57 protein-coding genes (1 of these 57 running past the window's edge) are annotated in these 57,113 nt (G+C 56.0%); 39 read left to right on the forward strand and 18 right to left on the reverse strand.

All coding sequences use genetic code 11. The annotated features are described in order from the left end of the window. Positions 1-244: hypothetical protein (locus tag ACR0BF_RS09470; protein WP_480624760.1), on the reverse strand; the 244-nt coding region annotated here is incomplete at its 3' end. Between the two features lie 54 nt (positions 245-298). After that, entirely contained in the window at positions 299-1,012 is a 714-nt protein-coding gene (locus ACR0BF_RS09475; protein WP_480474456.1) for a uroporphyrinogen-III synthase, read from the reverse strand. Positions 1,013-1,110: 98 nt separating this feature from the next. Between ACR0BF_RS09475 and tsaD the strand changes: the two genes are divergently transcribed. From tsaD to ACR0BF_RS09500, 5 genes are all read left to right on the forward strand, one after another. Then, positions 1,111-2,208 (forward strand): tRNA (adenosine(37)-N6)-threonylcarbamoyltransferase complex transferase subunit TsaD, encoded by a 1,098-nt coding sequence (gene tsaD / locus ACR0BF_RS09480; RefSeq protein ID WP_480624761.1) that lies wholly within the window; start codon positions 1,111-1,113, stop codon positions 2,206-2,208. After that, positions 2,205-3,167 carry an NAD(P)H-dependent glycerol-3-phosphate dehydrogenase gene (locus ACR0BF_RS09485; protein WP_480624762.1) on the forward strand — a complete coding sequence of 321 codons (963 nt, stop codon included), beginning with the start codon at positions 2,205-2,207 and terminating at the stop codon, positions 3,165-3,167. Before tsaD ends, ACR0BF_RS09485 begins: the two co-directional genes overlap by 4 nt. A gap of 1 nt (position 3,168) precedes the next feature. Further along, on the forward strand, positions 3,169-3,438 hold the full coding sequence (locus ACR0BF_RS09490; protein WP_480482615.1) for a YciI family protein: 270 nt from the start codon (positions 3,169-3,171) through the stop codon (positions 3,436-3,438). Further along, the gene (locus tag ACR0BF_RS09495; RefSeq protein WP_480624763.1) at positions 3,438-3,860 is read left to right on the forward strand and encodes an EVE domain-containing protein; all 423 of its coding nucleotides are present in this window, start codon (positions 3,438-3,440) and stop codon (positions 3,858-3,860) included. Before ACR0BF_RS09490 ends, ACR0BF_RS09495 begins: the two co-directional genes overlap by 1 nt. Before the next feature lie 160 nt (positions 3,861-4,020). Beyond that, entirely contained in the window at positions 4,021-5,316 is a 1,296-nt protein-coding gene (locus ACR0BF_RS09500) for a hypothetical protein (RefSeq protein WP_480623931.1), read from the forward strand. Between the two features lie 219 nt (positions 5,317-5,535). Here the strand turns inward: ACR0BF_RS09500 and ACR0BF_RS09505 are convergent, their stop codons facing one another. The 4 genes from ACR0BF_RS09505 to ACR0BF_RS09520 all read right to left on the reverse strand — a co-directional run bounded on the left by ACR0BF_RS09505 (position 5,536) and on the right by ACR0BF_RS09520 (position 8,583). Beyond that, positions 5,536-5,877: a DUF2853 family protein gene (locus tag ACR0BF_RS09505; protein WP_480496375.1), complete on the reverse strand. Its 342-nt coding sequence runs from the start codon at positions 5,875-5,877 to the stop codon at positions 5,536-5,538. 137 nt (positions 5,878-6,014) lie between these two features. Continuing rightward, positions 6,015-6,764: an extensin-like domain-containing protein gene (locus ACR0BF_RS09510; protein ID WP_480624764.1), complete on the reverse strand. Its 750-nt coding sequence runs from the start codon at positions 6,762-6,764 to the stop codon at positions 6,015-6,017. 13 nt (positions 6,765-6,777) lie between these two features. Further along, positions 6,778-8,166 carry an adenosylhomocysteinase gene (gene ahcY / locus ACR0BF_RS09515; protein ID WP_267366313.1) on the reverse strand — a complete coding sequence of 463 codons (1,389 nt, stop codon included), beginning with the start codon at positions 8,164-8,166 and terminating at the stop codon, positions 6,778-6,780. Positions 8,167-8,268: 102 nt separating this feature from the next. Beyond that, on the reverse strand, positions 8,269-8,583 hold the full coding sequence (locus tag ACR0BF_RS09520; RefSeq protein ID WP_480474447.1) for a hypothetical protein: 315 nt from the start codon (positions 8,581-8,583) through the stop codon (positions 8,269-8,271). A 206-nt stretch (positions 8,584-8,789) separates the two neighbouring features. On the opposite strand from ACR0BF_RS09520, the gene ACR0BF_RS09525 reads away from it, so the two are divergent. Both ACR0BF_RS09525 and ACR0BF_RS09530 read left to right on the forward strand, forming a co-directional pair. Further along, the gene (locus ACR0BF_RS09525) at positions 8,790-9,383 is read left to right on the forward strand and encodes an HD domain-containing protein (protein ID WP_480624765.1); all 594 of its coding nucleotides are present in this window, start codon (positions 8,790-8,792) and stop codon (positions 9,381-9,383) included. Positions 9,384-9,419: 36 nt separating this feature from the next. Next, positions 9,420-10,142 carry an SGNH/GDSL hydrolase family protein gene (locus tag ACR0BF_RS09530; RefSeq protein ID WP_480624766.1) on the forward strand — a complete coding sequence of 241 codons (723 nt, stop codon included), beginning with the start codon at positions 9,420-9,422 and terminating at the stop codon, positions 10,140-10,142. Positions 10,143-10,179: 37 nt separating this feature from the next. Here ACR0BF_RS09530 and ACR0BF_RS09535 read toward each other — a convergent pair whose 3' ends face one another. Together ACR0BF_RS09535 and ACR0BF_RS09540 are read right to left on the reverse strand one after the other, a co-directional pair. Continuing rightward, positions 10,180-10,734, reverse strand: coding sequence for an ActR/PrrA/RegA family redox response regulator transcription factor (locus ACR0BF_RS09535; protein ID WP_050604676.1), 555 nt, complete (start codon positions 10,732-10,734; stop codon positions 10,180-10,182). Between the two features lie 81 nt (positions 10,735-10,815). Beyond that, entirely contained in the window at positions 10,816-11,442 is a 627-nt protein-coding gene (locus tag ACR0BF_RS09540) for an SCO family protein (protein WP_480607698.1), read from the reverse strand. A gap of 90 nt (positions 11,443-11,532) precedes the next feature. Here ACR0BF_RS09540 and regB point away from each other — a divergent pair, with 90 nt between their 5' ends. The 10 genes from regB (at position 11,533) to ACR0BF_RS09590 (ending at position 24,139) form a co-directional block, all read left to right on the forward strand. Further along, positions 11,533-12,930 carry a sensor histidine kinase RegB gene (gene regB / locus ACR0BF_RS09545; RefSeq protein ID WP_480624767.1) on the forward strand — a complete coding sequence of 466 codons (1,398 nt, stop codon included), beginning with the start codon at positions 11,533-11,535 and terminating at the stop codon, positions 12,928-12,930. 66 nt (positions 12,931-12,996) lie between these two features. Then, positions 12,997-14,502: a PAS-domain containing protein gene (locus ACR0BF_RS09550; RefSeq protein ID WP_480624768.1), complete on the forward strand. Its 1,506-nt coding sequence runs from the start codon at positions 12,997-12,999 to the stop codon at positions 14,500-14,502. Positions 14,503-14,544: 42 nt separating this feature from the next. Continuing rightward, a complete protein-coding gene (gene tsaE, locus ACR0BF_RS09555) occupies positions 14,545-15,018 on the forward strand; it encodes a tRNA (adenosine(37)-N6)-threonylcarbamoyltransferase complex ATPase subunit type 1 TsaE (protein ID WP_480624769.1) in 474 nt (157 codons plus the stop codon). Beyond that, on the forward strand, positions 15,015-16,019 hold the full coding sequence (locus tag ACR0BF_RS09560) for an aminoglycoside phosphotransferase family protein (RefSeq protein WP_480624770.1): 1,005 nt from the start codon (positions 15,015-15,017) through the stop codon (positions 16,017-16,019). Before tsaE ends, ACR0BF_RS09560 begins: the two co-directional genes overlap by 4 nt. Beyond that, a complete protein-coding gene (locus ACR0BF_RS09565; RefSeq protein ID WP_480624771.1) occupies positions 16,016-16,702 on the forward strand; it encodes a nucleotidyltransferase family protein in 687 nt (228 codons plus the stop codon). The genes ACR0BF_RS09560 and ACR0BF_RS09565 overlap by 4 nt, the downstream gene beginning before the upstream one ends. Further along, positions 16,695-19,619, forward strand: coding sequence for a double-strand break repair protein AddB (addB, locus tag ACR0BF_RS09570; protein ID WP_480624772.1), 2,925 nt, complete (start codon positions 16,695-16,697; stop codon positions 19,617-19,619). The genes ACR0BF_RS09565 and addB overlap by 8 nt, the downstream gene beginning before the upstream one ends. Continuing rightward, entirely contained in the window at positions 19,616-22,975 is a 3,360-nt protein-coding gene (gene addA / locus ACR0BF_RS09575; RefSeq protein ID WP_480624773.1) for a double-strand break repair helicase AddA, read from the forward strand. The genes addB and addA overlap by 4 nt, the downstream gene beginning before the upstream one ends. Before the next feature lie 60 nt (positions 22,976-23,035). After that, positions 23,036-23,356, forward strand: a complete 321-nt coding sequence (gene trxA, locus ACR0BF_RS09580; RefSeq protein WP_209505247.1) for a thioredoxin — start codon at positions 23,036-23,038, stop codon at positions 23,354-23,356. Between the two features lie 73 nt (positions 23,357-23,429). Further along, on the forward strand, positions 23,430-23,780 hold the full coding sequence (locus ACR0BF_RS09585; protein WP_480624774.1) for a Lin0512 family protein: 351 nt from the start codon (positions 23,430-23,432) through the stop codon (positions 23,778-23,780). Beyond that, on the forward strand, positions 23,777-24,139 hold the full coding sequence (locus ACR0BF_RS09590; RefSeq protein ID WP_480624775.1) for a Lin0512 family protein: 363 nt from the start codon (positions 23,777-23,779) through the stop codon (positions 24,137-24,139). Before ACR0BF_RS09585 ends, ACR0BF_RS09590 begins: the two co-directional genes overlap by 4 nt. A 62-nt stretch (positions 24,140-24,201) precedes the next feature. On the opposite strand, the gene ACR0BF_RS09595 is transcribed toward ACR0BF_RS09590, so the two are convergent. Next, positions 24,202-24,396, reverse strand: a complete 195-nt coding sequence (locus tag ACR0BF_RS09595) for a DUF1127 domain-containing protein (protein ID WP_480521310.1) — start codon at positions 24,394-24,396, stop codon at positions 24,202-24,204. 197 nt (positions 24,397-24,593) lie between these two features. Here ACR0BF_RS09595 and hslV point away from each other — a divergent pair, with 197 nt between their 5' ends. Next, the gene (gene hslV / locus ACR0BF_RS09600) at positions 24,594-25,151 is read left to right on the forward strand and encodes an ATP-dependent protease subunit HslV (protein ID WP_480496391.1); all 558 of its coding nucleotides are present in this window, start codon (positions 24,594-24,596) and stop codon (positions 25,149-25,151) included. On the opposite strand, the gene ACR0BF_RS09605 is transcribed toward hslV, so the two are convergent. Continuing rightward, positions 25,143-26,384 carry an MFS transporter gene (locus tag ACR0BF_RS09605; RefSeq protein ID WP_480496393.1) on the reverse strand — a complete coding sequence of 414 codons (1,242 nt, stop codon included), beginning with the start codon at positions 26,382-26,384 and terminating at the stop codon, positions 25,143-25,145. The two genes, hslV and ACR0BF_RS09605, sit on opposite strands and share 9 nt — an antisense overlap. Before the next feature lie 105 nt (positions 26,385-26,489). After that, the gene (locus ACR0BF_RS09610) at positions 26,490-26,891 is read right to left on the reverse strand and encodes a DM13 domain-containing protein (protein WP_480482580.1); all 402 of its coding nucleotides are present in this window, start codon (positions 26,889-26,891) and stop codon (positions 26,490-26,492) included. Positions 26,892-27,088: 197 nt separating this feature from the next. Between ACR0BF_RS09610 and hslU the strand changes: the two genes are divergently transcribed. The 13 genes from hslU (at position 27,089) to ACR0BF_RS09675 (ending at position 44,237) form a co-directional block, all read left to right on the forward strand. Then, positions 27,089-28,396, forward strand: coding sequence for an ATP-dependent protease ATPase subunit HslU (hslU, locus tag ACR0BF_RS09615; protein WP_480624776.1), 1,308 nt, complete (start codon positions 27,089-27,091; stop codon positions 28,394-28,396). Between the two features lie 262 nt (positions 28,397-28,658). Then, positions 28,659-30,077, forward strand: a complete 1,419-nt coding sequence (locus ACR0BF_RS09620) for a mannose-1-phosphate guanylyltransferase/mannose-6-phosphate isomerase (protein ID WP_480482576.1) — start codon at positions 28,659-28,661, stop codon at positions 30,075-30,077. A gap of 53 nt (positions 30,078-30,130) precedes the next feature. Next, complete coding sequence (locus ACR0BF_RS09625) at positions 30,131-31,411, forward strand: glycosyltransferase family 4 protein (RefSeq protein WP_480624777.1); 1,281 nt, start codon at positions 30,131-30,133, stop codon at positions 31,409-31,411. Positions 31,412-31,753: 342 nt separating this feature from the next. Continuing rightward, the gene (locus ACR0BF_RS09630) at positions 31,754-33,226 is read left to right on the forward strand and encodes a glycosyltransferase family 4 protein (protein ID WP_480624778.1); all 1,473 of its coding nucleotides are present in this window, start codon (positions 31,754-31,756) and stop codon (positions 33,224-33,226) included. Positions 33,227-33,469: 243 nt separating this feature from the next. Beyond that, complete coding sequence (gmd, locus tag ACR0BF_RS09635; protein ID WP_480624779.1) at positions 33,470-34,507, forward strand: GDP-mannose 4,6-dehydratase; 1,038 nt, start codon at positions 33,470-33,472, stop codon at positions 34,505-34,507. Next, positions 34,507-35,400, forward strand: a complete 894-nt coding sequence (locus ACR0BF_RS09640) for an NAD-dependent epimerase/dehydratase family protein (RefSeq protein ID WP_480624780.1) — start codon at positions 34,507-34,509, stop codon at positions 35,398-35,400. Before gmd ends, ACR0BF_RS09640 begins: the two co-directional genes overlap by 1 nt. Before the next feature lie 293 nt (positions 35,401-35,693). After that, entirely contained in the window at positions 35,694-35,972 is a 279-nt protein-coding gene (locus tag ACR0BF_RS09645; RefSeq protein WP_480624781.1) for a methyltransferase domain-containing protein, read from the forward strand. Next, positions 35,969-37,708 carry an FkbM family methyltransferase gene (locus tag ACR0BF_RS09650; RefSeq protein WP_480624782.1) on the forward strand — a complete coding sequence of 580 codons (1,740 nt, stop codon included), beginning with the start codon at positions 35,969-35,971 and terminating at the stop codon, positions 37,706-37,708. The genes ACR0BF_RS09645 and ACR0BF_RS09650 overlap by 4 nt, the downstream gene beginning before the upstream one ends. A gap of 34 nt (positions 37,709-37,742) precedes the next feature. Beyond that, positions 37,743-38,741 (forward strand): class I SAM-dependent methyltransferase, encoded by a 999-nt coding sequence (locus tag ACR0BF_RS09655; RefSeq protein WP_480624783.1) that lies wholly within the window; start codon positions 37,743-37,745, stop codon positions 38,739-38,741. A gap of 529 nt (positions 38,742-39,270) precedes the next feature. Further along, the gene (locus tag ACR0BF_RS09660; protein ID WP_480624784.1) at positions 39,271-40,068 is read left to right on the forward strand and encodes an inositol monophosphatase family protein; all 798 of its coding nucleotides are present in this window, start codon (positions 39,271-39,273) and stop codon (positions 40,066-40,068) included. A 4-nt stretch (positions 40,069-40,072) separates the two neighbouring features. Then, positions 40,073-41,767 carry a Na/Pi cotransporter family protein gene (locus ACR0BF_RS09665; protein ID WP_480624785.1) on the forward strand — a complete coding sequence of 565 codons (1,695 nt, stop codon included), beginning with the start codon at positions 40,073-40,075 and terminating at the stop codon, positions 41,765-41,767. Positions 41,768-41,919: 152 nt separating this feature from the next. Then, positions 41,920-43,020 carry an alpha/beta hydrolase gene (locus tag ACR0BF_RS09670; RefSeq protein WP_480624786.1) on the forward strand — a complete coding sequence of 367 codons (1,101 nt, stop codon included), beginning with the start codon at positions 41,920-41,922 and terminating at the stop codon, positions 43,018-43,020. Then, entirely contained in the window at positions 43,017-44,237 is a 1,221-nt protein-coding gene (locus tag ACR0BF_RS09675) for an MFS transporter (protein ID WP_480624787.1), read from the forward strand. Before ACR0BF_RS09670 ends, ACR0BF_RS09675 begins: the two co-directional genes overlap by 4 nt. Here ACR0BF_RS09675 and ACR0BF_RS09680 read toward each other — a convergent pair. The 3 genes from ACR0BF_RS09680 to ACR0BF_RS09690 are packed head-to-tail and all read right to left on the reverse strand — an operon-like array spanning position 44,234 to position 46,520. Continuing rightward, complete coding sequence (locus ACR0BF_RS09680) at positions 44,234-44,821, reverse strand: Smr/MutS family protein (RefSeq protein ID WP_480624788.1); 588 nt, start codon at positions 44,819-44,821, stop codon at positions 44,234-44,236. The genes ACR0BF_RS09675 and ACR0BF_RS09680 overlap by 4 nt on opposite strands. Continuing rightward, the gene (gene mltA, locus ACR0BF_RS09685) at positions 44,821-45,861 is read right to left on the reverse strand and encodes a murein transglycosylase A (protein WP_480624789.1); all 1,041 of its coding nucleotides are present in this window, start codon (positions 45,859-45,861) and stop codon (positions 44,821-44,823) included. The genes ACR0BF_RS09680 and mltA overlap by 1 nt, the downstream gene beginning before the upstream one ends. Next, a complete protein-coding gene (locus ACR0BF_RS09690; protein ID WP_480624790.1) occupies positions 45,858-46,520 on the reverse strand; it encodes a Tim44/TimA family putative adaptor protein in 663 nt (220 codons plus the stop codon). The genes mltA and ACR0BF_RS09690 overlap by 4 nt, the downstream gene beginning before the upstream one ends. Before the next feature lie 108 nt (positions 46,521-46,628). Between ACR0BF_RS09690 and ACR0BF_RS09695 the strand changes: the two genes are divergently transcribed. Both ACR0BF_RS09695 and secB read left to right on the forward strand, forming a co-directional pair. Beyond that, positions 46,629-47,129, forward strand: coding sequence for an FxsA family protein (locus tag ACR0BF_RS09695; RefSeq protein WP_480518241.1), 501 nt, complete (start codon positions 46,629-46,631; stop codon positions 47,127-47,129). Between the two features lie 54 nt (positions 47,130-47,183). Further along, positions 47,184-47,684, forward strand: a complete 501-nt coding sequence (secB, locus tag ACR0BF_RS09700) for a protein-export chaperone SecB (RefSeq protein ID WP_480624791.1) — start codon at positions 47,184-47,186, stop codon at positions 47,682-47,684. A gap of 24 nt (positions 47,685-47,708) precedes the next feature. Here secB and dnaQ read toward each other — a convergent pair whose 3' ends face one another. The 4 genes from dnaQ to ACR0BF_RS09720 are packed head-to-tail and all read right to left on the reverse strand — an operon-like array spanning position 47,709 to position 50,443. Next, complete coding sequence (dnaQ, locus tag ACR0BF_RS09705) at positions 47,709-48,431, reverse strand: DNA polymerase III subunit epsilon (RefSeq protein ID WP_480554299.1); 723 nt, start codon at positions 48,429-48,431, stop codon at positions 47,709-47,711. Next, positions 48,424-49,017: a dephospho-CoA kinase gene (gene coaE, locus ACR0BF_RS09710; RefSeq protein WP_480624792.1), complete on the reverse strand. Its 594-nt coding sequence runs from the start codon at positions 49,015-49,017 to the stop codon at positions 48,424-48,426. The genes dnaQ and coaE overlap by 8 nt, the downstream gene beginning before the upstream one ends. Further along, the gene (locus ACR0BF_RS09715; protein ID WP_480482542.1) at positions 49,014-49,847 is read right to left on the reverse strand and encodes a shikimate dehydrogenase; all 834 of its coding nucleotides are present in this window, start codon (positions 49,845-49,847) and stop codon (positions 49,014-49,016) included. The genes coaE and ACR0BF_RS09715 overlap by 4 nt, the downstream gene beginning before the upstream one ends. Continuing rightward, a complete protein-coding gene (locus tag ACR0BF_RS09720; RefSeq protein WP_480482540.1) occupies positions 49,844-50,443 on the reverse strand; it encodes a Maf family protein in 600 nt (199 codons plus the stop codon). The genes ACR0BF_RS09715 and ACR0BF_RS09720 overlap by 4 nt, the downstream gene beginning before the upstream one ends. 405 nt (positions 50,444-50,848) lie before the next feature. On the opposite strand from ACR0BF_RS09720, the gene ACR0BF_RS09725 reads away from it, so the two are divergent. The 6 genes from ACR0BF_RS09725 to ACR0BF_RS09750 form a co-directional block, all read left to right on the forward strand. Further along, the gene (locus ACR0BF_RS09725; RefSeq protein WP_480494028.1) at positions 50,849-51,298 is read left to right on the forward strand and encodes a CopD family protein; all 450 of its coding nucleotides are present in this window, start codon (positions 50,849-50,851) and stop codon (positions 51,296-51,298) included. Between the two features lie 122 nt (positions 51,299-51,420). Further along, positions 51,421-52,692, forward strand: coding sequence for a transcription termination factor Rho (gene rho, locus ACR0BF_RS09730; protein WP_480554303.1), 1,272 nt, complete (start codon positions 51,421-51,423; stop codon positions 52,690-52,692). Between the two features lie 30 nt (positions 52,693-52,722). Next, on the forward strand, positions 52,723-54,009 hold the full coding sequence (gene mnmE, locus ACR0BF_RS09735; RefSeq protein WP_480624793.1) for a tRNA uridine-5-carboxymethylaminomethyl(34) synthesis GTPase MnmE: 1,287 nt from the start codon (positions 52,723-52,725) through the stop codon (positions 54,007-54,009). Between the two features lie 12 nt (positions 54,010-54,021). Then, positions 54,022-55,890, forward strand: coding sequence for a tRNA uridine-5-carboxymethylaminomethyl(34) synthesis enzyme MnmG (mnmG, locus tag ACR0BF_RS09740; protein ID WP_480624794.1), 1,869 nt, complete (start codon positions 54,022-54,024; stop codon positions 55,888-55,890). After that, positions 55,890-56,507, forward strand: a complete 618-nt coding sequence (gene rsmG / locus ACR0BF_RS09745; protein ID WP_480554306.1) for a 16S rRNA (guanine(527)-N(7))-methyltransferase RsmG — start codon at positions 55,890-55,892, stop codon at positions 56,505-56,507. Before mnmG ends, rsmG begins: the two co-directional genes overlap by 1 nt. Continuing rightward, positions 56,500-57,113 carry the 5' portion of a ParA family protein gene (locus tag ACR0BF_RS09750; protein WP_209506882.1) on the forward strand. 190 nt of this gene lie beyond the right edge of the window, so only the first 614 of its 804 coding nucleotides appear in the window; its start codon is at positions 56,500-56,502; its stop codon lies beyond the right edge, outside the window. Before rsmG ends, ACR0BF_RS09750 begins: the two co-directional genes overlap by 8 nt.

A 57,113-nucleotide genomic window follows, 5' to 3' on the forward strand; every position in this document is an offset into this window, starting at 1 on the left:
CGGCTTCGGCTTCGGCTTCGGCTTCGGCTTCGGCTTCGGCTTCGGCTTCGGCTTCGGCTTCGGCTTCGGCTTCGGCTTCGGCTTCGGCTTCGGCTTCGGCTTCGGCTTCGGCTTCGGACAGGTCTTCTTCTACAGGTTCAGCCGGGTCAACAGGCGTATCTTCCTGCCGCAGATCAGTTTCAACTGCATCATCTGCTAGGAGGGGTTCCACCGGCTTTTGATCGGATTTCTTCTTACCAGCCACCGCAATATTCCCCTTATCGAATCCAAATTCAGATGAATAACAGCCCAGGTTAAGTTAATCGGGGACCTCGCCACCCTCAACCCGCAACACATGTTTCACAAGCTTTTTAACAGCTTTACGCATTTTCTTCGGTGTCGGATGTTTTGCAATCTTCAGGTGCTCATAGTCCAAAGAATAAAGGGGATCAGCCGTAGCCTGGCTGATCGCAACCAGCCAAAGGGGGGCTGATCCGGCCCAGATATCGGCAAAATGTCGCGCCGTGCGCGGCGAGAAAAGCGGAGCAATTATCGGCAGATTTCCTTCGGCGGCCTCGGTGGCCTCGGGTGTTAGCGGCAACAACCGCTGCTGATAGACTGGCTGTTCCCGAACGGTCAGACCAGATTCGGTCAGGCGGCCAGCGATATTACCCCGTGTATGTTCACCCCGCAGGTGCAAAAGCGGGCTTTTGGGCCGATGCTTGAGCAGATGCCCAACCAATTCTTCTGCCGTGGTTCCGACCATCTTGGCCTGCCACCCATACCCTTTCGCGGTACCGGTTGTTGCGGGCCCCACGCAATAGGCCGGCAGAGTGCGGTCAACACCTTTCGAAACCGCCGCATTTACCGCATTGGCCGATGTAAAGATCAATCCTTTTACACCTTTGGTATCCACCGCAACTGGCAGTGGCCGGATTTCCATTATCGGCGAATAGAGGGCCTGTACCCGAGATCTGACGCGGGTTGGCAACTGCTCGACAAACCTTTCCGAGGCGGAGCGAGGGCGGGTCATCAACAAAAACAACGTGTGGCGCCTTGACCCTTCAGGATTGTTTGCATCCGCGCAGGGTGATACCCCGCCGTATATACATGATGCAACGGATCAGGGTGATGGTGCAAACACTTACCGTATTGGGTTTGGAAAGCAGCTGTGACGACACAGCCGCAGCTGTCGTGCGCCAGACCGAAGGCGCCAAAGCCGAGATCCTGTCTTCTGTGGTGCACGGTCAAACCGATCTGCACAGCGCCTTTGGCGGTGTCGTGCCCGAGATTGCGGCCCGTGCGCATGCCGAAAAGCTGGATGTCTGTGTCATGCAGGCACTGGAGGCCGCCGGTCTGTCGCTGCGCGACATGGACGCTATTGCCGTCACCGCCGGGCCCGGTCTGATCGGAGGGGTCATGTCCGGTGTCATGTGCGCCAAAGGGTTGAGCGCCGCCACGGGCTTGCCGCTGATTGGCGTCAATCATCTTGCCGGTCACGCCCTGACACCCCGCCTGACGGACGGCATCGCCTTCCCTTACCTCATGCTTCTGGTGTCGGGCGGCCATTGCCAATACCTGATCGCCAATAACCCCGAGCAGTTTACTCGCCTGGGCGGTACAATCGACGACGCACCTGGGGAAGCCTTTGACAAGACCGCTCGCCTGCTGGGCCTGCCGCAACCCGGCGGCCCGTCTGTCGAGGCTGAGGCCCGTGATGGCAATCCCCAGCGGTTCCGTTTTCCCAGGCCACTGCTGGACCGGCCCGGCTGTGACTTGTCTTTTTCGGGCCTTAAGACGGCGCTTATGCGGATGCGCGACCAAATCGTGGCCGACAAGGGTGGGCTGACCCGTCAGGACCGAGCTGATCTGTGCGCAGGATTCCAGCAGGCCATAGTGGACATATTGGCCGAGAAAACCCGCCGCGCGATTGATCTGTATCTTGATCACAACCCTGCTGATCCCGTTGTCGCGGTTGCAGGTGGGGTGGCTGCAAACTCGGCCATTCGGGCAGCGTTAGAGTCTGTTTGCGCGCAGCAAAGTGCCCGGTTTACGGCACCTCCGCTGGCTTTGTGCACAGACAATGCCGCGATGATTGCCTATGCGGGCCTTGAACGCTTTCGCACCGGCGCGCGCGACGGTCTGGACCTGACTGCCCGCCCCCGCTGGCCGCTCGATCAACGCAGCCCGGCAATGCTGGGCAGCGGTAAGAAAGGGGCCAAGGCATGAACGTATCTGTCCTGGGATCCGGCGCGTTTGGTACCGCTTTGGCAATCTCGCTATCAGGCAACGGGCCAGTAACGCTGTGGTCCAGAAACGCCGATCAGGCGCGGCAGATGCATGAGACGCGCAAAAACTCCACCAGGCTGCCTGGTGTTTCCTTACGCACGAACATCGCCGTAACCGCAAATATCGCTGAGGCGTCGAAGGCTGACATTCTGCTTTTGGCCGTTCCTATGCAGCAATTGCGCAGCGCCTTGCAAGATCGCGCCCCGGTGCTGCACGGCAAGACACTGGTCGCTTGCTGTAAGGGGATAGAGTTGGATTCTGGCCTCGGGCCCGTTGCGGTCATCAGGGATGTTGTCCCCGATGCCCCGATCGCTTTGCTGACAGGACCCAGTTTTGCTGATGACATAGCGCGCGGTTTGCCCACTGCGTTAACGCTGGCTTGCGGTGATACGAATCTTGGCAAAACATTGCAGACCGAGCTGGCCACTGCGAACCTGCGCCTCTATCGGACCACTGACACAATAGGTGCTGAACTTGGCGGGGCGCTGAAGAACATCATGGCCATCGGTTGCGGCGCAGCAATCGGCGCGGGGCTGGGGGACAGCGCCCGTGCCGCGTTGATGACTCGCGGTTTTGCGGAAATGCAGCGCTTTGCCGCCCTGCGTGGCGCGCGCCCTGACACCCTGATGGGCTTGTCCGGGCTTGGAGATCTGGTGTTGACCTGTTCCTCAGAGCTGTCCCGAAACTACCGTTTTGGTCTTAGTTTGGGCCTGAACCAACCATTTGACCAACATACTACTGTCGAAGGCGTCGCCACCGCGCGCGCCATGTCAGAGATTGCCGTGAAGGAAGGGCTGGACATGCCCATCAGTACAACGGTGGCGGATCTGAGCCATGGTGCCTACAGTGTGACCGAGGCCATCCAAAACCTGCTCAATCGCCCACTCAAGGAGGAATAACATGCTGATCGCACTCATCGCCCGTGACAAAGCCGGGGCACTGCAAACCCGGTTGGACAATCGCGCGGCCCATCTGGCCTATATCGAAGAAACGGGTGTTGTATCGCAGGCAGGGCCGCTGCTGGATGGCGACGCCATGATCGGTTCGCTGGTTGTGCTCGACGTCGAAGATCTAGCTGCTGCGCAAAACTGGGCAGATAATGACCCCTATGCGAAGGCTGGATTGTTCCAGTCGGTTGAACTGATTCCCTGGAAAAAGGTGATCGGCTGATGGCATATTGGCTATTCAAGTCCGAACCTTCGACCTGGAGCTGGGAACAGCAAATGGCCAAGGGGGATAAGGGCGAGGAATGGGACGGTGTGCGCAACTATCAGGCGCGCAATTTCATGCGTCAGATGGCCATTGGGGATTGGGGGTTCTTCTACCACTCTCAAAAGGACAAGTCAGTTGTTGGTATTGTCGAAGTATGCGCCGAGGCACATCCCGACAATTCCACCGATGATGAGCGCTGGGAATGCGTGGATATCAAGGCCGTCCGGTCCTTTTCCAAACCCGTGACACTGGACAAGATCAAGGCCGACGAACGGCTTGCCGAAATGGTGTTGGTGAAAAACTCTCGTTTATCGGTGCAGCCGGTAACTGACGATCAATGGAAGGCGATATGCGCCTTGGGTGAAACGCAGCCGGATTGACCTGCCGTCCTGTACAAGGTGCAAAACTTCTCAAACGCCCGGCAAGGTGTTATGTTTCCAAGGGCTACGCCGGGTAGGGACCTGAAGGTTATAATTGCTCTGGTCGTAACCGCTTGGTGTTGTTCGGATAAATTCGATATGTTTTGAAAGTTTGAACCCCGTGTCTGACACTGAAAACGGCAACGGGACACTCGATAACACCGTTGCTGCGAAAAGCACGAGAACCTGGGAAGCGCGCCTCAAAGAGGCGCGGGAGAAGCGCGCGTCGGTGCTTGCGGGGGCGCAAGAAGAGGCGCTGAAAGAACCTGCTTCGACCTCTGCGCAATCGGACGTTCTGCCCCCACCGGACGATACAGATACTGAGCAGATCGTTTCCGAACGGGTCCGCTCGCTAAATCTGGACAAGCCACGCGTCAGAAAAAAACGGAAAACTCGGGTCGCGTTAGTACTGGTTGCCCTTTTGTGCGGGGCCGCCTTGCAATGGGTCATTGCAAATCTTTTAGATGACTGGCCAACCGCAGACGCAGAAGATCAGGCCGTTCTGAATGCGCTTTCTGAAACCTTTCTGGCCCCCGAAGAACCGCCTGAGGCCGCAGCCACCAGCCTGCCGGACCCGAAAGACGCCCCTATACCAGAGGATCTGTTGGTTTCAGGGCCCCCTGAGCCTGAGCCTCTCTCAATACCCGCTGACGTCAGCGAACCCTTGGACAAGCCAAATAGCGAGTCAGTCGATCCGGTTGTTTTGGATCAATCCAGTGCAACCCTTTCCCAGGAACTGGAAAACACTGTCATGCCGGAAAGCGAGTTTGCAACCGGCCCGAATCCCGAAGCGGTAACGGAGAAGCCGGAGATTTCCTTAACACCGCCCAAGATTTTCATTCCTGCCCGGATGGAACCCACGTTGGCCGCCGCGACCGCCTCAGACATTCAAGCCGCGATTCCTGCCTTGTATGATCCACGACTTCGCAATCCCAATCCGCTGAACAAGGGCGGATTATCGCAGATATCACAGATAACCAATGATCCCATTCCGCAAGAGATCGACACACCCGCCAACCCGCCCTACGCCGAGGTGAAACCGCTTCTTGTGACGCCGATCATTGATCTTGAGGTCTCGCTTTTTGTACCGTCGAGAGTTTCGCAAGAGACCAGCAACCGGGCGTTGGAACTGCTTGTCCGAGGTCAGGCAACAGTGGTGGCAACAGCTCGGGTGGGATACCGGGTCAGAGAAACCCAGGTCCGGTTTTATCACCCCGATGACGCCGAAAACGCCGCGATGGCCGCCGATGCACTGGGGGGTATTGCACGGGACTTCACAAGCTCGGGCAGCAAGACGCGCCCGGGGCGGATCGAGGTTTATCTGGAAGGCATCGGCGGAAATGCGGACGACAATTCAACCGTTCAACCTGACAACGCAGAAAACCTCATCGCGCGTATTCTTAAAGAGTTCCGATGAGTAATGAGGGAAGGCTCTGACGATACAGAACCTTCCCTACCCCCGCGTGCTCCCTACTCACCACACGCGTATGGAAATGTCTGGTTCTGACCGTCCTGGTCACGGATTGACCTTAGCCCAACCGCGCGCAGCGTTTCAAACGCCAAGTCCTTAAAAAACAACTCAAATACGAAACGCCTGCCGGAAAGACGGCAGGCGTTTCAGGATTGCGCGGTAAGATCAGCCGTAAACGGCTTCTTTCCCGAAATGCTTGGTCAGCATGTAATAGACCACGGCGCGGTATTTGTTGCGCTCGGACATACCATAAGTTTCCATGGCTTTGTTGATCGCTGCCATCAACTCGGGACCATCTGACAGGCCCAGTTTCTTGATCAGGAAGTTGTTCTTGACGGTTTCCAACTCGGGCGCCTGGCTGGCTGCAACAGTTGCCGCATCTGCGTCATAAATTGCCGGGCCGCAACCGATTGTGACCTTGGTCAGCAGGTCCATATCAGGGTTCATCCCACATTTGTTTTTCAGATCTTCAGCGTATTTGGCTATCAACTCGTCGCGCTTGCCCATGTCCCAATCTCCTTTATCCGTTAATCCGGCACCAATCACCGATAGCCGAGACTAGACGTGTCACAGGTCAGCCCAAAAGGATAAAATATTGCGTTTCCTCCCCCTTAACGAGGGCTGGAATGCACGGGATGCAAGACCTATCTGCAATACCCCCAACCAGAACCTTGCAGGTGAAAATGATCCGCGTGCAAGCGATTGAAGTCCGGGCCAAGAACCACACGAAACCAATCGCACGCGCCCCGCCAGATTTGCCGCAGGAATGCGGGTTCGGGTCCGGAGCCCTGCCAGTCATTTAACAAGGTCAGCACGCGGCCATCGGTCGTCTCCACACCGATGATATCGATCGAGTCCGCACGGGCATGGCTGCTCCATCCGTTGTTTTCACCCTTCAGGGTGCGCATGCGTCTGCAATTGTAGCTTCCGACATGGCGCAATCGGGCAATGCCGGTTCCAAGCAGTTCGTGCGCGACCGGCTGCACGACATGGTGTTCCCACATCGCCAGCCGCAATGTCGTGGCGCAACTGGTTTCAACGGCTTCGATATGCGCGGTGGCCAGCCGTGTCAGAAGGCCGCGTGCGGCAATTCTACAGTTCTGGTCAACGACCAGATCCTCCATCGCCTCGAAATGAACCCCCGCTTCGGCCAACGTAGCCCGACACTGGGTTTCGTCCGCCACGGCGCGGTTCAGTTGATACCTGGTGACTGGCGTGACCGGCGCGCTGACTATTAGGTCGCGCAAAGGGTTCCAGTGTGATGGCACCGGTGTCTTTGGATGCGTCAACAGCACCCAGCCGCCGCCGCCCAGCACGATCACCACAACCAGAACCCTGAAAACAAAGAACGCCGCCGAGTAAAGAAACCGGCGGCGACCGTTGTTCTGCGTCATCGTCAGACGACAATCAGTAGCGGTAGTGTTCCGGCTTGTATGGACCTTCCGGTTTGACACCGATGTACGCCGCCTGATCCGCATCCATCTTCGTCAGCTTCACGCCGATGCGATCCAGATGCAGGCGGGCCACTTTTTCGTCCAGATGCTTGGGCAGGATGTAGACCTTGTTCTCGTACTGGTCACCTTTGGTGAACAGTTCGATCTGTGCCAGAACCTGGTTGGTGAACGAAGCCGACATCACGAAAGACGGGTGACCTGTGGCATTGCCAAGGTTCAGCAGACGGCCTTCAGACAGCAGGATCAGACGGTTGCCCGAAGGCATCTCGATCATGTCCACCTGCTCCTTGATGTTGGTCCACTTGTGGTTCTTCAGGCTAGCCACCTGAATCTCGTTGTCGAAGTGACCGATATTGCCAACGATGGCCATGTCCTTCATCTCGCGCATATGCTCGATGCGGATCACGTCCTTGTTGCCGGTGGTGGTGATGAAGATATCCGCGCTGGCAACTTCGTCTTCCAGCAAGGTCACTTCGAACCCATCCATCGCAGCCTGCAGCGCGCAAATCGGGTCAACTTCGGTCACCTTCACGCGCGCACCCGCGCCGCGCAGGCTGGCGGCCGAGCCCTTGCCCACGTCGCCATAGCCGCAAACCACGGCAACCTTACCGGCCATCATGGTGTCGGTGGCGCGGCGAATACCGTCAACCAGCGATTCCTTGCATCCGTATTTATTGTCGAATTTCGATTTTGTGACCGAGTCATTCACGTTGATCGCCGGGAACGGCAGGTGGCCGTCTTTCACCAGCTGATACAGACGGTTCACGCCGGTGGTGGTTTCCTCGGACACGCCCTGAATCTGGTCGCGCATCTTGGTGAACCAACCTGGGCTGGCCGCCATACGCTTGGCGATCTGCTTCTTGATCACCTCTTCCTCTTCCGAACCCGGAACAGGGATGATGTCTTCGCCCGCTTCGGCACGTGCGCCCAGCAGGATGTACAGGGTCGCGTCGCCACCATCGTCAAGGATCATGTTCGGACCGTCTTCGAACAGGAAGGATTTATCCAGATAATCCCAATGCTCTTCCAGCGTCTGACCCTTGATGGCGAAGACGGGAATGCCCGCCTCGGCAATCGCGGCGGCGGCATGGTCCTGAGTCGAGAAGATGTTGCACGACGCCCAGCGCACATCCGCACCCAGCGCAACCAGCGTTTCAATCAGAACGCCGGTCTGGATGGTCATGTGCAGCGACCCAACGATACGCGCACCTGTCAGAGGCTTGCTGTCCCCATATTCCGCACGCAGGGACATCAGCCCCGGCATCTCGGTTTCGGCAATGTCCAATTCCTTGCGGCCGAACCCGGCCAGCGAAATGTCTTTAACGATATAGTCCACGGCCATCAGGCGCTCCATTTTCGGTAAATCACAGTCCCGGCTGCCCCTAACATTCCTTGGGGCAGGTGGCAACTTTGAAGACTAATACCGGAAGCCTGGTGGCCGCTTTCAGCTTGGCGTGCCTTCGATTTTTATCTTTGGTATCGCTTCAAAAAAATCGGTGCCAACGGCAACAATACAACTGATTCCGTTCGCATTGGTTACCAAAACGGTATAGCTGCCCGTTTCCTTCGAGGCCCAGACCTCCATCACAGACTGCGCGTCGCGCGTCTTTTGCAGGCCGCCAAAGGCCAATTCCTCGGCATAGTTTTCCTGCAATTTGGTGACGATGTCGCCACGCTCTGCACAACTCCGGGCAAAGGCTGGTGGGGCGGTCGCTGCCATTCCAAAGGTCAGGGCAATGGCGAATAAACGCTTGAACATGACAAACTCCTATCGTTTCGCGTTTCACGGTCGAGAGGAGCACACCGGGAGAAGCATGTGCCCCCCTCGGTTTTGATGTCGGGATCATGGCGCGCCGTTTCAAAGCACAAATGCTCAAGAAACTGTTGGCAGCAAGTGATCCAGACAGGTACATCATAGCACAAAAATATGGCGCAATCGCGTCCGGTCAGGCGAGGCATAGCAAAATGGCAACACAACCCAGGGCATGGCAGCGCATGTTATCGGGGCGTCGGCTGGATCTGCTGGACCCGACCCCGGTGGATATCGAGATCGAAGATATCGCGCATGGGCTTGCTTTTGTGGCACGTTGGAACGGGCAGACACGCGGCGATTTCGCCTATTCCGTGGCCGAGCATTCCCTATTGGTTGAGGAACTCTTCGGAAGAATTGCGCCCAAGACACCCGTCAAATGGCGGCTGGCAGCCCTGTTACATGATGCGCCGGAATACGTGATCGGCGACATGATTTCGCCGGTCAAATCTGCCGTGGGCCCCGGTTACGGCGCGCTGGATGACCGGTTGGCGGCGGCGATCCACATCCGGTTCGGCCTGCCCACTGAGGTGCCAAAAGCGGTGAAACGGCAGATCAAGAAGGCCGACAAGATCAGCGCCTGGATGGAGGCCACCCAGATCGCAGGGTTTTCTGACGCTGAGGCAACGAAATTCTTTGGTCGCCCGGATAAAGCGGTGATGGAGGGATTGGAGATCACGCTGAGACCACCGGTCGAAGTAAGGAAAGCCTACACAGATCGGCACACAGTGCTTCTCGCGCTACTTTAGCGACGTGCAACCTGAACAGCTAAAGGAAATGGTGAAATGAGCGCGAAACGGCCGATTGGGAACCGGATCTTGCTTGCAACAAATTTGGTGCTGATCCTGGCGCTAGCAGCCGTGTTGATCAGAACTAGGTATCTGGCGAAGACAGTACGCAAGCTTACCGGAGCGCATACTCCCGTCACAGAAACTAAACAATATCAGACAATGGTGTGGCTGCACAAACGACCGATTTCCCAAGCTCTAGCGTCACCGAATATTCAAATCGCATTTATTGGTGATTCCATCATCGAGGGATGGCTAACCAGCAACATCGTTTCAAACGCATTGAATCTGGGAATCAGTCGGGACACAACCCAAGGCTTAATAGCAAGGGTGCACCCGGAGCTCATCACTCATGTTCCGGTCTGGTACTTGGGTGTTGGGGTTAATGACGCCCTGAACGACACACCTCTGGAGGAGGTTCCGAAATATGTTAAGCAGTTAGCGGATGTGTTCACCTCCGTAGACAGATTGATCTGGCGTGCCGTTCTGCCTGTCGCCAGCGAAACTTGGACTATCGAAAACGAAACGTTTCGAACCGCCTACAACATTGCAGCACAACAAACTTGCTTGGAAATGGGAAACTGCACGTTTCTCAACTCCCCTCCCGGGTATAGTAATAACATCGACAAGTGGACATCGGACGGCCTACACCCCAATCCAATCGGTTATCGTCACCTGACACAGCAGCTTTGCGCTGAAACAAAGTGCTCCCTTCAGTGACGCTGAGTGGGGTTTTTGCGGTGATTAGGTTATAGTCTCAACGCGGACTACGCTTCGCCAGTATCCGCTGCAAGGTCCGGCGGTGCATGTTCAGCCGCCGCGCCGTTTCGCTGACATTGCGGTCGCACAGCTCATAAACGCGCTGGATATGTTCCCAGCGCACGCGGTCCGCGCTCATGGGGTTTTCCGGCGGCGGGGGCAGTTCGTCGCCCTTGGCCAGCAGCGCATTGGTGATGTCGGTGGCGTCGGCGGGTTTCGACAGATAATCGGTTGCGCCGATTTTTACGGCGGCGACTGCGGTTGCAATCGCCCCGTACCCGGTCAGAACCACAACCCGGCTGTCGGGGCGCTTTTCGCGCAGAACCTCAACCACATCCAGACCATTGCCATCCTCCAGTCGCAGGTCAACAACTGCGTAAGCCGGTGGGCGGGCGGTGGAAATTGCACGACCTGCGGCGACGGATCCTGCGGTTTCAACCTCGAACCCACGCTTTTCCATGGCCTTGGCCAAACGTCTCAGGAACGGCTCGTCATCATCCACCAAAAGCAGGGATTTGTCAGGGCCGATATCAAGCTGAGAACTGTCTGCCATATGTTAGGTCTTTCCGCTATTTCATGCCTTTGGCTTAAACATGAGTAATAGCAGCGCAGAAACAAAGGTCAAACAACCTTGTTAATGCGCAGCCTGGTCCAGAAAGCACCCGACCTTGTCAGCCATCTGTTCGGCCGTGTCATCGCGCTTGAAGAATTCAAGGAAACCATGTTCGGGCGTCACCAGATAGGTGAAGGTGGAATGGTCAACAAGGTAGAATTCGTCGCTTTTATCCTGTGCCTTGTAAAAGGTCTTGTAAGCCTTGCTCGCCGCCCTGACTTGTTCGGGTGAACCGGTCAAGGCAATCGTTTTGCCGCCCAGATTAAAGGCATAATCATCCACAACCTCGGGCGTGTCCCGTTCGGGATCGATCGAGATGAACAGCGCAGTGGCCGACTGCCCGCGCTGGTTCAGGATATCCACGGCCTCAACATTGCGGGACATGTCAAACGGGCAGACATCGGGGCAGAATGTATAGCCGAAATAGACAAGTGTGGGTTCGGTGATAACGTCTTTGTCGGTCACCGTCTCACCTTTGCCATTCACCAGTTCAAACGGCCCGCCGATAGCAGCGGTCCCCCCGGCGATCTGCCCAGACCGGCACTGTGCAAACTGGTCGTCGGATCCGCCCCCACGCGTCAAAAGCCACATCGCACCTAGGCCAATAGCCAGAACGAGAGTTGCAAGAATTGCGTAGAGGCGGGTCATTTTGGTTTTCCGGTCGCAAGGAGTTGTTGATCGTTTCGGCCGGGACACCTAACAAGATGACCAGCCTTTGCAACAGGACATAAGCGACCAATGGCAGATTCCAATCAGACTTTTTGGCGCGGCCAGGAACGCAGCAGCTGGATCCGCCTGCGCACCCTTATCCTGTTGCGATGGGTTGCCATCTTTGGTCAGATCACCGCCATCACCGTGGCCCAGCAATACTATCATGTGCAGCTGGAACTAGGCCTGTGCTATCTGGCCATCGGGATCTCGGTCATGGGTAACCTGACCGCCATTCTGTTGTTTCCACAGAATAAGCGGATGTCCGAGTTCGAAAACTTCCTGATGGTTCTGTTCGATCTGTTGCAACTGTCGATCTTGCTGTATCTGACAGGCGGGCTGAACAACCCCTTTGCCCTTCTGCTTCTGGGGCCGGTCACGATTTCCGCCAATGTGATGAGCACACGGTCGACCTTGATTGTCGGGGCTGTTGCAATTGTTCTGACCACTCTGCTGGCGGATTTCCACCTGCCGCTGCGGACCAACATCGGGGTGGTTTTGGACATTCCGGAAATCCTGCTGTTTGGCAACTGGGCGGCTATTATTATCGCCATCGTCTTTATCGGTGCCTATTCTCACCGCGTCAGTTCCGAGGTTCAGTCCATGTCCGAAGCGCTGGCTGCCACCCATATGGCACTGGCCCGCGAGCAAAAACTGACTGATCTGGGCGGCGTGGTCGCCGCCGCCGCGCACGAGCTGGGCACCCCTCTGGCAACAATCAAACTGACGAGTGCGGAACTGATCGAAGAGCTGGACGACCGTCCCGACCTCAAGGAAGACGCGGCCTTGATCCGCGAACAGGCCGATCGGTGCCGCGACATTTTGCGCGATATGGGTCGTGCCGGAAAAGATGACCTGCATTTGCGGCAGGCTCCACTTTCAACAGTGGTGAACGAAGCCGCCGAACCGCATGTTGACCGGGGCAAGGTCGTTCATTTTTCGGAAGGCCCGGCGCAGGACGGAGATGTGCTGCAACCCTCGATTCTGCGAAAGCCCGAGATCATTCACGGACTCCGCAACCTGATACAGAATGCCGTAGATTTCGCCCGCGCCAATGTCTGGGTCGAAGCCGAATGGACGGACAGCAAAATCACCGTCAGCATCATGGATGACGGGCGCGGCTACCCGTCGCACATGATTGGCCGCATCGGTGATCCCTTCATGCGCCGCAGACGGGCCGAAGCCGACCTGCGAACCCGTCCGGAATACGAAGGCATGGGACTGGGGCTGTTCATCGCAAAAACGTTGCTGGAACGCAGCGGCGCCGAGCTGAAATTCGCTAATGGCACGGATCCGTATCAGCGTCTGACCGATCAAAAAGACAGGACAGGTGCAATCGTCAAGGTCTCGTGGCCGCGCAACCTGATTGACGCGCAAAAAGGTGACACTCCGGTTCCATCCGGTTCCAACAAACGCATTCAAGTATGAGTTAAGGAGCCGTTAACCTATCCTGCCCATAGTCAGCCGGGGTTTGGTTCTACCTTGGGGAAATTAATGGCCGATTGGATCATTCTGGCCGCGATCAGCCTAGTATCGGGATGCTTTGCCGTACAGTGGTTATTGCCACGCCAGACGCGACGCGACGATGTCTTTGGCTTGTTTTCAACAACATCCCTGTTTGATGCGGTATTCCTGTTTGATGGTGATCACCTGATCAGCCACTCCGATATCGCGCTTGCCGGGTTCGGGCATGTTGGAAGCTGGCAGGATTTGCACCGCCTGCTGAAAAGAGATTTCCCCACCTTCCCCGAAACACCCGAAAAAGTTCGCGACCAAAACGTACTGGTAATCTCGGCCATTGATTGCACAGTCGAACGCGAAGTGGTGTGTGAATGGATCGACGGGATTGTCCGCGTGCGTCTGCACGAACCGGCCCGAATCTCTCCGACCAGGTCAAGCGCGCTGAGTGAACCGAGCCGTCTGGCCATGGAACAGGCCCCCTATCCGGTATGGTTGCTGGATCACAACAGCCAGGTGCAGTGGTGCAATGCAGCTTATGTCACGCTTGTTCGCCGGGCACGTGGTCAGGATGCCGATCTGACTGCCCCTCTGTTCCCGGACACCTCTGATGCTCCGTCGCTCGGAAAATCAAGAGTGGCGGTGGAAGTGACAGGGACCAACAGCAAGTTGTGGTTCGACCTGACGCAGATCGTGCAGGACGACGGGCGGTTATGTTACGCCACAGACATCAACGCTATTGTCGAAGCAGAAACCGCGCAACGCAAGTTCGTGCAGACCATGACCAAGACCTTTGCTCAACTTTCGATCGGCCTGGCCATTTTCGACCGCAACCGACAACTGGCGTTGTTCAACCCGGCCCTGATTGATCTGACCACGCTGCCGCCGGATTTCCTCAGCTGCCGCCCGAACATCAGCAGTTTTTTCGACCGGCTTAGGGATCAGCACATGATGCCAGAGCCCAAGAACTACCGTACATGGCGGCGTCAGATGAACGACCTGCTCGAAGCAGCCGAGGGCGGTAATTATCACGAAACATGGTCGCTGCCCTCTGGCTCAGTTTATTCTGTAAGCGGCAGGCCGCATCCCGATGGGGCCGTTGCGTTTCTGTTCGAAGATATTACTGCCGAAATCACGTTGACGCGCCGCTTCCGGTCCGAGATGGATTTGATGCAATCCATATTGGACAAGCTGGCCGATGCAATCGCTGTATTTGCCGATGATGGCACCCTGGCCCTTACCAACTACGCCTATGAAAAGCTTTGGGGCGACGCACAGGAAATCGGCTTTCAGACCGACACGGTCACCGATGTTACGCGGCGGTGGCAGGATTATTGTGTTGCTACGCCGATTCTGGGAGAGATCCGGGATTTTGTCGAAATGCGGGATAACCGGGCGGAATGGACGGCTGAAATCCAGATGCGGTCAGGCATCACTTTGGACTGCACGGTTTCACCAGTTCATAACGGTGCGACGATCGTGCGGTTTGCACCCGTGGATCTTCTGACAAAAACCGCCCCGTTGGAACAGATCAGCGCCTGAACCGGGGTTGCAGCCGATTGGGCAGAACGTCATTGTGACGCCATGACGACGACCTCACAAACCCTGACGTTTAAATCGCCCGATGAAACCGCAGATTTCGCGGCCCGTGTCGGGTCTTCGCTTGGTGCCGGGGACGTCCTGTTGCTTAGCGGCGCAATCGGCAGCGGCAAGACGCATTTCGCGCGCAACCTCATTAAATCACTTATGCCTGAACCGGAAGACGTGCCATCACCCACATTCACTTTGGTTCAGACCTATGACACCCCTGCCGGTGAGATCTGGCACTGCGATCTTTATCGGCTGAACGCGTTAGAGGAAGTGGATGAGCTGGGTTTGGTTGAAGCCTTTGACACAGCAATCTGCCTTGTGGAATGGCCGGAAAAACTGGGCACACTAGCCCCTGTCGCTGCGTTAAAACTGGCCTTCGAAACAGACCCTGACACAGAAGAAACCCGCCACATGTCCTTGTCATGGACCGATCCGAAATGGGTAGACAAGTTGGAGAATGCCGGATGACAAACAGGACAGTCCTGGCAGAGGCCCTTATTGCGCAAACTCCTTGGGCCGGGGCAACGCGTGCACTACTGGCCGGCGACGCATCGAACCGCCGGTACGAACGCGTGACCGATCCGGTCAGTAAGCGAACGGCTGTCCTGATGGATGCACCACCTGACAAGGGCGAAAGCGTCGAATCGTTTGTGCGTGTTGCCGAGTATCTGCGTTCGATTGGCCTGAGTGCGCCCGAGATTTACGCAGAAGACGCTGAATATGGATTTCTGCTGCTGGAAGATCTGGGTGATGATCTGTTTGCACGCGTCCTGAAAAAAGACCCGTCCAAAGAACGCCTTTTGTACGAGGCCGCGACAGACGTGCTGCTTCATCTGCATCAGGCCCCATTATTGTCGCTACCGTCCTACGACCCGGCCCTGATGACGGACCTGGCGGCACTGGCGCTTACGAAATATGCCGCTGGCATTCAGGGCAATGTTGATCAGGACGTTCTGGACCGGTTCGAACTTCGGTTTGCAGATATTTTGCACCGCGAAACCTCTGGGGACAAAGTTGTCATTCAAAGGGACTATCACGCAGAAAACCTTCTGTGGCTGCCCAAGCGCGACGGCATAAGGCGCGTCGGATTGCTGGATTTCCAATTGGCCATGCTGGGGCACCCCGCCTATGATCTGGTGTCCTTGCTTCAGGACATTCGCCGCGATGTTTCGGTCGGGACAGAAATGCAGATGATCAACCGCTATATTGCAGGGTCAGGTATGGACGATCACGAATTTCGTACCGCGTACAGCGTATTGGGCGCGCAGCGAAATCTTCGCATCCTTGGCGGTTTTTCGCGGCTGGCAACCGACTACGGCAAGCCGCAATATCTGGACATGATCCCGGCGGTCTGGTCGCACCTCATGAGGGATCTGGAACACCCTGCCCTTGTTTCGGTGGCCTCGCTGCTGCACGACGCTCTGCCCCGACCAACACCTCAGAATTTGGCCAGGCTGAGGCCCCAATGACCGGATCACCCTTTGCCGTAATGTTGTTTGCCGCCGGGTTTGGCACCCGTATGGGCGCGTTGACCAAGGACCGACCCAAACCGCTGATCGAAGTGTCCGGGCGCGCCCTGATCGACCACGCGCTGGATCTTGTCGACAACCTTGGCCCTGTTCGCACAGTGGCAAACGTGCATTACCACGCCGATCAGCTCGACGCGCATCTCAGGCCCAAAGGCATTCTGATATCGCCGGAAGAGCCGGAGATCCTGGAAACCGGCGGCGGGTTGCGCGCAGCCCTGCCATTGCTGGGCACCGACCCTGTGTTCACACTGAATACCGACGCAATCTGGTCCGGCCCAAATCCGTTGATGCTGCTGCAAAACGCATGGGACCCGTCCCGCATGGATGCGCTTTTGATGTGTGTTCCGATTGCGCAGGCCATTGGTCACGACAGGCCGGGTGATTTTACCGCCGATCAGGTGGGGCGGATCACGCGTGGGCCCGGCTTGGTTTACGGGGGCGCGCAGATCCTCAAGACACAAGGGTTGCACGCCATTTCGCAACCGGCGTTTTCGTTGAACCTGCTTTGGAACCAGATGCACGATCAGGGGCGTTTGTTCGGCATCGAGTATCCCGGTCGCTGGTGTGATGTGGGCCACCCCGATGGGATCGCTCTGGCCGAGGATTTGCTGGCAGATGTTTGACCCCGGACCCCTGCCCCGAGTCTTCGCCGTCCCGCCCGGCACGGATTTCCCCAAAGCGTTGGTCGACGGCCTGAGGCGGCGTTGTTCAGGCCCGCCCGAGGCTTTGGCGCGGGTGGGGCTGGTGTTGAACACGCGACGCATGGAGCGGCGCGTACGTGATCTGTTCAATCAGGGGCCACCTTGCCTGCTGCCCCGTATCTCGCTGTTAACCGATCTGGGGGACAGTGCTGATCTGGCGCATATTCCACCTGCCATTCCGCCCCTTCGGAGGCGTCTGGAGTTGACACAGCTGGTCGCCAAATTGTTGGAACAACAACCGGATCTGGCCGCGCGGTCGTCGGTTTTTGACCTGTCCGACAGTCTGGCGGCGCTGATTGACGAAATGCAGGGCGAAGGTGTGTCACCGGACACGATCCGGGGGCTGGATGTCAGCGACATGTCCGGCCATTGGGCGCGGGCTCAGACCTTTATCGGTATCGCAGATCATTTCATTGACACGGGCTCGCAGGTGATGGACGCGCAGGCCCGCCAACGCCGCGTGGTCGAAAACCTGATCGCCCGCTGGCAAACCGATCCCCCCCTGCATCCGGTTATTCTGGCCGGGTCGACCGGTTCGCGCGGCACCACGCTGATGCTGATGGATGCCGTCGCGCGCTTGCCGCAAGGGGCCCTGGTACTGCCCGGATACGATTTCCACCAGCCGGATCACGTTTGGGAAGGGTTGGATGATGCCTTGACTTCGGAGGATCATCCGCAATACCGGTTTCGCAAGCTGATGCGCGGGCTGGGCCTGTCACCCGGCCAGATTACTCCATGGACAGACCTGAACGCCCCCTCGCCTGCCCGTAACCGTCTGGTTTCCCTGGCTTTGCGCCCAGCCCCGATCACCGATGCCTGGATGAGCGAAGGCCCGAAACTGGCTGATCTACTCGGCGCAACCAAAGACCTGACACTGGTCGAGGCGCAATCACCGCGGGACGAGGCTTTGGCCATTGCCCTGCGCCTGCGACAAGCTGCCGAAACCGGTCAGACCGCCGCCCTGATTACGCCGGATCGCATGTTGACCCGTCAGGTCAGCGCCGCGCTGGACCGGTGGAACATTCTGGCAGATGACAGCGCCGGTCTGCCGCTGCAACTCTCGCCTCCGGGCCGGTTTCTGCGACATGTGGCTGGTCTGTTCACGCGCCGTCTGGAGGGCGAGGCGCTGCTTACCTTGCTAAAGCACCCGTTGTGCCATGACGGCAGCGAACGCGGTAAACATTTGCTGCGCACGCGTGATCTGGAACTGGATCTGCGCCGCAATGGCCCACCATTTCCGGATGGCACCAGCCTCACTGCATTTGCAGTACGCAAAGAAGCCCCCGAAAGCTGGGTCCATTGGGTTGTTCGCCACTTCTGCGATCAACAGATCAGTGGCGAGTTGGCGCTTTCCGACTGGGTAGATCGGCTCACAACACTGGCCGAGGCGATCTCGGCTGGCAGTGCAGGTGAAACCGGCACGCTGTGGGACAAGAACGCGGGTCAAAAAGCGCTGGCAGTGCTGAATTCCCTCAGGGATGAGGCGCAACATGGCGGGCCGATGACAGCCCATGATTTTGCCGATCTTCTGGGCGCGTTGCTTGCAGGGGAAGAGGTCCGCGACCGCGACGCGCCACATCCGCATATCATGATCTGGGGCACACTCGAAGCGCGGGTACAAGGTGCGGACCTGTTGATCCTTGGCGGATTGAACGAAGGCAGTTGGCCAGAAGCTCCGGCTCCTGACCCCTGGCTGAACCGGCAGATGCGTGACAAAGCGGGGTTGTTGCTGCCCGAACGGCGGATTGGCCTGTCGGCGCATGATTTTCAACAGGCCATCGGCGCGCCCGAGGTCTGGCTAACCCGCGCAACCCGCTCGGACGATGCGGAAACGGTGCCGTCCCGTTGGGTGAACCGGCTGACAAACCTGTTGCAAGGCCTGCCTGAGCAGGGTGGCCCCCAAGCGCTGGCCGAAATGCGCGCCCGTGGCCAAAACTGGCTGAACTGGTCCGAGGCTCTGGAAGACGCGCCGCGCATTGACCCCGCGCCACGCCCATCCCCGCGCCCGCCAGTTGTCGCGCGTCCGCATCACCTGTCAGTAACGGAAATCAAGCGACTGATCCGCGATCCTTATGCCATTTACGCCAAGCATGTGCTGCGGTTGAAACCTCTCGATCCGCTTGTCCAGGCACCCGACGCGTTGCTGCGGGGGATCGTGATCCACGAAATCCTCGAACATTTCGTCAAGGATAGCGTGCTCGACAACGCCCTGCTGACGCGTGAGAATTTTCTGAAACGCGCGCACACATTGCTGGAGCAGCATGTCGCCTGGCCCACGGCGCGACATCTGTGGCTGGCGCGGCTGGAACGGATCGCAGACGACTTTATCAGCGCTGAACTTTCGCGCCGGGGTGACGGTGGGCCAGTGGCCTTTGAAGCGGCGATGAAGCTGGTGCTGAACCCGTTGGACTTCACCATCACAGGGCGCGCTGACCGGATCGATCACAACAGCCGGGGGGCCTTGCGGATCATCGACTATAAAACCGGCGCGCCTCCAACAGAAAGCCAGCAGTCCAAATTCGACAAGCAATTGCTGATCGAGGCTGCAATGGCTGAACAGGGCGGTATCGAAGGTCTTGACCCGATGGCGGTGGCAGAGGCGATCTTCATCGGGATGGGTGGTGCCTATAAAGAGGTGCCCGCGCCGCTGCTGAAAGAACCCGCCGAGAAGGTTCTGACCGAACTAAAAGAGCTGATTTCAGCCTATTTAGAGCCTGATCAGGGATATTCATCCCGCCGAATGCTGCACAAGGATACGGATATTGGTGATTATGATCATCTGGCCCGGTTCGGCGAGTGGGACCGGACAGCCGAAACGCGCCCCGAGGACCTGATATGAGCGCGCGCAACGAAGCCACCGAACGGCAGGTGCAGGCCGCGCGACCCGATGCCTCGACCTGGCTGGCCGCCAATGCGGGGTCAGGAAAGACACGGGTTCTGACCGATCGGGTGGCGCGCCTGCTGCTGGGTGGCGTCCAACCGCAGCACATACTTTGCCTGACCTATACCAAAGCTGCTGCCAGCGAGATGCAGAACCGGTTGTTTGACCGTCTTGGCAAATGGGCAATGCTGGAAGATGCCAGGCTGCAAAAGGACCTGGCCGAACTGGGCGTGACCGGCGTTATCGATTCAGACCGGTTGGCACAAGCGCGCACCCTGTTTGCCCGCGCCATCGAGACGCCAGGCGGCTTGAAGATTCAGACAATTCACTCGTTCTGCGCCTCGTTGCTGCGTCGTTTCCCGCTCGAGGCCGGGGTCAGCCCGCAGTTTTCGGAAATGGAAGACCGTGCGGCAGCTTTGCTGAGGGAAGAAATTGTTGAAGATTTCGCAGAAGGCCCGCAGGCCAAGCTGATCGAAGACGTGGCCCGGTTTATCACCGATACAGGCTTTGACAAGCTGACTGCGGCGATCGCCCAAAAGCGCAACCTATTCGCGCAGCAACTGGATTGGCCTGATCTGTTGCAACGCTTCGAACTGCCCTCGCATTTCGACGATAATGCGTTGTTTCAAAGCGTTTTCCTGGGTGGTGAGGTTGAGCTGATCCAGTCAATTTTGCCCCTATTGCTCGAAAGTGGCGGCAATAATGCCAAGGCAGCGGCAAAGCTGGCAGGGTTCACCGAAGCACGATTGGCTCACTTGCCCATGCTGGAAGACGTGCTGCTGACCGGAAAAGGCGCAAAAGAACCGTTCACCGCCAAGATCAACGGCTTTCCCACCAAACCCCTTCGCGAAGGTGCGCTGGCGGACCGGATGCCTCAACTCGAAGCTCTCATGCTGCGGGTTGAAGCTGCACGCGAACGCCGGCTGGCGCTGGTTGCAGCCCTGAAAACCGCTGTATTGCACCGCTTTGCCGCTGCATTCCTACCGGAATATGAACGCCGCAAGCAGTTGCGGGGGTGGCTGGATTTCGACGATCTGATTCTGCGCGCACGTCAGGTTCTGAATGACCCGGCGGTGGCCGAATGGGTGTTGTACCGTCTGGACGGGGGTATCGACCACATACTTGTCGACGAAGCGCAGGACACCAGCCCCGATCAATGGGATGTGGTCGAAAAACTGGCTCAGGAATTCACCAGTGGGGAGGGGGCCCGATCAGGGGTCGAGCGCACGATTTTTGTGGTCGGCGACAAAAAACAATCGATCTATTCCTTTCAGGGTGCCGATCCGCAGGCTTTTGACCGGATGCAGGAGGAGTTTGACCGAAAACTCACTGAATCAGGCTCTAAACTGTGGGGTTCGACGCTGGAATATTCCTTCCGATCCTCCAGCGCGATCTTGTCTCTGGTCGACACGCTTTTTGAGAACCGAACCGATGCAGGATTTCAGAAGGAAAGCCAGCACCGCGCCTTCAAATCCGATTTGCCCGGTCGGGTTGATCTTTGGCCCGTCGTCGAGAAAGTCGAAGACGCGGAAGAGGGGGATTGGACCGATCCGGTGGACCGGCCCGGATCGCGGCATCATACCGTTATTCTGGCCAAACGGGTGGCTGAGACGATCAAAGAAATGATCGATGGCGGCGAAACGATCCCTGAAGACGGGGACACGCAGGGCCAGTTTGTTCGACGCAAAGTGCAACCGGGTGATTTTCTGATCCTTGTGCAACGCCGGTCCGACTTGTTTGCCGAAATCATTCGCGCCTGCAAGGTTGCCGGGCTTCCCATCGCCGGGGCGGACAGGCTGAAAGTGGGTGCCGAACTTGCGGTCAAGGATCTGGCTGCGCTGCTTAGCTTTCTGGCCACGCCCGAAGACAGCCTGTCGCTGGCGACAGTTCTGAAATCCCCACTGTTCGGATGGTCCGAGCAGCAGCTTTTCGATCTGGCCCATCGGCGGGAGGAGCAATTCCTGTGGGCTGCTTTGCGCAGACGCGCCGACGATTTCCCCAAAACCCTGGCCGTGCTGAACGATCTGCGCAGTCAGATCGACTTTCTGCGCCCCTATGACCTGATTGAACGCATTCTGACCCGACACGACGGGCGACGAAACCTGTTGGGCCGACTGGGACCCGAGGCTGAGGACGGTATCAATGCCCTGCTATCGCAGGCGTTGGCCTACGAGCGGACGGATATCCCCAGCCTGACTGGATTTCTGGTCTGGATGCAGACCGACGATCTGGAGATCAAACGACAGATGAGCGGGGTCGGAAATATGATCCGGGTGATGACGGTGCACGGCTCGAAGGGGTTGGAGGCTCCGATCGTCATTCTGCCTGATACCGGCAAACGCCAGCCGCCACGCGACGCCGAAATCATGGTGGCAGACGGGACACCGCTGTGGAAGGTTTCGGCAGACCAATCGCCGAACCTGATCACTCGCGCCCGGACAGAGGCGCGCACCCGCGAGGAAAACGAGCGGCTTCGCTTGCTTTATGTGGCTCTAACAAGGGCTGAAAAGTGGCTGATCGTGGCAGCGGCAGGTGATTTGGGTAAAGATGGCAACAGCTGGTACCAGATGGTAGAAGCAGCGATGGAAAGGGCCGGGGCAACGCAACTGCCTGGTTCAGATACACGTCGGCTGTCCCATGGCGACTGGGATGGGTTTCCACTGGTTGAGCTGTCACGCGCATCGGCTAAACATTCAGATCTACCTGATATGTTCCTGCACCCTGCACCTGAACCGGTTGTACCTGCGGCCACCATCAGCCCTTCGGATCTGGGTGGGGCCAAGGCGTTGCCAGGTGACGCTGGTCTGGATGAAGACGCTGCCAAACTGCGCGGAACCCGCGTGCACCTGCTGCTTGAGCATCTGCCCAAAGTCACGCAGGACCACTGGCCAGAGCTTTGCGCCCGCCTGCTGCCCGGCATGGGGCAAGAGGATCAGAACGCATTGCTGACCGAAGTCACAGGCGTGCTGACATCCGAAAGCCTGCGACACATTTTCACGCCGGACACATTGGCCGAAGTACCTGTAACTGCCGACCTGCGCGGGCAGCGAATGTATGGGATTGTCGACCGCCTGATCGTGACGGACACCGAAGTCCATGTAATTGATTTCAAATCAAATGCCACCGTTCCGAACCGGGTCGAAGATTGCCCCGAAGGGTTGCTTCGCCAAATGGGCGCGTATGCGCAGGCCCTGTCGCAGATCTATCCGGACCATAAGATACGCACCGCAATCCTTTGGACAAGAACGGCAAATCTTATGTGGTTGCCACACGATCTTGTGACGGATGCCGTGGCCTGCACCCAGATATCTTGACCTTGCCTACTGCCACCCCTACCTTCACAGCCCAAGCGCATTTCATTCAGGAGACATAATATGTCGACCGTAGCCGTCACCGACGAAACCTTTGACGCCGAAGTCAAGAACTCGGACGTTCCAGTTGTAGTGGATTTCTGGGCCGAATGGTGCGGACCCTGTAAGCAGATTGGTCCGGCACTGGAAGAGCTGGCCGCCGAATATGGCGGCAAGGTCAAGATCGCCAAGGTGGACGTGGACAACAACCCGAACTCTGCCGCCGCCATGGGCGTGCGCGGCATCCCGGCGCTGTTCATCTTTAAGGACGGTCAGGTTGTATCGAACCGCGCAGGCGCTGCCCCCAAAGCCGCGCTGCAAAGCTGGATCGACGAATCCATCTGATCTGGCGATAACGGATTGTTCGAAAGGCGTCTCAGATTGGGGCGCCTTTTTTGTTGAAACGGCGGGGAAACCAATGGCAAAAACGCGCGTTCTTGTAGAATTCGGGATGGGCACATCCCTGCGCCGGATGGACTATACCGAGGCGTCGCTGCGGGCGATCAGGGACGCGCTGTGGCACAACTCGGTCAATATGGCCGAACTTTTTGGTTTCCCGAAAGAGGCGATGATCATTGATGCCGAGATCGGCGTGCAGCAGCCGGATCAAGTGGATATCGACGCCCTCAAAGCCGTTTTCCCTTATGGTCAGCCCAACATTACCGTCACAAAAGGTGGGTTGGACATCGAAAAACCGAATGGTGACGGCCACACGGTGATAGCCAACGCTGCACTGATCGTTTCTTTCAACATGGACCCGGCGCAATGAGTGAAAAGCGGATCATCCTGGAAATGGGCACTGGTAATGACCTTTATGGTCAGGATTATACCAAAGCAGCCCGCCGCGCGGTACAGGACGCGCTGCATCATTCATCCATCACGCTGTTTTCAAAGCTGGGGATCGATCACAACGAAATGCGCGTGCTTGTGACAATCGGCGTTCAGAATCCGGAACAGGTGAATTGTGAATTGGTTGCTGCCGACATGCCGCGCGGCCGAGCCGAGGTTCGCGCGGTCAAAGGTGGTCTGGATGTAGCTGATGAAGAAGCTGGCACTCTGCACGTCATTGCAACTGCCGCGGTCGAAGCTTTTTTACCCGATCTTGCCGGGAAATACATCCAGAGTTGAGCAACGAAAAAGCCGCTCGGAAATCCGGGCGGCTGGTTCGGTTTGATGATCCGTCGGTTGGATCAGATTTTTGCGATATCCGCGCGGCTCAGACCGATATCGTCCAGCTGCGTGTCGCTGAGTTCCGACAGAAGGTTACGTGTTTTACGTGCTTCATTCCATGCGACAACACTGTCGAATGCATTGATGAAAACGTCCGCCACGTGCAGGATGGTAGCTGCTCCGAGCGGCGCATGAATATTAGCTGTGGTTGCCATGTGCGCAGTCCTTATTGAAGAAACAGCCGACCCGTCGTCGGTTGTGAGCCTCATCTAGTACCGCTTGGCCGGACTCACAATTGCTGGTCCGGTAACCCCGAATTGCATTTTTTGCATATCTTTTGGGCAGTTTGGCAATGGGTTGCGCCAACAACCGGTCCGGCCCATATATACCGCCAGCAAAAGCGGAGACGATCATGGCAGATAACGACTTTCCCGGTTGGCACGGCACAACGATTATCGGCGTCAAGAAGGACGGTCATGTCGTCATTGCCGGCGACGGTCAGGTGAGTCTGGGTCAGACCGTGATCAAGGGCACCGCGCGCAAGGTGCGCCGCCTGTCTCCCGGAGGGTTCGAGATCGTGGCAGGTTTTGCCGGATCGACAGCGGATGCCTTCACGTTGCTGGAACGGCTGGAAGCCAAGCTTGAAGCTACGCCCGGCCAACTGGCCCGCGCCTCGGTTGAACTCGCCAAGGACTGGCGCACAGACAAGTATCTGCAAAAGCTTGAGGCGATGCTGATCGTGACAGACGGCAAGGATCTGCTTGTCATCACCGGGGCAGGGGATGTTCTGGAACCCGAACACAATGTGGCTGCCATCGGGTCGGGAGGCAACTTCGCTCTGGCCGCCGCGCGTGCCATGATGGACAGCGACAGATCCGCAGAGGACATCGCCCGGCAATCCATGGCCATCGCAGCAGATATCTGCGTCTATACCAATGGCAACCTGACGGTTGAGACGATCTCAGGCTAAAAGCGCTTTGATCTCTTTGCCTTTCCATCGACGGTGCATACCGATCAACCCCAGGACCGCCGCTACGATCACGATGTAATAGGGCACGCGGATATCGATGCTCATCAATCCGCCACCGATCAGTGACATGATCCCGCCCGCAAGGCAGAACACGGCAGTGGCCACGCCCATGGCCCAGCCCTGATCCGCCTCGCTGACGCTTGAGGAGAACAGGCCCAACAGCGTTGGATAGGCGACCCCGAACAGGAAATAGAAGAAAAACACCGGGACATAGCTGAATACACCGCTTGGGCTGAAGGCAAAGGCAAACCCGCAAATGACCATCACCACAAGCGACGTGTAAATGATCGCGTGTTTGCTGAACCTTTCCTGGGCAGGCTTCACCAGGAACGTGCTGGAAAAGGCCAACGCCACACCGATGACCACCATCGCCACGCTGCCCCCGATGACCCCATACCCGAATGCGCTGGTTAGGAAATTGTCGACAAACACGTAGAATGTGACATTGGCGATCATGAAAAACGAATAAACCGGCAGGATTTTCAGAACCAGCGGGTGTTCGCCAACTGCGATCAGGCTATCGGTAATATCACGGGGGCGAAACACAAAGGGCTCGCGCTTGGTTCGGGTGTCCTTGAAAAAGAGCAGCACCAGAAATATCGCCACCAGAACCAACACGAACGCGCCATAGAACGGGGTTTTCAACGTGGCAAAGCCGCCAAATAACGCCGAATCCGACAAAACCGCGCCTATGATCGGCCCCCCGACAAGGCCAAAGCTAACACCAGTCACGATGTAGCCCATGTTTCGGTCCCGGTCAGACGCGTCGGTGCTGCCATCGATCATCGCCGCCTGCGCGATGGGCTGATTACCCGCAGTGAACCCGGTAATCGAACGGCCAACGATCAGCAGAAGCAGGTTATTGAGATAAAGCGCCACAATGGTCAACGCATATCCGGCCAGCGCGCCCCCAAGGCAGACCAGCAATGCATTCTTTCGCCCAATCGAGTCAGACACTTTCGAGACATAAACAACGCCCAGAAACCACGACAGGAAAAAGCATCCGATCACCAGACCATAATAAAAATGCCTGCGGCCGACAGGCGTGCTTTCCGGCAGGAAACCGGAGCTCGTTTCCATGATCAGCGAATTGATGATGGGAAAGACCAGACCTTGTCCGATCAGGTCCACGAACACCACGAACAGCAGGGTGATCTTGGCAATTTTCGTCATACAACTCGCCCCGTGCTCAAATGCTTTGGGGCGAGTGTAGCAGATATGCGCCGTGTCAGCTAACGACGGATTAGAGGCCGGATGATCCGGCCTCTGTCGTTCAGATTATTTAAGCGACGCAACACCCAGCGGGACGCCAGCGACCTCACACCAGATGTAAACTTCGTTGTAGCCCGAGATGTCCATAGTTGGAGGCACCGCATAAGATTGCTTGCCTTTCAAATTCAGCAGTGCACCCAGCTTAGATGACGGGTCGTATTCGCCATCCTTACCGAATGCCACACGCGGGTCGGGGCCACCGTCCAACGAAAAGTCGTTGCCTAATTCAACGATATAACGATCGCCATCCTTTTTTACTTTGACCGAGCCGCTGGTTTCGTGCTTCGAGCGCCCCTCGAAATGACCCTTTTTCTTGTCACCCCCGGCCAAAGCCGCATTGGTGCCGACCAGAGTCAGAGCCGCGCCAGTGGCAGCCGCGTTCAGAAAAAGTGAACGACGAGTCATCATTTTACGTTCTCCATTAGATAAGTGCGGGCGACTTTGCCCGTTGACGCAGACTATGCGCAGCAAATATCTGTGTGGCGATTCACATCACCTCGAATTTCCGTGTTCGGTTTGTGTGTTGGCGTGAGTTTTTTGTGATCAGCTTGTGTTTTCGCAGCTTATGATTAGGTTCCGGTGCGAAACAAACGGATAGAACACATATGACCGACCTGACCCCGCGCGAGATTGTCTCGGAACTGGATCGTTTCATTATCGGGCAAAAGGATGCCAAGCGCGCCGTGGCCGTTGCACTGCGCAACCGCTGGCGCCGCAAGCAGTTGCCGGACGATATTCGCGAAGAGGTGTATCCAAAGAACATCCTGATGATCGGCCCCACTGGTGTCGGCAAAACCGAGATCAGCCGCCGTCTGGCCAAGCTTGCGCGCGCACCCTTTATCAAGGTCGAAGCCACGAAGTTCACCGAGGTTGGCTATGTCGGTCGCGACGTGGAACAGATCATCCGCGATCTGGCCGATGCCGCCATTCTGCAAACCCGGGAATTCATGCGCGAAGACGTCAAGGCCAAAGCCTATCAGGCCGCCGAAGACCGCGTGATTGACGCCATCGCTGGTACGGATGCCCGTGAAGGCACACGAGAGATGTTCCGCAAAAAGCTCAAGTCGGGTGAGCTGGATGAGACGGTCATTGAACTGGACGTCGCGGACAGTTCAAACCCAATGCCGATGTTCGATATTCCGGGACAGCCTGGCAGTCAGATGGGGATGATGAATCTGGGCGATATCTTCGGTAAGGCGTTTGCCGGGCGCACTGTTAGAAAACGTCTGACTGTCGCCGAAAGCTATGAGGTGCTGATCGGGGAAGAGGCCGACAAGCTGCTGGACGATGAGACGGTCACCCGCACCGCATTGGAATCGGTGGAACAGAATGGCATCGTTTTTCTGGACGAGATTGACAAGGTCTGCGCCCGCACAGAAGCGCGTGGTAGTGATGTAAGTCGCGAAGGTGTACAGCGCGACCTGCTGCCCCTGATCGAAGGCACAACCGTTTCTACAAAGCACGGTCCGGTGAAAACCGACCACATCCTGTTCATCGCATCCGGTGCGTTCCATATCGCCAAACCATCAGACCTTCTGCCTGAATTGCAGGGCCGTCTGCCCATCCGGGTAGAGCTGCGCGCGCTGACCGAGGAAGACTTCGTTCGTATCCTGACCGAAACCGACAACGCATTGACCCGTCAGTACACGGCCCTCATGGCCACCGAAGAGGTTACGGTTGGGTTTACCGAGGATGGTATTGCAGCCCTGGCGCGGATCGCAGCCGATGTGAACCAGAGCATTGAAAACATTGGTGCGCGGCGACTTTACACAGTCATGGAACGAGTCTTTGAAGAGCTGTCATTCACTGCACCAGACAGGGCCGGAACAGAAATAACGGTCGATGCACAGTTCGTGAACGACAATCTGGGTGAATTGACCAAATCAGCGGATTTGAGCCGTTACGTTTTGTAGCTGCTCGGGTCCGATACTGCCGCTTTTCCCTTTTGCCAACTGGAAGCGTGGCGGTTTGTCTGAGGCACGCCACGTTGGAGGCACGTGGCGATCGAACCTCAACTGGGAAATTGAGGCCGAAATGCCTGGACAATGCGGTCTCAGGGGGCAGGTGTTTAGCGTTTTTTCGCCAAAACGTACCCAGTGGTAGTGGAACAACCTTGAAATTGCGCCCTTAAGTTGACACTAGGCACTTGCATTTATTGGCAAAGGTTATCTGATCGTGTCCATCACTCCTGTTCTTCTTTGCGGTGGTTCTGGCACCCGTCTTTGGCCGCTGTCCCGGAAATCCTATCCCAAGCAGTTTACAGCGATCACCGGGGACGAGACCCTGTTTCAATCCTCGGCCCGGCGCGTGTCAGGGTCGGACTATGATGCACCAGTAGTGGTGACCGGATCTGATTTCCGGTTTATCGTGACTGAACAATTGCAGGCGGCTGGCATTGATCCAGGCACGATTCTGATTGAACCTGAGGGGCGCAACACCGCGCCGGCGGTTCTGGCGGCAGCCCTCCATGTGGCAAAGTCCGACCCCGAAGCCCTATTGCTGGTTCAGCCCTCCGACCATGTTGTACCTGATGCTGACGCCTTTCGTGCAGCCGTGGCTGCAGGTATTCCAGCAGCCCAAGCCGGGCAGTTGGTAACCTTTGGGATAACACCGGATCGGCCCGAGACCGGCTATGGCTATCTTAAACTGGCTGGAGCACCGGAGGGCACCGCTCCTGTCAAACTCGACAGCTTTGTCGAGAAACCAGATGTTGAAACCGCCTCTGCGATGCTGGCCGACGGCAAGCATCTGTGGAATGGTGGCATTTTTCTTTTCAGGGCCTGTGACGTCATCGCCGCTTTTGAAACCCACGCCCCGACACTGATGGCTCCGGTCCGGGCCGCTTGCGAAGCTGCCAAAACGGATTTGGGTTTTCTACGGCTGGACCCAGAGGCCTGGAAGCAGGCCGAAGATATCTCGATCGACTATGCGGTGATGGAAAAGGCCGACAACCTGAGCGTTGTTCCATTTTCTGCTGGCTGGTCTGACCTGGGTGACTGGGGTTCGGTTTGGCGTGAGGCGGGACCGGATGACAACGGAGTTGTGGCCACAGGTAATGCGACCTCAATAGACTGTAATGACACGCTTTTGCGTTCTGAGGCGGGTAATTTGGAAGTGGTCGGCATCGGCCTGAAGGACATAATCGCTGTGGCTACATCCGACGCGGTTTTGGTGGCGGACAAATCCCGTGCGCAAGACGTGAAGAAGGCTGTCGAGGCGCTCAAAGTCAAGGGCGCAAGCCAGGCCACCATTTTTCCCAAGGATTTCCGCCCGTGGGGTTGGTTTGAAAGCCTGGTGGTTGGCGGACGTTTTCAGGTCAAGCGTATTCATGTACACCCCGGCGCAGCACTATCGCTACAAAGCCATCACCACCGGTCCGAACACTGGATTGTTGTTGAGGGAACCGCGAAGGTGACCGTCGATGACGACGTCAAGCTGGTCACTGAAAACCAGTCCGTATACATTCCGCTTGGCGCTGTGCATCGCATGGAAAACCCAGGCAAGGTTCCAATGGTGCTGATCGAAGTGCAGACCGGAAGCTATCTGGGCGAAGATGACATCATCCGCTATGAGGACGTCTATTCCAGGGTCTAGGACACGGTTGGATAACCGCTTTAGACTGACCGGGTGGCCGAAGGAAAACGGAAATGGAAAACGATCTCAATGCAGCCAAGAAGCGGCAGGTTGTCTATGACCTGACCGAGGTGCTTTTAGCCTCGACCGGTAAGCTGCGTTATTACGGGATCGCCAGGGTCGTTGCCGAGATTGGCGCTGAGCTCAGAAAACAGGACGCGTCCGTCAGATTCGCCGTTTTCTCGCAGGGTCATAATGAACTTCTAGAAGTATTCCCAACCATACGAGCAGATGGTGGCGTTGACCTGAACGTTCCAATCGGTATCCGGCAATTGCGCGTGCGCAGTCACCACTACACCAAGTCAATTATGAGGGATCTGGTGCTGGCGGCCGTCAGACCGCTGGTCGGGCGCAGAAACCGCAAAGCCTGGGAGGCGATAGCCCCAGACATGACGCCCATCGACATGTCTGGAAAGACGTTGGTGAGTTGTGGGCGGCCCAAGTTGATCGTTGAAATCCTGTGCACTCTGGATCGTAAAGGGGTGTCTTGCGATATCATTCCATTGCTGCATGACATGATCCCCATGCACGATTTTGAACACCAGCTGGCAAGTTTCCCGCGCAACTTCATAGGGGATAACCAACTGCTGGTTTCCCGCGCCAAGGCGCTGTTAACAAACTCCGAATTTACGCGACAGGAAGTTCTGGACTTCTCCGAAAAAGGTGTTCTGCCGGAAGCGCCAGAGGTTTACGCAGTCCCCTTGGTTCATGAATGCCCCGAGGGAACCGAGCAATCCGAGCAAGATATTCCGGATAATCCATATATCATGACAGTTGGATCGATGCTGGGCCGCAAGAACCTGGATGTCGTATTCGAAGCATTGCGCATTCTGAAGCGTGACGGGAAAGACGTACCCACTTTGGTTCTGGCAGGGGCGTTGCGTCACAAAACAAGCACCTATCTGCAATCAGACGAATGCACAACGATCCGTGAGCACGTGGTCTTCCGCGAGAACCCCAATCAGACAGACCTTGTAAACCTGTACAAGAATGCTTTGGCACTTGTCATGCCTAGCCGAATGGAGGGCTGGGGTTTACCCGCCGGTGAAGCCTTGTGGTTTGGTACACCAGCGCTTTGCTCTACTGCGGCGGTTCTGAAAGAAGTGTGCGGAGATCTTGGTGTCTATTTCGATCCAGATCGGCCTGATCAACTTGCAAACCATATCACAAGGCTGCTGACAGATCCGGAGTTCGCTCAGAACCTTCGCGCACGCATTGCTGCGCATAAACCGCAGCTTCGCACTTGGTCGAACGTTGCAGCGGACGTGCGAGCGGTATTGCAAAGACTGGACTAACGGGACCGTTACCCATCCCGGAAATAGAGCCCATAAACTTCGAAAGGACTGTCATGCCTGGCAATTCCCCTCTAAAATGTCACGTGGTTTTGGTCCAATCGACCTCGGCGCTGCGCGCAGGTCTCAGCATTACTCGGCATTCTGTCAGGCAGACGCCACACTCGCCGTCAAGAGTCAGCCCTTCTGTTGTGTGAACCTCAATTTTCCAGAAAAGCGCGATTACTTGCTCATGAAGTCGAGTTAGTCGCAAAAGCCCTTAAAATCAGTACACTTCGGTATTACTGCGAAACAATCCAAAAAGATGAGACCACTTCATCTGGCAGACTGCATGGAGAGTAAGCTATGAACGCCCCTACGTTTAACCAAGATGGCAAAAAAGTATTCTTCGATATCTCAGGACTAATCGACTATATCAAAAAAGTTGATCGCTACTCAGGCATTCAGCGTGTTGTTGTTGAGTTGATCTCTGAGTTTTCTAAACTAAGCGATCCAAAGCTTGTTTACCTTTGTTGGTGCGATTCAAACTCCGGGGATCAACGCTGTCTGCTTCTCGAGGAGATGGGGCGAGGTACCTTTTCGTCGCCAGCTAAGTTGCGGCAGGTTTTTTATCCCTGGAAGACTGTGCACTCCAATCTTCCGATGTTGGACAGGTATCGAAATAAACCTGCAAAGTATATCTTTCACCGCACCAGATTGGATGTGATGGGCCTGCTCAGGCGAGAATCTGTATTTCGAAAAAAGGACATGTCATCAGAGATGTGGCGTGCGGCCCGGCGGAAGAAAGCACCCGTCGAAACCTCGGGGTCTCGCCGAACCGAGCAACCATTGTTCGATGTGGCCACAGAAGGTGACCATCTTGTGCTTCTGGACAGCAGCTGGCTGTCACGCCATACCCAAGCGTTCAAGAAGGCGAAAGCGAATGGGATGGAAGTACATTCGCTGGTGTACGATCTGATCCCCATCGTGGCACCACAGTTTACAGCTGCAAGCATGCCTTATGTATTTTATGACTGGCTTTTAGACAGTCGGGAGTACACAAGCCGCTACATGACAATCTCTGAGGCGACCCGGCAGGATCTTTTACGCTTTTTTCAAGCACACGATATCCAGAGAAATGCGACCGCTGTTCCCTTGGCGCAGGCGGGGTTGTCCAAGATTGGGCTCGAAGACGAGAATGCCCAGAAACAAGGGCCCGTGTCTTCGCGGATTTCGTTCGACGCTTTCCCCCATCTTGAAGACGCCAGCCAGCTAAGTGTCCACCTGCGGAAAATTATTGGTGAGCCTTATGCGCTTTGTGTTGGTACGGTCGAACCGCGTAAGAATATCTGGCGCACCGCGATGGCGTGGAAGTACCTTGTTGATCAGGGCCATGTTGATCTGCCTAAGCTTGTGTTTGCCGGCCGCAAAGGCTGGCTTACAGACGAGTTCGATAACCTATTGGAGGGGACAGGCGATATTTACGGCTATGTAAGCATGGTTGACGGACCAACAGATGAGGAGCTTGGCGTCCTTTACAAGAACTGCCAGTTCGTGCTGATGCCGAGTGTTTACGAGGGATGGGGCCTGCCCGTGGGCGAGGCGTTGGCCTACGGAAAAACGGCCGTAGTCGCCCAGAATAGCTCGCTCGTCGAAGTAGGAATGGATCTTGTTGAATATTGTGATGCAATGAGCGTCCAAAGCATCGGCGAGGCCGTCTTAAGGCTCAATGACGCTGCCCACCGTTCAGAACTGGAAGAAAAAATCAAAACTGCGCCACTGCGCAGTTGGTCAGATGTGGCTCGGGATATGGGGCGGGCTATGTACGCACCTAACTAAACCGATGCATATTGATGTGTGTTAAGGCTTAGCGCAGGCCCAGTCTTTCGTCAAAATATCCGCGCTTATGGTCCAGTGCTTGGGTTCTCAGGTTTCAACTCTAATGCGGAACTTTGAATTGACCTGTTTAAGCAAACTAATACTAAAGCGGTCTTGCACGCACGACTAAGTAGACAAAAAAGCATTGCTCATGTCGGCGAGGATTTTCTGACAGGCAAGAGACAAAACGGAAAGGGATTTAGAGTGACAAAAACTGCAATCGTCACAGGTATCACAGGACAGGATGGTGCCTATCTCGCTCAGCTGTTGCTGAATAAGGGTTATAACGTCGTGGGGACCTTCCGCCGGGTTGTTTCCACGAATTTCTGGCGCATTGAAGAGCTTGGTATTCGTAACCATCCCAATCTGGATCTGTCGGAACTCGACCTGACTGACATGGGGACAATGATCCGGCTTATTCAGAAGGTGGAACCGGATGAGATCTATAACTTGGCGGCCCAAAGCTTTGTGGGCGTCTCGTTTGAACAACCGCACACAACCGCGCAGATCACCGGCGTTGGCGCACTTTATTTGCTGGAAGCTATCAGAATAGTGAACCCCAAAATCCGGTTCTATCAGGCTTCCACTTCCGAAATGTTTGGCAAGGTTCAGGAAGTGCCGCAGCGCGAGACGACTCCGTTCTGGCCGCGCAGCCCCTACGGTGTTGCCAAACTATACGCGCATTGGATGACCATCAATTATCGAGAAAGCTACGATATATTCGGCAGCTCAGGCATTCTGTTCAACCATGAAAGCCCTTTGCGGGGGTTGGAGTTCGTAACACGCAAAATCACTGACGCGGTTGCCAAAATCAAACTGGGTCAACTTGATTGCCTTGAGCTGGGCAATCTTGACGCAAAGCGCGATTGGGGGTTTGCCCGGGATTACGTGGATGGCATGTGGCGTATGCTGCAAGCTGATGAACCCGATACATTTGTGCTGGCGACCGGTCGCACCGAGACAGTGCGGGATTTTGTCTCCATGGCTTTCAAGAGCGCGGGTATCGAGCTGCGTTTTGAAGGTGAAGGTGAGAAAGAAGTGGCCGTAGACGCGGAAAGCAACCGTATTCTTGTGAGGATCAGCCCCAAATTCTATCGCCCTGCCGAAGTGGATTTGTTGATTGGCGACGCGAGCAAGGCAAAACGAGAGCTCGGTTGGGAGGCGACAACATCTCTGGAGGATCTCTGCCAGATGATGGTTGAGGCGGATCTTGCACGTAACGAAAAGGGTGTGTCCTTTTGATGCCGGCACCCCGAGTTCTGATTACCGGACGCTATGGCTTTACCGGACACTACGCCGCAATGGAGCTTGCAGAAGCGGGGTGGGACGTTTGGGGCACCGGAACAAATCCGGCCCCCAAACCCGATCCCAAATATCTGGAAGCAGATCTAACGGATTCGTCAGGTCTGGAGCAGGTTATCACTCACGTTGCTCCGGATGCGGTGCTGCATTTGGCAGGCGTCGCTTTTGTGGCACACGGAACCGCCGAGAGTTTTTATCAGGTCAATCTGATGGGGACGCGGTGCTTACTTGAAGCGCTTGCCAACACCGGGCATGGCCGCAAAGCCGTCGTTCTGGCCAGTAGCGCGAATATTTATGGTAACGCCGCCGTACCATCCATAGGGGAATCTACTCCCCCGGCACCGGTTAACGATTACGCGGTTTCAAAACTTGCAATGGAGCACATGGCTCGGCTGTATAACGACCGTCTTCCTGTCGTGATTGCCCGACCATTCAATTATACCGGTCTTGGCCAGGACCCCAAGTTTCTTGTTCCCAAGATCGTTTCTCATTTCCGGCATAAGCAGCCACAGATAGAATTGGGAAACCTGGATGTCGCGCGGGACTTTTCCGATGTACGCGATGTAGCACGAGTATACAGGTTGCTTTTGGAAAACGCACCCGAAGGTGAAACCGTGAATATCTGCTCCGGTAAAGCAACCGCGCTGGCAGAGATTCTGGACATGTGCCGAACCATAACCGGCCATGAGATCGAGGTTGTGTCTAATCCTTCCTTTATGCGCGCGCAAGAAATCAAGGTTTTGATGGGCGATCCCACACATCTAGAGAACCGGATCCTAATCGGCATCCGTCACACTCTGGAAGACACACTGAAATGGATGCTGGACGGGTGACCTGAACGGCCTGTTGCCGTCACTATGGGTTATTGGTGGAATAAACGGTGTTTGTATCCGGTCCAGATCGGTTCGGATACGGGCTGAAATCGTATCCCGGGAATACAGTCCCTTCGCCGATCACACTTAGGCTGGCGGATCCTGCATACCAAAGCGAAATGTGTATGACTGCGCGATATCCGAGCCAGAAACGGGATGACCTCTGGCCTGTCATGCACTAACTATCAGGTTAACTCGCTGAGATAGGCGCACCCATCTCGGACAAAACCTTACAATATGTGAAAGTACGGAGTATGGCTGACACCTTCTATCGCGATTTCGAGGCGCGATTTCGTGGCGATCCTTCTCTTATTCGGGAACGCTTGCGAGTGTATCAGCCCTTTCTGGCGCCACTCGCCGCACAGGAAGGGGACGCGCAGGCGCTTGACCTAGGATGCGGTCGAGGTGAATGGCTTGAAATTCTGAAAGAGGCTGGCCTGAGCGCGCGTGGCGTTGATATCGACAACGGTATGCTTGATATCGCTCAAAAAAAGGTCTGGCTGTTGAAAATGAAGAGGCGCTGCCAGCGTTGAAAGCGCTGCCAGACAACGCACTTGCGCTGGTGTCCGCGTTTCATTTGATCGAGCATCTGCCGTTTAACGATATACGTGAACTCACAACAGAGGCGCACCGAGTTTTACGCCCTGGTGGCCTTTTGATTTTGGAAACGCCCAATCCGGAAAACCCGCTTGTTAGCCTGGTCAATTTCCATCTTGACCCGACACACCTGAGGCCGTTGCCCCCGGCGCTAACCAGTTTTCTCACCGAGCATGTCGGGTTCGCGCGTAACGTGATTCTTCGTTTGCAGGGTAGTGAGCCAAGAGACGAAGCTGCTGCCCATTTGATTAGTCTTTTCACAGATGTTTCGCTTGATTATGCAGTAGTGGCACAGGTTGATGGGCCGGAGCTCGGCGCTCTGGATGGGGCCTTTTCCCTTCGAATTGGGATGGACCTGATCCAAGGCGTCTACCGGTTTGACAGAGCTTTATCAGAGATTCACCAAGCGCTGGGCAACGTTCCACCTCTTGCCACGGAAATGTCGAGCCTTCGCGGCGATATCGCCCAACTACAAAGAGCGCATACGATGACTCAAGTGCAACCCAAGCGCGGTGCGCTGGAAAATAGGCTGTTCCGTCCAACACACGGGCGTCCAGTTCGTGCGTTGCGGAGGCTACTATTCCACGCGGATGGTAAGCCGCGTGGAATGTTTCGAAGATGGGTACTGAATCACGACGGATCTCCGCGGCGTCAGTTCCAACAATGGATGACCAGCCCAGAGTATCTGGCACTGCACTGGCCAACAAGCCAACGCCTGTACGCATCATCTAAATCCATGGAAGAAAATGGCAACGGGGTATCTTTCACTTCAGAAGGGGGCGAACCCTCCGCAACAAAATTGACCTCATCAGAGCCTTTCGTGCAAAACTCGGATCTTGTCGTGTCGCGCGGCGTGGCAGGAGGGCACTGGATTACCCATCGAAGTGATACCGTGATTGGCGGGTCTCTTCGCCAGACTGGCCAGTTCCAGGAGCGCGCCATTGACGATGTAATACAGATTCTTAGGCAAAACGGGCATGAGGTTGCAATGTCCTGCTTCGTGGATATCGGCGCGAATATCGGTTCCCATTCGATCCATGCGGCACGGGTCGGTTTTGCCCGCGTTATCGCTTTTGAACCAGACCCGCGAAACTTTCGACTTTTGCGTGCCAACACACTTCTGCATGACGTAGAACAAAAGGTATCTTGCCACCAAATGGCCATTTCGAACACAAACGGTACGATGCAGATGGAACTCTCCCCTTCCAATTTCGGAGATCATCGCCTTCGGGTCTCTGCTGACATCGCCAATAATCTTCATGACGAGGGCGACTGGATCCTCCAGGATGTGCCGGTTCGGACTTTTGACAGTTTAGCAAAGGACGGCCTGCTGCCTGAAGCCGGGCCAGACTTGATTTGGATCGATACGCAAGGGCATGAAGGTCATGTGCTGGCCTGTGCAAAAAGTATGATCACAATGCGTTGCCCGGTTGTGCTTGAGTTTTGGCCCTATGGTCTTGAGCGTTCCGGTGGTTACAAATTGTTACGCGACGCGATCGCATCACGCGACGATATACAGGTCATCGATCTTGGCGGATCTAAGTCAGAAAACCTGAACCCACTTTCTGTTGGTACCCTTGATCAGATGTACGAGGCATTGCGACAAGGCGAGTCCAAAGCCGGTTCTCCGCATACTGATCTTTTGCTGATGCCTAAACGTAAAGGCTTTTGATGCCGCTGTCTCAATTCTGCCGTGGAAATCCAAAGTGAAACTGCGTCGCGCCTTATCACGCCTCATGCACCCCTCCATAGCGCTGACTACATCTGCGCCCGTTTCGCAGATGTCTCCAGATCATCTCGCGGAAATTGCTGCACGCCAGGAACGCTTGCTTCTGGCCACTGGACAGGTCGCCGCGCGGCAGGTTCAGGCGATTGAAAGACTTGGGTGCATAGCTGAAGCGGAGTTCCGCATCCACTCTCAATTTGGAGAAGATGGTATTATCGAGTGGCTGGTCTCGAAACTGCCAAGCATACCACGCGTCTTTGTTGAGTTTGGAGTTGAAAACTACACTGAATCGAACACCCGCTTTTTGGCCCGTCACAGAGGATGGCGAGGTCTTGTCATGGATGGGTCAGCCACAAATATCGCGCACGTTCGGGTTGATCCGATCCACGTCTTGAATGACATAACACCTGTAGAAGCCTTTATTACCGCAGAAAATATCGACACACTGCTGATCAAACACGGTCTGGCGGGCGATATTGGCATTTTAAGCGTCGATATTGACGGCAATGATTATTGGGTGCTGGATGCGATAAGTTCCGTATCTCCGGCGATACTTATCGTAGAGTATAATGCGATCTTTGGTGATTTATATAATCTGACAATCCCATACGATCCAAGTTTCGAGCGTTTCTCGGCGCATCATTCAGGTCAGTACTATGGTGCATCGATAGGTGCTTTCAAAATGCTGGCCGCTGCGAAAGGGTATCAATTTGTCGGAACCAACTCTGCGGGCGTGAACGCGTTCTTTGTACGTGATGACCTTGCTTCACATATCAATGCACGGCTTGACACCTGTCGCGCGTGGCCCTCTCGGCACCGGGATTCCCGGGATGAGAATATGGCAATGTCATTTGTCCGCGGACTCGATCGTGCGAAGCTTATTTTGGATGCTCCTGTTATCGATCTTTCGTCAAACGAGAAGCTGACTATCCGAGAGCTGGGCCCGATTTACAGTGATCAGTGGCAAAGTGAAATGTAGAGGTTTGTATAATGCTGGAACCCTCAGCACTCGGTCACACACCTAGGTCGCGCTACCTATCGGTGTATTCCACGAAAACTCATCAAGTGGGTTCCGACGCATTTGGTTGCTTGCTGCCGGTTTTCAGGAACGTGGTTCTCGACGCTCATAATATTGCGCGGCACCCAGATGTCGCTTAAAGCGGAACGACGCCCGGAAACTTGTTTTTCAGAAAAGCTTAATCCTTTTCTTCAAATCTATAGGGGCCGTGTTACCGACAGAACCTCACTCGTTTTTTCGTCGCCACCCTTTGGCCTTTGGGTGCGCCTGTTTCGTCGGCAGCCAATCATTACGCACATGCGTTGAGAATTGTGCCATGTTTCAAAATCCACATATCGTTGTGAAAACGTGGAAATATTGGTTTTTTTGTTTGTATATGAGTTGTTTTGTGGAATTGTAGTGGGATAAAATCGGGAAGGGGCCGTCAAGTGGTAGTTTCTGTTTTTAACCGCCTTGGGGTCACGATCATCGCTAAACAGGATAGAATCGAATGCTGAATCCAAGGACCTCACAGACCGACGAAAGCGCCGACCTGCTGTCTCATGCGGTAAAGATCGCTGACCTGGCCAGCGAAGCAGCGCGGGGGTATTTTCGTGGCGCGTTGGGGGTCGAGTTCAAATCGGATGAAAGCCCGGTGACACAGGCCGACAAGGGTGTTGAATCCCAGGTTCGCGCCTATCTTGAACAGTATTTCCCCGATCACGGCGTCTTTGGAGAAGAACATGGGTTCGAAGGGCAGGATTGCCGCGAGGTTTGGATTATCGACCCGATCGATGGAACCCGGTCATTCCTGTCAGGTCATCCGCTGTTTGGGTTTCTGTTGGGGCATCTGGTTGACGGCAAACCCGATATCGGCGTGATCGGCATGCCGGCGATAAATGAAGTGTTTACCGGCGTTTTTGGCCAGGGCGCCACGTTGAATGGCCATGCGATCACGACTTCGGCCCAAACGCGGCTGGATCAGTCCATTCTTTTTGTAAACGAAGGGGACAAGATCTATCGCGATTATCCGGCGTTATTCGACAGGCTGATGCAATCTGGACAGACCAGACGGTTCGCCTATGATTGCTACCCCCATGCCCTGCTGGCGGCGGGTCATGTGGATGCTGTGATCGACTATGATCTACAGCCCTATGATTACCTGCCAGTGCTGGCCGTGGTTGAAGCTGCGGGTGGGGTGATGACAGATTGGCAGGGTCAGCCGCTTGACTTGAAATCTGACGGCCGGGTGATTTCAGCGGCTACACCCGAGCTGCACGGGGAAATGTTGGACTTGGTGAACGGGTAGGATCATGGCGATAGTAAGCTTTCTCATCAGCCTGGCCGGAGCCACGATGCTGCTGCTTTACGCAGTGCGGATGGTCCGCACAGGGATCGAGCGCAGCTATGGGGCTTCGTTCCAGCGCCTCATGACGGGCCAAAGCCATTACGCGCAGGCGTCAATGGTCGGCATTGTGATGGCGGTGGTTCTGCAAAGCTCGGCAGCGGTTGCCCTTTTGACATCGGGTTTTGCTGCTGGGGGGTTCCTGACCTTTCCCACCGGCCTTGCAATCGTGCTGGGCGCTGATCTCGGTTCGGCGCTGATTATTCAGGTGTTGTCATTCCAGCTGGGTTGGCTGATACCTTTGCTTCTGGCGGTTGGCGGGTATCTGTTTGTCAAGACCGAGGCCAAGAGGCCCCGGCAATTGGGGCGCATCCTGATGGGGATTGCGTTCATCTTGATTTCATTGCGCTTTTTGCGCGAAGCCATGGACCCGATCCGGGACAGTGCCTTTCTGCCTGCCGTCGCCGAGTATCTGGCACGCGACTATATTACAGCGTTTCTGGTCGGCGGCGCGCTGGCCTTTGTCATGCATTCCTCGGTCGCGGCAATCCTGATGTGTGTGACGCTGGTCCAGATTGGCGCGCTTCCGTTTGCCGCCGGGCTGTCGCTGGTATTGGGGGCCAATTTCGGTTCAGCCTTCATACCTGTTTGGTTGAGCCGGGGGATGGAGATGCCTGCCAGGCGCATACCTTTTGCCAACCTGGCCTTGCGCGGCAGCTGGGCGATAGTCACCCTTTTCGCGGCGACTGCGGCACTGCGTGCCGGTGTTCTGGGGGATTTGCAGGGCGGTCAGATGCTGGTCAGTGCGCATCTAGCGTTCAATGCTTCGTTGCTGGTGCTGGCGCTGCCGTTCTGCGGGCGTTTGCGCACGCCGTTCGAGCAGTTTTTTCCGGACCCGAAATCTGCGAACGCGCTGGCCCAGGCAGGTCGCCCGGCCAGCGCGCTGGATGTGCGCACCGCCGGCAGCCCCTCCCAGGCGCTGTCCAGCCTCAAGCGTGAACTGCTGCGGATGAGCGATCTGGTCGAGTCGATGTTCCGCCCGTCACTGGAATTGTACCGCAGCGGCGACAAGGACCAGATACGCGCCGTAAGGGACATGGACGAAGATGTGAACGACTGCCTGTCGGGTATTCGAAAATTCGTGGCCGCCATTCCCGAGGAGACATTCGGAAAGCAGAACGCAAAAGTGGCACGCGACCTGATGGAATACGCAATCCGTCTGGAAACTGCGGGCGACGTTGTTGCCAAGCGGTTGACTGTTCTGGCGGGCGACATGCGGAAGAAAGGTGCTTCATTTTCAAAAGACGGCTGGTCGGAACTGGTTGAGATGCACGAAGGCATCCTCGCCAACCTCAAACTGGCCTCAAACGTTCTGATCTCGGACGATCTGGAAAGCGCCCGTCTGCTGAGCCTTGAGAAAACCGAAATCAAACGGGCCGAGCGTGACAGCCGCAAACGCCACCTCAAACGCTTGCAGCACGGCAGTACGGAAAGCTTTGAGACCAGCGATATCCACCTGGAAACCCTGCGCGCGTTCCGGGAATTCAACAGCCACATCGCTGCGGTGGCCTATCCGATCCTGTATCGAAACGGGCAATTGCTGGAAACACGCCTGATCGAAGAAATGCCGCGCAAAGAGCAGGGCGAGGACACAGAGGTCTAGGCTATCGGTACCGGCAAAGGTCGGTTTCGTAGGGGTACGGTCTGTTACAGATTGTACCCGCTCAGGCCGGTTTCTGCCGCTTTTGCGCGTGCCGTGCTGGACGCGGGATTAGAATAAGGTAGCGTGTCGGCACTTGTTTCCGGGGGCTATCCGTGCTGCGTTTCTTAATCTTCATTCTGTGTCCGGTCGTGCTGGCGGCCTGCGTCGACCGGACGGTATCCGAAACGGTCCCATCTGCATTGAAAATCGGAACTCCCGAAACGGTTTTTGCGGCCACCACACGTGCGCGCGAGCCCGATGGCGCGTATGGATTCCGCCGCGCAGAACGCCTGCAATTTCTGGAAACGACCGTGTCGATACCACCGGGCCGTTCACCGGGAAGCCTTAAATTTTCATACGCAAACCCTGACCCGAGAAAGCAGTTCGTACTGGCAGAGGTCGATCAGCTAAGCGGGCCGCAACAGTTGAAGGACAGGCTGAGTGGGGCTGACGAAGTCACGATTTTTGTGCATGGCTATAACTCCACTCAGACAGAGACATTGTTCAGGGCTGCTCAGCTGTCACATGATATCGGTATTCCCGGTCAAATCCTTGTCTATTCATGGCCCAGCCGCGCGACAGGCTATGGTTATGCCTATGATCTGGACAGCATGTTGTTTGCCCGTGATGGGCTGGAGGAAACCATTCGTCTTCTCAAGTCGATGGGGGTCAGGCGGGTGGCCCTTGTGGCGCATTCAATGGGCGGCGCGCTGGCTATGGAGATGATACGGCAAACCGAACTGAAACAGCCGGGCTGGGCAAAGCGAAATCTGGAAGGTGTTATTCTGATCTCTCCCGATCTGGACGTGGATGTTTTTCGGTCGCAGATGAACAGTATCGACAATCCTCCTGATCCTTTTGTCGTGATGGTGTCCAAGAAAGATAAGATCCTGAACATTTCAGGTCGGCTGAGGGGAACCGCCGATGGTGAAAGGCTGGGCAATATCGGATCGGCCGAGAAACTGTCCAAATATCCGATTGAAATCGTGGATACGACTGCCTTCAACAGCGATGCGGAATCTTCCCATTTTGTGGCCGCCACTTCTCCGGCCCTGTTGACTATCCTCCGCTCCGTGCGCCGGGTCAGCGAAACCTTTGGGCGCGATGACCGGCGCGGGATCGACATCCTCGTACCGCCAAGCCAGCGCAATCCTGTTGGCGCAACAGAAATCGTGCTGACTGAAACCGGCCAGGCCCAGGTGAGCAATCCGTGACGCGGGTTTCCCTGCACCGGTTTCTTGTGGACAACGCGACCTGGCTTGCGACCGGCGTTCTGCTGACATTTCTGTCCAGTTTCGGGCAAACCTTTTTCATCTCGGTCTTTGCTGGTGAAATCCGCTCTGAATATGGCCTCAGCCACGGCGCATGGGGTGGGCTGTACACGTTAGGCACGACCCTGTCTGCAATCGTGATGATCTGGGCTGGAGGGTTGACGGATATCTTCCGCGTACGGGTATTGGGCCCAGTTGTGTTGGCGGGACTGGCGTTGGCCGCCATTGCAATGGCGCTGAACACCTGGCTGCTGCTGTTACCACTGGTGATCTTTCTGCTGCGGTTATTTGGGCAGGGGATGAGCACGCATCTTGCCGTGGTCGCAATGGCCCGCTGGTTCACGGTTACGCGGGGCAAAGCACTTTCCATCGCGTCCACCGGCTATGCGCTTGGCGAGGCGTTGTTGCCGCTGATTTTTGTTGGCGCCATGGTCTATCTGGATTGGCGCTGGCTGTGGGTTGCCGCGGCGGGCATCACGGTACTGGGTATTCCGGTTCTGATGCGGCTGCTGCGAGAAGAGAGAACTCCACAAAGCCTCGCCAACGCGTTTTCAACATCGGGAATGCAGGGAAAACACTGGACCCGGCGGGACGCTCTGTTCCATCCTTTGTTCTGGTTTATGGTGCCATCAGTGCTTGGGCCATCCGCATTCATCACCGCATTTTTTTTCCATCAGGTTTTTCTGGCTGATGTGAAGGGTTGGCAGCATATCCAACTGGTGGCTCTATTCCCGATCTTTACCGGAATATCTCTGTTTTCCATGTTTGTCGCAGGCTGGGCGCTGGATAAATGGGGGACCGCCCGGATCATGCCCTACTACCAGCTTCCGATCGCACTTGGGTTCGTTATTCTGGGCACAACCAATTCGATCAGCGGCGCGACCCTGGGGCTGGTCTTCCTGGCCTTGACGGTTGGAGCAAACAGCACATTGCCCAGCGCATTCTGGGCCGAATTCTACGGAACCCGGCATATCGGTGCGATCAAGGCGATGGCCGCGGCCGTCATGGTGCTGGGATCGGCCATCGGCCCGGGCCTGACCGGCGTTCTGATAGACCTTGGCGTTTCGCTGAACACACAGTTCATCTGGATTGGGGTGTTCTTCGTGCTGGTTTGCGTTCTGGTCCGAACAGGCATTTCCAGCGCCCGTCGGGATTTTTAGCGCATTCGCCTGAGATAGACGTAATAAGCACCCTCGCCGCCATGACTGATATGCGCGGGCGTGATCTGCATCACCGCCTGCGCCAACGGCGGTATGGACAGCCAATGCGGCACTTGATTGCGTAATACGCCACGCGGCGTCGGGATTGGGCCGGGTTCGTCGCGGTCCTTGCCCTTGCCGGTTACCACCAGAACCAGTCGTTTACCTTGTGCCTGCGCGCTCAGGATAAAACGGATCAACGCAGGATGGGCCGTATCAACCCGCATACCGTGAAGATCCAGCTTGCCTTCGGGCTTTAGCTTACCGCGCTTCATCCGGCCAAAAGCCTTGATATCCATCTGAACAGGCGCGGCACGCAGCGCGTCCGTCAACGATGGTTTCAGATCGTTTGGCTTCGAGTTCGGCTGAAGGTTCTGACCAAGCTCAAACACCTCAAACCGGGGTTTTGGTGTTTTTCTGGGCCTGGGTTTCGGCAGGGTGGTCGGATGGACGGTCTGAGGACAGTCCGGATGCAGACGCTCGGCCTGTTTGGTGACCTTGCGCCAAAGCTCGATCTCATCGGTTGTCAGTTTGCGCCGGGTCATCAGAATTCATCCGGTAACAGGGCATAGGCGCGCTGAATAGGCAACAACAGAACCATCCGACCCGGATCTTTCAGCCTGCCCGCAGCCTGTCCGGCTTCTTCACCGGTACCGAAAAAGATGTCCGCCCGTTGCGCGCCTTTGATGGCCGCGCCTGTGTCCTGCGCGATCATTAGCCGTCGCAACGGGTTTTCACCGTCCTTTTCCACCCAGACAGGTGCGCCCAATGGTGTATAGGCGGGGTCCGCCGCAATCGAGCGCATTGTCGTGATCGACCGGTTCATCGCCCCCAAAGGTCCAAATTCGGGGGCAACGCGTGAAACTTCGCGAAAAAACACGTATGACGGGTTGTGAAACAGCAACTCGGCACCGGCCTCGGGGTTCTTGCGCACCCAGGCGCGGATCATCTGGGCGCTGACCTCATGCGCACCCAGAACCCCGCGTCGCACCAACTCGACACCGATCGACCGATAGGGGTGACCATTCGCACCACCATATCCAACCCGCAGCGCACCGCCATCCGACAATCGAATACGCCCCGAGCCCTGAATTTGCAGAAAGAACAGCTCAACTGGGTCGTCGACCCAGGCAATCTCTAGCCCGCGGCCCTGCATCACATCACCGGTCAGGATGTCACGACGGCTCAGCCATGGTCCTTCGGCACGGGCTTCGGGCGGCATCTTGTAGATCGGGTATTTGAAACGATCTGTCCGGGTTCGCGCGCCGTCAAGCTCCGGTTCAAAATAGCCGGTAAACAGGCCTTCTTTGTCATCTTCGACCAGAACAGGGCGGAAGAATAACTCGAAAAAGGCGCGGGCGGCATCCGGTTCATATGTTCTGGCCACACCACACAAGGCGCGCCAATCCGGATCATCCAGATCACCGCACGTGTTCAGAAAAACGGAAAGGGCCGCGCCGTGATCATCTTCGGCCCAGCCCTGCAGATCGTCAAACGACAGTATGGATCGCGTTGCCTCGGCTTCGGCAGCGCTGGCGATGGTCATTGCACCCACCAGAAAAAGCGACCGAAGCGTTTCAATCATGCGTCCGTGGCGACAAGCAGCCAGTTCGGATCGTCCTTGCCCATGACGCGAGCAAAGGTCCAGCTGTCTTTCTGGCGCTTCACGGAATTCGGGTTGCCTTCGACGATATCGCCTCCGCGATCGCGCACGACCGAGGTCAGCTCTCCCACGAACTTCATCGTGATTTCGGCCTGGTTCGTATCCTTGTCGAATTTCACATCCGTCAGGGTGGTTTCCCGTACGCCGATGAATTCAGCCTCGATGGTCAGGCCCTGATCTTCGCGCGCCGCCACGACCGAAACGAAAGTCTCGAACACTTCTTCCGACAGGAAAGGCTGGATTTCATCCAGATTACCCCTTTCAAACCCCATCACAATCATCTCATACGCACCGCGCGCACCCTGAACGAACTCACTGACCGAAAAACCGGGCTCGACCCGTTTCATCGCAGCCAGTGTTTGCGCCTGTTCGCTGTCTTCGGCGACATGGTCAGTAATGTCATGATCCGGGCCGCCATCGATCACCTCGAAACCGCGGCGCGATTTATGGGCTTCGGGATGTTGCTGCACAGGCGGTTTTTCAAAGCCTTCACGCGTGCCCAATACGCTTTTGAGGCGCAGGATCAGGAAAATGGCAATTCCGGCCAGGACCAGCAACTGGAACATAATGTTGTCGCTCATTTCATTCTCTTTTCAACGCCGCGACTTTGTATACACGGCCTCATGCCACTATGTAGGTGACAGTGAGTGGCAAGTCCACAGCCCGGCCTAAGGGAAAGGATAACGCAAATGTATCTGTTCTTGGCATTTTTGTTGGTGCCCATAATCGAAATCGCGCTGTTTATTCAGGTTGGTGGTTTGATTGGGTTGTGGCCGACACTTGCCATCGTAGTGCTGACCGCGGTTCTGGGCACGGTTTTGGTGCGGACACAAGGTCGCATGGCGCTTGGACGGCTGCAACGGTCCTTTGCCGAATTGGACGATCCGACCGAACCCCTGGCCCATGGGGCAATGATCCTGTTGTCGGGCGCTTTGTTGCTGACACCGGGCTTTTTCACTGATGCCGTTGGTTTTGCGTTGTTAGTTCCCGGTATCCGCGTCGCCGTTTTCCGGTACCTGAAATCCAAGGTTACAGTAACCCAGTTCCAGATGGGGCCGGGCCCCGGATATCAAACCCGGGGGAACCCTTTCGATCAGGGCGATATCATCGATGGGGAATTCACCGAAGTTCGGCCAAAAAAAGACCCCTCGAAGCCTTCGAAATGGGTGGAAGGCCCCCACCAGCATTGAGGTGCCGCGCCCAACTTGCTAAGCAGTGGCGAATTTCATTTTTGGAGTAGATCCATGGCCGAAGAAAACCCTGCAGAAAACACTGCGGCCCAAGCCGCCCCGCAGGTTCAGATGCGTGTTCTGGGGCAGTTCATCCGTGATATGTCCTTTGAAAACGTGATGGCGCAAAAGGGCGTTTCCGGAGACGTACAACCGGAAATCGCCGTTCAGGTGAATCTGGATGCCAAAAAACGCGCGGCGGACCATCAGTTCGAAGTTTCGATCAAGCTGAACCTGACATCCAAAGCCAAAGGCATGGATGACATCTTGTTCCTGTGTGAACTGGACTATTGCGGAATGTTCCACGTGGAAGGTGTGCCGGAAGATCAGCTGCACCCGTTCCTGATGATCGAGTGCCCGCGCATGTTGTTCCCGTTCCTGCGCCGCATCGTCAGCGATATCACCCGCGATGGCGGCTTCCCGCCGGTCAACTTGGACAATATCGATTTCGTAGCGCTCTATCGCAACGAGTTGATGCGCCGTCAGGCCGAACAGGCCCAAAAAGCAGACGCGTAAGGTTTTGACCCGCGCCTGTCCGGATCAGGCGCGGGTCCACAAGGCGTTCTCGCCCAGTTTTTCCACGAAAGCTTCATGTGCTGCGCGTTCATCCTCGGTGATCCGGGATGGCAATGGTGTGCTGCGCGGTGTAGCTCGCCAATCATCGCTGCCACCGTCCGCAGAAGATGTGGATGTCGACAGACCAAAATCCGGCTGCCGCCCACCGATCAATTCCAGGTAAACCTCGGCCAGAATTTCCGAGTCGAGCAACGCGCCGTGCAACACACGGTTCGAGTTGTCGATATTGAAGCGACGGCACAGCGCATCCAGTGACGCTGGCGAACCGGGGAACCGTTTACGGGCAATTGCCAGTGTATCTAACGCCTGCTCCATGGGGATAAGCGGGGCACCCATCCATTTCAGCTCGGCATTCAGGAACTTCATGTCGAATGAGGCGTTGTGGATCACCAACCGCGCATCGCCAACAAATTCGCGAAATCCGTGGCCAACCTTTGCAAAGACCGGCTTGTCTTTCAGAGTCACTTCGCCCTTTTCAGGCGGGCGCGGGGTTTCCAGCAGATCGGGACCTATACCATGCACGCCAAACGCCTCTTCCGGCATCGAGCGTTCGGGGTTGATATAGACGTGGTAGGTTTCACCGGTGGCAACGTGGTTCCACAGCTCAACGGCGCCGATTTCCACGATCCGATCTCCGCTTTCGGGATCAAACCCGGTGGTTTCGGTATCCAGTACAATCTCACGCATGTGCCATCCCCGCCCGTATCTGCTTGACCACATCCTGCACCTGCGCGCGGGCGTGGTCCAGAGTATCGGTCACGATCACAAAATCCGACCGCGCGCATTTTTCATCATTCGGGATCTGCTTGGCGCGGATTTGCTCGAACTGCGCCTCGGTCATTGTTCCGCGTTCCATCACGCGCCGTTTTTGGTCTTCGGCCGGGATAGAAACACAGGCCACGGCATCCATTGCTGCATCCCCGCCCGTTTCAAACAAAAGTGGAATATCGAACACCAAAATGTCGCTTGTTGCGCTTTCGCGAAATTCTGCGCGGTCAGCAGCGACAAGTGGATGCACAATCGCCTCAATCGTTTTCAACGTGGCCGGGTCATCCGCGATGATCCGTTTCAACGCGTCACGGCTAACCACCCCATCACGTATCGCATCGGGAAAGGCTGCCCGCATTGGTTCAACCGCTGCTCCACCAATGGCATACAGCCGATGCACCGCCGCATCCGCATCCCACAATGCGCACCCTTCTTCAACGAACATCTGCGCTGTGGTGCTTTTCCCCATACCGATTGAGCCTGTCAGGCCAAGCGCAAAACTCATGCCAAAGCCGCCGCGCGCGTATCTGCGTCTACCTCAGGGCGGACACCAAACCAGCGTTCAAATCCGGGAACGGCCTGATGCAGCAACATCCCAAGACCATCGACTGTGGTGCATCCGGCCTCCTCGGCAGTTTGCAGCAGGCGGGTTTTCAACGGGGTATAGACCAGGTCCGTTACCACGGCACCGGGCTGCAACCCGTCCAACGGCACGCGCAGCTCTGGCTGGCCCTGCATCCCCAGTGAAGTCGTATTGACCACCAGTTCGGCGTTTTCAATGACATTTCCCGCCTGAACCCAATCGACCACGCGAATGCGTTGGCCGAACTCTTCCTTCAGATGATCCGCGCGGGCGCGCGTCCGGTTGGTCAGCAGGATTTCCGGCACCCCGGCATCAGACAAAGCCTGCAAAACGGCACGGGCAGCGCCCCCGGCACCAAACACAACCGCCGGGCCATCTTTCGCATTCCAGTCAGGTGCGCCATTGCGCAGGTTTTCCATAAACCCGTACCCGTCGGTGTTATCTGCGTGGATCGAACCATCAGTTCGGAACACCAGCGTATTTGCGGCACCAATCACTGTTGCACGGTCGGAAACGTGATCTGCGATCTTCAACGCAGCTTCTTTGTGCGGAACGGTCACGTTGGCCCCGACAAAGCCCGCTTTGGGCAGGGTTCGCAGCACAGTCTTCAGATCAGCAGAGGCGACGTCCATCGGGATATAATGCCCGACAAGCCCATAGGTCTTTAACCAATGCCCGTGCAGCTTGGGTGAACGCGAATGCCCGATGGGGTGCCCGATCACTCCGGCTAAAGGAACCCGGTTGTCTGTCATTGCTCGATCACCCCTTTGACAGCCAGAAAGTTGAGAAGCTCTAACAGAGGTATACCCAAAACGTTAAAATAGTCGCCGTCAATGGTGGCGAACAGGCGGACGCCTTCTTCTTCCAGCTTGTAGGCTCCGACGGCATGGCGAATGCTGTCCCAGTTCCGCGCAACATAGTCTTTCAGATAGGCATCGGAACTGGCCCGCATCCGCAAACGCACCTGCCCCACTTGCCGCCAGATCGGCTCACCATCCTGATAGATCACAGCAGCGGACAAAAGCATGTGTCGCTTGCCGCGCATATCTTTCAGTTGGGCCAACGCCTGTTCCGGGGTTTCGGGCTTTGAAAGCAGCTGCCCTTCGAAATCCAGCACCTGATCGCAACCGATCACCATGGCGCCAGGGTTTTTATCACTGACCTTACGCGCTTTGATCTCCGCCAGCGTATCCGCAATATCGCGTGGTGCGGCATCCTCTGCCAGCAACGCCCGTTTGACCGTCTCTTCATCCACGCGCGCCGTTTGAACCGCAAACGGCACACCTGCGTTCCTTAGCAGTTGCGCGCGAATAACAGATCCCGAAGCCAGAAGAATGGGGACAGACATGTGGAAAACCCCGTGTGCAAATCGATGAGAGTTCTGGGGTGTTTTGTATGGTTTTCCGGTTGACACGCAACCCCGGGAATTTTGCGGCAAAGATCCCCGAGTCGCTCAAATCTGATCCTGTTGGGACAAGGATAACTCTAACTCGTGGGATAACAGATGTATCCAGCGATACCCATCGGGTTATCCACAGACCAGATTTGCCTGATCCAACTTAAATAATTGATTTATATATATAATTTGTACTATCAACAGAATCTCTGGGAACCTCAGGTATTTTGTCCCCCTGGGGAAAACGCTAGGGTAAAAATAATAATCCACGGATATTTAGCACACTACAAAATCATCATCCTTTTTCTTTTCTTATTTTTTTATTAGGGAGAGTTCCGAACAACGTTCGGAGCCGGCATGACAGACCTTCTTTTCACGATTTACCCGTGGGTGAAGTCATTACATATCATGGCCGTGATCTCATGGATGGCGGGCTTGTTCTATCTGCCCAGACTGTTTGTTTATCACGTCGAAAAAGCGCAGGCCGTAGAGGGCGCGCAAGACATCTTCTTTGAAATGGAAGACAAGCTGCTGCGGGTGATCATGCGCCCCGCGATGGTTGTGACCTGGTTATGCGGGCTGATCATGGTGTTCACACCGGGGATCGTCGGATGGGATTTCGCATGGCCCTGGGTTAAAGGCGCGGGCGTGATCGCGATGACCTGGTTCCACCATTGGCTTATGGCCCGAAGAATGGATTTTCTGGCAGGCCAGAATAAGCTCACTGGGCGGCAATATCGCATGATGAACGAGGTTCCGACCATTCTGATGGTTACCATCGTTCTGGCGGTCATTCTGAAGTTCTGAACGCCTATTTGACTCCGAACGACGCTGCGCTTATGTAGATCACAACACGCCCGTCCGGGCGGCGTATTTTCCGTACTGAAATTCCACTTCAAGCCGCGTTTTCAGCGGTGAAGGTATGTATCATGTCCAATGAATCCCTGAATTTGGCCGACCTGAAAGCCAAAAGCCCCAAAGACCTTCTGGCAATGGCCGAAGAGCTGGAGATCGAAAACGCCTCGACCATGCGCAAAGGCGAGATGATGTTCCAGATTCTCCGCGAACGTGCCGATGATGGCTGGACCGTCGGCGGTGATGGCGTACTGGAAGTGCTACAGGATGGGTTCGGCTTTCTGCGCTCGCCCGAGGCAAACTATCTGCCGGGTCCTGACGATATCTATGTCTCGCCCGATATGATCCGTCTGCACTCACTGCGGACTGGGGACACGGTCGAGGGCGAGATCAAGGCGCCGGACGAGAGTGAGCGTTATTTCGCGCTGACAAATGTCACCATGATCAACTTTGAAGATCCCGAGAAGGCCAAGCACAAGATACTGTTCGACAACCTGACGCCTCTGTACCCGGATGAGCGTCTGAAGATGGAAATCGAAGATCCCACCATCAAGGATAAGTCCGCGCGCGTGATCGATCTGGTTGCGCCGATCGGTAAAGGTCAGCGTTCGCTGATCGTGGCACCGCCGCGGACTGGTAAAACCGTGATCCTGCAGAACATCGCGCATTCGATCGAACAGAACCATCCGGAGTGTTACCTGATCGTCCTGCTGATCGACGAACGCCCGGAAGAAGTGACCGACATGCAGCGCTCGGTTAAGGGTGAGGTTGTGTCGTCAACCTTCGATGAGCCCGCAACGCGTCACGTGGCCGTGTCGGAGATGGTCATTGAAAAGGCCAAGCGCCTGGTCGAACATAAACGAGATGTTGTTATTCTACTCGACTCAATCACAAGACTTGGTAGGGCTTTTAACACCGTTGTACCATCCTCGGGCAAGGTTCTGACCGGTGGTGTGGACGCAAACGCGCTGCAGCGGCCCAAGCGTTTCTTCGGCGCGGCCCGGAACATCGAAGAGGGCGGATCGCTGACCATCATCGCCACGGCGCTGATCGATACCGGCAGCCGGATGGACGAGGTGATCTTTGAAGAATTCAAAGGTACTGGTAACTCGGAAATCGTTTTGGACCGCAAGATTGCAGACAAACGCGTGTTCCCGGCGATCGACATCCTCAAATCCGGTACACGGAAAGAGGACCTGCTGGTCGACAAGGGCGATCTGGCCAAAACCTTCGTTCTGCGCCGTATCCTCAATCCGATGGGCACCACCGACGCAATCGAGTTCCTGTTGTCGAAGTTGAAACAGACGAAGACAAACGGCGAGTTCTTCGATTCAATGAACACCTGACACAGGTCTTAAGCGACGCGAGGCCTACGAATGGATACGATATTCGCCTTGGCCAGCGCGCAAGGCAAAGCAGGGGTGGCGGTCATTCGCCTCTCTGGCCCCGAAGCGCATTCCGCAGCTGCATGTCTGAGCGGCGCGGAACTGCCCAAGCGGGGAATAGTCTTGCGCACCCTGCGGGATCAGGACGGATCACGTCTGGATGATGGTCTGGTTCTGACCTTTCAGGCACCGGCAAGTTTCACCGGGGAAGACGTGGCAGAACTTCAGATCCATGGCAGCACGGCCTCGGTCAATGCGGTTCTGCGCTGTTTGTCGAACACCGATGGGCTGCGGCTGGCGGACCCGGGTGAATTCACACGCCGGGCCCTTGAAAATGGCAAGATGGATCTGACACAGGTCGAAGGCCTCGCAGACCTGATTGACGCGGAAACCGAGGCACAGCGTAAGCAGGCCCAGACTATTCTTGCCGGTGAGCTTGGCACGCTGGCCGAGCGCTGGCGGCGCGATCTGATCCGCGCGGCATCGTTGCTGGAAGCCGTCATCGATTTCGCTGATGAAGACGTCCCCACCGACGTCACGCCGGAAGTCCGCGATTTGACAAGCCGTGTTCTGGCAGATCTTCGTCGAGAAGCAGATGGGGTGAAGATTGCCGAGCGTATTCGTACCGGATTTGAAGTGGCTATTGTTGGTCTTCCCAATGCAGGAAAATCGACCCTGTTGAACGCGCTTGCAGGACGTGAAGCCGCAATTACCTCGGAATTCGCAGGCACAACCCGGGATGTGATCGAGGTTCGTATGGATCTGGCTGGCTTGCCGGTGACATTGCTGGATACGGCCGGGTTGCGGGAAACCGAAGATCACGTCGAGAATCTTGGGATCGAGCTGGCTCGAAAACGGGCAGAAGCGGCAGACTTGCGTGTTTTTCTGACCGAAGTCCCGGAAGAGCTGGATGTAGCTGTGCAGGATGGCGATATCCATGTTCTGCCCAAAGCAGACCTGCGGGAAGATAAGAGTGAAGGTGTTTCAGGAAAGACAGGACAGGGGATTGATGCGCTTGTCGACCAGATTTCGTGGGCCTTGAGTGAAAGAACCACAACACATGGTATAGCCACGCGTGAACGCCATCGCGCTGCGATGAACAAGGCATCGGCTTCACTTGTTGCTGCGATCACGGTTCTGGAATCAGGCCCGGACCTGTATGATATCGCTGCGGAGGAGTTAAGGACTGCCATACGGGCGCTTGAATCTCTGGTCGGCAGAATTGATGTCGAGACACTGTTGGATGAAATCTTCTCCAGCTTTTGTTTAGGAAAATAAGGATTGTTTCACGTGAAACATTCAAACTTTGATGTCATCGTGGTTGGGGCCGGTCATGCCGGTACGGAAGCCGCGCACGCCGCTGCCAGGATGGGTGCGAAAACCGCTTTGGTGACATTATCTGCGACCGATATCGGCGTCATGTCCTGCAACCCGGCTATCGGTGGGTTGGGGAAGGGACATCTGGTTCGAGAGATTGACGCGCTGGACGGTGTAATGGGTCGCGTCGCTGACCAGGCTGGTATTCAGTTTCGACTGTTGAACCGGCGAAAAGGTCCGGCTGTTCAGGGTCCCAGAACGCAGGCTGACCGCGCCCTTTATCGTGCGGCAATGCAAAACGAAATCAGCAACCAGGAAAACCTGTCCATTATCGTTGGGGAGGCTGTAGACTTCCTGATGGACGGACTCCGTGTCGCCGGTGTCCTGCTTGGAGATGGGTCGGAAGTGCATGCCAAAGCCGTTGTTCTGACTTCCGGAACCTTCCTGCGCGGCGTCATCCATATCGGCGACGTGTCACGGGCTGGTGGGCGGATGGGAGATCGCCCGTCGATAAAACTGGCCGAGAGGTTGGATAGCTATAACCTTCCGCTGGGACGCTTGAAAACCGGCACACCGCCGCGTCTGGATGGGCGCACTATCGACTGGTCAGGTTTGGAAAGACAGGACGGGGATGAGGACCCGACCTTGTTTTCTTTCCTGTCAACATCGGTTGTCGCGCCTCAGATTTCCTGCGGTATTACACATACCAATGCCAAGACGCATGAGATCATCGAAGCAAACCTCTCAAAATCGGCGATGTATGGGGGCCATATCGATGGCATAGGTCCAAGATATTGCCCTTCGATCGAAGATAAGATTGTTCGCTTTGCAGATAAGGACTCGCATCAGGTTTTTCTTGAGCCCGAAGGCGTCAATGATCACACGATTTATCCCAACGGTATTTCAACGTCACTGCCTCAGGACGTGCAATTGGAATACGTTCGGTCGATCAAAGGGCTTGAAAAGGCGGACATTCTTCAACCGGGCTATGCGATCGAATATGATTATGTGGACCCACGTGTCTTAACCGCGTCCTTGTCGCTACCCGACGTTCCGGGACTATATCTGGCAGGGCAGATCAACGGAACCACAGGATATGAGGAAGCTGCGGCACAAGGGATGGTTGCTGGCCTTAACGCGGCGCTGGACGTACAGGGCCGCGAACCGGTCATTTTCACCAGATCAGACAGCTATATCGGCGTGATGATAGACGACCTGACGACACGTGGTGTGGCAGAGCCTTATCGAATGTTCACCTCCAGGGCCGAGTTCCGACTGTCTCTGCGTGCAGATAATGCAGATCAACGGTTGACGCCGATTGGGTTGGAACTTGGCTGTGTCGGAGAGAGGCGTCAGGCGCATTTTGAGAAGAAAATGAGCCAGCTTGATGCAGCGAAATCCAAGCTGACCGCTCGCACATACACACCCAAGGAAGTTCTTTCAGCCGGGATCAACGTCAACCAGGATGGAAACCGCCGAGATGGAATGGCGATTCTGGCATTTCCGGATACATCTTTCGAGGACTTGTTTCCCTTGATACCAGATCTACAAGATGTAGACGTGGCGATCCGGCTTCAAATCGAACGTGACGCACTTTATGCGAACTATATCGACCGGCAAAAGCGCGATGTTGAGGCTATGAAGCGGGATGAATCCTATGTTATCCCGCGTGAATTTGACTATTTTGGCCTGGACGGGCTGTCTTCTGAGATGAAGCAGAAACTGTCACAGGCCAAACCGTCGAACATAGCGCAAGCAAGCCGAGTCGAAGGCGTTACACCGGCTGCGCTCACCCTTGTCCTGGCGAAATTGCGCCGCGATCAACGAGCGCGTCAGGCATGATGGCCGATTTTTCCAAGTTTGATGGCTTGAATGTTTCACGTGAAACATTCGAACGTCTGAAAATCTATGTTGATCTGGTGAACCGCTGGAATCCCAGGATAAATCTTGTTTCACGCAATAGTCTGGAATTCATGTGGGATCGGCATATTCTGGATTCTGTCCAAGTTTTTCGATGCGCTGAAACGTTTGAAACCTGGGTGGACCTTGGCAGTGGCGGCGGGTTCCCCGGAATGGTATGCGCCATTATTGCTGCCAAGGAAGCTCCGACCGCCAGTTTCTCTCTGGTGGAAAGCGACCAGAGAAAATCGGCTTTTCTGCGTAACGTCGCCCGTGAATGTGGCGTGTCGTGTAAAGTGATTTCTAAGCGGATCGAGGTGGTTGAACCCCTGGGCGCAAACATCGTTTCGGCGCGCGCGCTGGCGGATCTGCGTACATTGTTATCATTCTGTGACAGGCATTTAGGTGAAAACGGGACCGCGCTGTTGCCCAAAGGTGCAAACTGGAAAAAAGAGCTGGACGAGGCGCGTGAGGAATGGAATTTCGATGCTGAGGCCATTACAAGTTTAACTGAACCTCAGGCCGTTATCCTTAAGATCAAAGGAGTATCACGTGGTTGATCTGTCTCGACCGTCCGGACCCCGGATAATTGCGGTTGCCAATCAGAAGGGCGGAGTAGGGAAAACAACCACAGCAATCAACCTAGCGGCAGGGTTGGCCGAAGCTGGCTGCAGGGTATTGGTGGTTGACCTCGATCCACAAGGGAATGCATCAACCGGTTTAGGGGTCGAAGATCGGGATTGGACCACTTATGATCTCATCCTGGATGACGCGCCCTTGGAGGCAGTGGTTCAGGAGACGGAGATCGAAAACCTTCTGGTTGTCCCTGCAACGGTTGACTTGAGCTCGGCAGATATCGAGCTGATTTCCAACGAAAAACGCAGCTATCTGCTGCACGATGCGCTGCGTCAGACGGCAGTGGATGCGTTTGAGCTGGATTTCATCCTGATAGATTGCCCGCCGTCACTGAACCTCTTGACCGTAAATGCGATGGTTGCCGCCCATTCTGTCCTTGTGCCGCTGCAAAGTGAGTTCTTTGCGTTGGAGGGTCTTTCGCAATTGATGTTGACGATCCGGGAGGTCCGGCAAACCGCGAATCCAGACCTGAGAATCGAAGGTGTTGTGTTAACCATGTATGACAACCGCAACAACTTGTCCCGCCAGGT

The organism is Ruegeria sp. AG7, assembly GCF_056541545.1.

Coding starts and splice junctions, on each gene's coding strand:
- ACR0BF_RS09485 (WP_480624762.1), top strand. CDS start 2,205: ATGAACGTATCTGTCCTGGGATCCGGCGCGTTTGGTACCGCTTTGGCA.
- ACR0BF_RS09550 (WP_480624768.1), top strand. CDS start 12,997: ATGGCCGATTGGATCATTCTGGCCGCGATCAGCCTAGTATCGGGATGC.
- hslU (WP_480624776.1), top strand. CDS start 27,089: ATGACCGACCTGACCCCGCGCGAGATTGTCTCGGAACTGGATCGTTTC.
- ahcY (WP_267366313.1), bottom strand. CDS start 8,166: ATGGCCGTGGACTATATCGTTAAAGACATTTCGCTGGCCGGGTTCGGC.
- ACR0BF_RS09725 (WP_480494028.1), top strand. CDS start 50,849: ATGACAGACCTTCTTTTCACGATTTACCCGTGGGTGAAGTCATTACAT.
- ACR0BF_RS09505 (WP_480496375.1), bottom strand. CDS start 5,877: ATGGGCAAGCGCGACGAGTTGATAGCCAAATACGCTGAAGATCTGAAA.
- ACR0BF_RS09585 (WP_480624774.1), top strand. CDS start 23,430: ATGGCAAAAACGCGCGTTCTTGTAGAATTCGGGATGGGCACATCCCTG.
- ACR0BF_RS09630 (WP_480624778.1), top strand. CDS start 31,754: ATGAACGCCCCTACGTTTAACCAAGATGGCAAAAAAGTATTCTTCGAT.
- ACR0BF_RS09610 (WP_480482580.1), bottom strand. CDS start 26,891: ATGATGACTCGTCGTTCACTTTTTCTGAACGCGGCTGCCACTGGCGCG.
- ACR0BF_RS09625 (WP_480624777.1), top strand. CDS start 30,131: ATGGAAAACGATCTCAATGCAGCCAAGAAGCGGCAGGTTGTCTATGAC.
- ACR0BF_RS09510 (WP_480624764.1), bottom strand. CDS start 6,764: ATGACGCAGAACAACGGTCGCCGCCGGTTTCTTTACTCGGCGGCGTTC.
- addA (WP_480624773.1), top strand. CDS start 19,616: ATGAGCGCGCGCAACGAAGCCACCGAACGGCAGGTGCAGGCCGCGCGA.
- ACR0BF_RS09535 (WP_050604676.1), bottom strand. CDS start 10,734: ATGGCAGACAGTTCTCAGCTTGATATCGGCCCTGACAAATCCCTGCTT.
- ACR0BF_RS09530 (WP_480624766.1), top strand. CDS start 9,420: ATGAGCGCGAAACGGCCGATTGGGAACCGGATCTTGCTTGCAACAAAT.
- ACR0BF_RS09695 (WP_480518241.1), top strand. CDS start 46,629: ATGTATCTGTTCTTGGCATTTTTGTTGGTGCCCATAATCGAAATCGCG.
- ACR0BF_RS09720 (WP_480482540.1), bottom strand. CDS start 50,443: ATGTCTGTCCCCATTCTTCTGGCTTCGGGATCTGTTATTCGCGCGCAA.
- rho (WP_480554303.1), top strand. CDS start 51,421: ATGTCCAATGAATCCCTGAATTTGGCCGACCTGAAAGCCAAAAGCCCC.
- ACR0BF_RS09680 (WP_480624788.1), bottom strand. CDS start 44,821: ATGACCCGGCGCAAACTGACAACCGATGAGATCGAGCTTTGGCGCAAG.
- dnaQ (WP_480554299.1), bottom strand. CDS start 48,431: ATGCGTGAGATTGTACTGGATACCGAAACCACCGGGTTTGATCCCGAA.
- tsaE (WP_480624769.1), top strand. CDS start 14,545: ATGACGACGACCTCACAAACCCTGACGTTTAAATCGCCCGATGAAACC.
- ACR0BF_RS09490 (WP_480482615.1), top strand. CDS start 3,169: ATGCTGATCGCACTCATCGCCCGTGACAAAGCCGGGGCACTGCAAACC.
- ACR0BF_RS09560 (WP_480624770.1), top strand. CDS start 15,015: ATGACAAACAGGACAGTCCTGGCAGAGGCCCTTATTGCGCAAACTCCT.
- ACR0BF_RS09715 (WP_480482542.1), bottom strand. CDS start 49,847: ATGACAGACAACCGGGTTCCTTTAGCCGGAGTGATCGGGCACCCCATC.
- ACR0BF_RS09665 (WP_480624785.1), top strand. CDS start 40,073: ATGGCGATAGTAAGCTTTCTCATCAGCCTGGCCGGAGCCACGATGCTG.
- ACR0BF_RS09590 (WP_480624775.1), top strand. CDS start 23,777: ATGAGTGAAAAGCGGATCATCCTGGAAATGGGCACTGGTAATGACCTT.
- coaE (WP_480624792.1), bottom strand. CDS start 49,017: ATGAGTTTTGCGCTTGGCCTGACAGGCTCAATCGGTATGGGGAAAAGC.
- ACR0BF_RS09475 (WP_480474456.1), bottom strand. CDS start 1,012: ATGACCCGCCCTCGCTCCGCCTCGGAAAGGTTTGTCGAGCAGTTGCCA.
- ACR0BF_RS09495 (WP_480624763.1), top strand. CDS start 3,438: ATGGCATATTGGCTATTCAAGTCCGAACCTTCGACCTGGAGCTGGGAA.
- ACR0BF_RS09565 (WP_480624771.1), top strand. CDS start 16,016: ATGACCGGATCACCCTTTGCCGTAATGTTGTTTGCCGCCGGGTTTGGC.
- ACR0BF_RS09520 (WP_480474447.1), bottom strand. CDS start 8,583: ATGTTCAAGCGTTTATTCGCCATTGCCCTGACCTTTGGAATGGCAGCG.
- trxA (WP_209505247.1), top strand. CDS start 23,036: ATGTCGACCGTAGCCGTCACCGACGAAACCTTTGACGCCGAAGTCAAG.
- hslV (WP_480496391.1), top strand. CDS start 24,594: ATGGCAGATAACGACTTTCCCGGTTGGCACGGCACAACGATTATCGGC.
- regB (WP_480624767.1), top strand. CDS start 11,533: ATGGCAGATTCCAATCAGACTTTTTGGCGCGGCCAGGAACGCAGCAGC.
- ACR0BF_RS09690 (WP_480624790.1), bottom strand. CDS start 46,520: ATGAGCGACAACATTATGTTCCAGTTGCTGGTCCTGGCCGGAATTGCC.
- addB (WP_480624772.1), top strand. CDS start 16,695: ATGTTTGACCCCGGACCCCTGCCCCGAGTCTTCGCCGTCCCGCCCGGC.
- ACR0BF_RS09605 (WP_480496393.1), bottom strand. CDS start 26,384: ATGACGAAAATTGCCAAGATCACCCTGCTGTTCGTGGTGTTCGTGGAC.
- secB (WP_480624791.1), top strand. CDS start 47,184: ATGGCCGAAGAAAACCCTGCAGAAAACACTGCGGCCCAAGCCGCCCCG.
- mnmE (WP_480624793.1), top strand. CDS start 52,723: ATGGATACGATATTCGCCTTGGCCAGCGCGCAAGGCAAAGCAGGGGTG.
- mltA (WP_480624789.1), bottom strand. CDS start 45,861: ATGATTGAAACGCTTCGGTCGCTTTTTCTGGTGGGTGCAATGACCATC.
- ACR0BF_RS09540 (WP_480607698.1), bottom strand. CDS start 11,442: ATGACCCGCCTCTACGCAATTCTTGCAACTCTCGTTCTGGCTATTGGC.
- ACR0BF_RS09645 (WP_480624781.1), top strand. CDS start 35,694: ATGGCTGACACCTTCTATCGCGATTTCGAGGCGCGATTTCGTGGCGAT.
- ACR0BF_RS09640 (WP_480624780.1), top strand. CDS start 34,507: ATGCCGGCACCCCGAGTTCTGATTACCGGACGCTATGGCTTTACCGGA.
- ACR0BF_RS09595 (WP_480521310.1), bottom strand. CDS start 24,396: ATGGCAACCACAGCTAATATTCATGCGCCGCTCGGAGCAGCTACCATC.
- ACR0BF_RS09660 (WP_480624784.1), top strand. CDS start 39,271: ATGCTGAATCCAAGGACCTCACAGACCGACGAAAGCGCCGACCTGCTG.
- rsmG (WP_480554306.1), top strand. CDS start 55,890: ATGGCCGATTTTTCCAAGTTTGATGGCTTGAATGTTTCACGTGAAACA.
- tsaD (WP_480624761.1), top strand. CDS start 1,111: ATGGTGCAAACACTTACCGTATTGGGTTTGGAAAGCAGCTGTGACGAC.
- ACR0BF_RS09525 (WP_480624765.1), top strand. CDS start 8,790: ATGGCAACACAACCCAGGGCATGGCAGCGCATGTTATCGGGGCGTCGG.